This window comes from Salinicoccus siamensis (assembly GCF_042429615.1).
In the GTDB taxonomy this organism is placed as follows: Bacteria; Bacillota; Bacilli; order Staphylococcales; family Salinicoccaceae; genus Salinicoccus; species Salinicoccus siamensis.
This window is the reverse complement of record NZ_JBHMAH010000015.1, coordinates 1-57,671: the sequence shown is the minus strand read 5'-3', so window position 1 is coordinate 57,671 and position 57,671 is coordinate 1. Positions and strand designations below refer to the sequence as shown.

57 protein-coding genes (1 of these 57 running past the window's edge) are annotated in these 57,671 nt (G+C 46.1%); 21 read left to right on the top strand and 36 right to left on the bottom strand.

Going from position 1 to position 57,671, the window contains the following annotated elements; translation table 11 throughout:
- Both ACFFLE_RS06705 and ACFFLE_RS06700 read right to left on the bottom strand, forming a co-directional pair.
- Positions 1–266: the 5' portion of a branched-chain amino acid transport AzlD family protein gene (locus tag ACFFLE_RS06705; protein WP_380570375.1), read on the bottom strand. The gene continues 19 nt to the left of window position 1, outside the view; only the first 266 of its 285 coding nucleotides appear in the window; the start codon lies at positions 264–266; its stop codon lies off the left edge, out of view.
- Positions 263–949 (bottom strand): AzlC family ABC transporter permease, encoded by a 687-nt coding sequence (locus ACFFLE_RS06700; RefSeq protein ID WP_380570374.1) that lies wholly within the window; start codon positions 947–949, stop codon positions 263–265. Before ACFFLE_RS06700 ends, ACFFLE_RS06705 begins: the two co-directional genes overlap by 4 nt.
- A 93-nt stretch (positions 950–1,042) precedes the next feature.
- On the opposite strand from ACFFLE_RS06700, the gene ACFFLE_RS06695 reads away from it, so the two are divergent.
- Positions 1,043–1,882, top strand: coding sequence for an HAD-IIB family hydrolase (locus tag ACFFLE_RS06695; protein WP_380570373.1), 840 nt, complete (start codon positions 1,043–1,045; stop codon positions 1,880–1,882).
- An 11-nt stretch (positions 1,883–1,893) separates the two neighbouring features.
- Here the strand turns inward: ACFFLE_RS06695 and ACFFLE_RS06690 are convergent, their stop codons facing one another.
- A complete protein-coding gene (locus tag ACFFLE_RS06690; RefSeq protein ID WP_380570372.1) occupies positions 1,894–2,496 on the bottom strand; it encodes an alpha/beta hydrolase in 603 nt (200 codons plus the stop codon).
- A 77-nt stretch (positions 2,497–2,573) separates the two neighbouring features.
- Between ACFFLE_RS06690 and ACFFLE_RS06685 the strand changes: the two genes are divergently transcribed.
- Together ACFFLE_RS06685 and ACFFLE_RS06680 are read left to right on the top strand one after the other, a co-directional pair.
- Complete coding sequence (locus ACFFLE_RS06685; RefSeq protein ID WP_380570371.1) at positions 2,574–3,497, top strand: VOC family protein; 924 nt, start codon at positions 2,574–2,576, stop codon at positions 3,495–3,497.
- A 5-nt stretch (positions 3,498–3,502) separates the two neighbouring features.
- The gene (locus ACFFLE_RS06680) at positions 3,503–4,093 is read left to right on the top strand and encodes a protein-L-isoaspartate(D-aspartate) O-methyltransferase (protein WP_380570370.1); all 591 of its coding nucleotides are present in this window, start codon (positions 3,503–3,505) and stop codon (positions 4,091–4,093) included.
- Between the two features lie 167 nt (positions 4,094–4,260).
- On the opposite strand, the gene ACFFLE_RS06675 is transcribed toward ACFFLE_RS06680, so the two are convergent.
- Both ACFFLE_RS06675 and rarD read right to left on the bottom strand, forming a co-directional pair.
- Positions 4,261–5,055: a hypothetical protein gene (locus ACFFLE_RS06675; protein WP_380570369.1), complete on the bottom strand. Its 795-nt coding sequence runs from the start codon at positions 5,053–5,055 to the stop codon at positions 4,261–4,263.
- A gap of 72 nt (positions 5,056–5,127) precedes the next feature.
- Positions 5,128–6,045 carry an EamA family transporter RarD gene (rarD, locus tag ACFFLE_RS06670; RefSeq protein WP_380570368.1) on the bottom strand — a complete coding sequence of 306 codons (918 nt, stop codon included), beginning with the start codon at positions 6,043–6,045 and terminating at the stop codon, positions 5,128–5,130.
- 368 nt (positions 6,046–6,413) lie between these two features.
- Here rarD and ACFFLE_RS06665 point away from each other — a divergent pair, with 368 nt between their 5' ends.
- From ACFFLE_RS06665 to ACFFLE_RS06640, 6 genes are all read left to right on the top strand, one after another.
- Entirely contained in the window at positions 6,414–6,983 is a 570-nt protein-coding gene (locus ACFFLE_RS06665; RefSeq protein ID WP_380570367.1) for a mannitol dehydrogenase family protein, read from the top strand.
- A gap of 154 nt (positions 6,984–7,137) precedes the next feature.
- The gene (locus ACFFLE_RS06660; protein WP_380570366.1) at positions 7,138–9,132 is read left to right on the top strand and encodes a catalase; all 1,995 of its coding nucleotides are present in this window, start codon (positions 7,138–7,140) and stop codon (positions 9,130–9,132) included.
- Positions 9,133–9,281: 149 nt separating this feature from the next.
- Positions 9,282–9,746, top strand: coding sequence for a MarR family transcriptional regulator (locus ACFFLE_RS06655; RefSeq protein WP_380570364.1), 465 nt, complete (start codon positions 9,282–9,284; stop codon positions 9,744–9,746).
- The gene (locus ACFFLE_RS06650) at positions 9,730–12,372 is read left to right on the top strand and encodes an MMPL family transporter (protein WP_380570362.1); all 2,643 of its coding nucleotides are present in this window, start codon (positions 9,730–9,732) and stop codon (positions 12,370–12,372) included. The genes ACFFLE_RS06655 and ACFFLE_RS06650 overlap by 17 nt, the downstream gene beginning before the upstream one ends.
- A 40-nt stretch (positions 12,373–12,412) precedes the next feature.
- Complete coding sequence (locus ACFFLE_RS06645) at positions 12,413–12,661, top strand: hypothetical protein (RefSeq protein ID WP_344700850.1); 249 nt, start codon at positions 12,413–12,415, stop codon at positions 12,659–12,661.
- Positions 12,662–12,742: 81 nt separating this feature from the next.
- The gene (locus ACFFLE_RS06640; protein WP_380570360.1) at positions 12,743–13,258 is read left to right on the top strand and encodes a hypothetical protein; all 516 of its coding nucleotides are present in this window, start codon (positions 12,743–12,745) and stop codon (positions 13,256–13,258) included.
- 41 nt (positions 13,259–13,299) lie between these two features.
- On the opposite strand, the gene ACFFLE_RS06635 is transcribed toward ACFFLE_RS06640, so the two are convergent.
- Positions 13,300–14,319, bottom strand: a complete 1,020-nt coding sequence (locus ACFFLE_RS06635; RefSeq protein ID WP_380570359.1) for a PQQ-dependent sugar dehydrogenase — start codon at positions 14,317–14,319, stop codon at positions 13,300–13,302.
- A 20-nt stretch (positions 14,320–14,339) separates the two neighbouring features.
- On the bottom strand, positions 14,340–15,443 hold the full coding sequence (locus ACFFLE_RS06630; RefSeq protein ID WP_380570358.1) for a M20 peptidase aminoacylase family protein: 1,104 nt from the start codon (positions 15,441–15,443) through the stop codon (positions 14,340–14,342).
- Between the two features lie 210 nt (positions 15,444–15,653).
- Here ACFFLE_RS06630 and menC point away from each other — a divergent pair, with 210 nt between their 5' ends.
- Positions 15,654–16,793: an o-succinylbenzoate synthase gene (gene menC, locus ACFFLE_RS06625; protein WP_380570356.1), complete on the top strand. Its 1,140-nt coding sequence runs from the start codon at positions 15,654–15,656 to the stop codon at positions 16,791–16,793.
- 100 nt (positions 16,794–16,893) lie between these two features.
- Here the strand turns inward: menC and ACFFLE_RS06620 are convergent, their stop codons facing one another.
- The 5 genes from ACFFLE_RS06620 to ACFFLE_RS06600 all read right to left on the bottom strand — a co-directional run bounded on the left by ACFFLE_RS06620 (position 16,894) and on the right by ACFFLE_RS06600 (position 21,228).
- Entirely contained in the window at positions 16,894–17,751 is an 858-nt protein-coding gene (locus ACFFLE_RS06620) for a metallophosphoesterase (protein WP_380570354.1), read from the bottom strand.
- Positions 17,752–17,861: 110 nt separating this feature from the next.
- Positions 17,862–18,668: a phosphonate ABC transporter, permease protein PhnE gene (gene phnE, locus ACFFLE_RS06615; protein ID WP_380570353.1), complete on the bottom strand. Its 807-nt coding sequence runs from the start codon at positions 18,666–18,668 to the stop codon at positions 17,862–17,864.
- A complete protein-coding gene (gene phnE, locus ACFFLE_RS06610; RefSeq protein WP_380570351.1) occupies positions 18,665–19,465 on the bottom strand; it encodes a phosphonate ABC transporter, permease protein PhnE in 801 nt (266 codons plus the stop codon). Before phnE (ACFFLE_RS06610) ends, phnE (ACFFLE_RS06615) begins: the two co-directional genes overlap by 4 nt.
- Entirely contained in the window at positions 19,446–20,240 is a 795-nt protein-coding gene (gene phnC / locus ACFFLE_RS06605; RefSeq protein ID WP_380570350.1) for a phosphonate ABC transporter ATP-binding protein, read from the bottom strand. Before phnC ends, phnE (ACFFLE_RS06610) begins: the two co-directional genes overlap by 20 nt.
- A 58-nt stretch (positions 20,241–20,298) precedes the next feature.
- Positions 20,299–21,228, bottom strand: coding sequence for a phosphate/phosphite/phosphonate ABC transporter substrate-binding protein (locus ACFFLE_RS06600; protein WP_380570349.1), 930 nt, complete (start codon positions 21,226–21,228; stop codon positions 20,299–20,301).
- Positions 21,229–21,373: 145 nt separating this feature from the next.
- On the opposite strand from ACFFLE_RS06600, the gene ACFFLE_RS06595 reads away from it, so the two are divergent.
- On the top strand, positions 21,374–22,315 hold the full coding sequence (locus ACFFLE_RS06595) for an aldo/keto reductase (protein WP_380570348.1): 942 nt from the start codon (positions 21,374–21,376) through the stop codon (positions 22,313–22,315).
- Between the two features lie 122 nt (positions 22,316–22,437).
- Here the strand turns inward: ACFFLE_RS06595 and ACFFLE_RS06590 are convergent, their stop codons facing one another.
- The 7 genes from ACFFLE_RS06590 to ACFFLE_RS06560 form a co-directional block, all read right to left on the bottom strand.
- A complete protein-coding gene (locus tag ACFFLE_RS06590) occupies positions 22,438–23,421 on the bottom strand; it encodes a Gfo/Idh/MocA family protein (protein ID WP_380570346.1) in 984 nt (327 codons plus the stop codon).
- Positions 23,422–23,436: 15 nt separating this feature from the next.
- The gene (locus tag ACFFLE_RS06585) at positions 23,437–24,681 is read right to left on the bottom strand and encodes a hemolysin family protein (RefSeq protein ID WP_380570345.1); all 1,245 of its coding nucleotides are present in this window, start codon (positions 24,679–24,681) and stop codon (positions 23,437–23,439) included.
- Between the two features lie 157 nt (positions 24,682–24,838).
- Positions 24,839–25,045, bottom strand: coding sequence for a copper chaperone CopZ (gene copZ / locus ACFFLE_RS06580; RefSeq protein ID WP_380570344.1), 207 nt, complete (start codon positions 25,043–25,045; stop codon positions 24,839–24,841).
- 35 nt (positions 25,046–25,080) lie between these two features.
- On the bottom strand, positions 25,081–27,465 hold the full coding sequence (locus ACFFLE_RS06575; protein WP_380570343.1) for a heavy metal translocating P-type ATPase: 2,385 nt from the start codon (positions 27,463–27,465) through the stop codon (positions 25,081–25,083).
- A 13-nt stretch (positions 27,466–27,478) separates the two neighbouring features.
- On the bottom strand, positions 27,479–27,781 hold the full coding sequence (locus tag ACFFLE_RS06570) for a metal-sensing transcriptional repressor (protein WP_380570341.1): 303 nt from the start codon (positions 27,779–27,781) through the stop codon (positions 27,479–27,481).
- Positions 27,782–28,031: 250 nt separating this feature from the next.
- Positions 28,032–28,181 carry a hypothetical protein gene (locus ACFFLE_RS06565; RefSeq protein ID WP_380570340.1) on the bottom strand — a complete coding sequence of 50 codons (150 nt, stop codon included), beginning with the start codon at positions 28,179–28,181 and terminating at the stop codon, positions 28,032–28,034.
- An 11-nt stretch (positions 28,182–28,192) separates the two neighbouring features.
- Positions 28,193–28,336, bottom strand: coding sequence for a hypothetical protein (locus tag ACFFLE_RS06560; RefSeq protein ID WP_380570339.1), 144 nt, complete (start codon positions 28,334–28,336; stop codon positions 28,193–28,195).
- A gap of 320 nt (positions 28,337–28,656) precedes the next feature.
- On the opposite strand from ACFFLE_RS06560, the gene ACFFLE_RS06555 reads away from it, so the two are divergent.
- The gene (locus ACFFLE_RS06555) at positions 28,657–29,901 is read left to right on the top strand and encodes a LysM peptidoglycan-binding domain-containing protein (protein ID WP_380570338.1); all 1,245 of its coding nucleotides are present in this window, start codon (positions 28,657–28,659) and stop codon (positions 29,899–29,901) included.
- A 117-nt stretch (positions 29,902–30,018) separates the two neighbouring features.
- On the opposite strand, the gene ACFFLE_RS06550 is transcribed toward ACFFLE_RS06555, so the two are convergent.
- The 3 genes from ACFFLE_RS06550 to glcT all read right to left on the bottom strand — a co-directional run bounded on the left by ACFFLE_RS06550 (position 30,019) and on the right by glcT (position 34,914).
- A complete protein-coding gene (locus tag ACFFLE_RS06550) occupies positions 30,019–31,803 on the bottom strand; it encodes a S9 family peptidase (RefSeq protein WP_380570336.1) in 1,785 nt (594 codons plus the stop codon).
- Positions 31,804–31,917: 114 nt separating this feature from the next.
- Positions 31,918–33,957 (bottom strand): glucose-specific PTS transporter subunit IIBC, encoded by a 2,040-nt coding sequence (ptsG, locus tag ACFFLE_RS06545; protein ID WP_380570335.1) that lies wholly within the window; start codon positions 33,955–33,957, stop codon positions 31,918–31,920.
- Positions 33,958–34,080: 123 nt separating this feature from the next.
- Positions 34,081–34,914 (bottom strand): glucose PTS transporter transcription antiterminator GlcT, encoded by an 834-nt coding sequence (gene glcT / locus ACFFLE_RS06540; RefSeq protein WP_380570334.1) that lies wholly within the window; start codon positions 34,912–34,914, stop codon positions 34,081–34,083.
- 172 nt (positions 34,915–35,086) lie between these two features.
- Here glcT and ACFFLE_RS06535 point away from each other — a divergent pair, with 172 nt between their 5' ends.
- On the top strand, positions 35,087–35,407 hold the full coding sequence (locus tag ACFFLE_RS06535; protein ID WP_380570333.1) for a winged helix-turn-helix transcriptional regulator: 321 nt from the start codon (positions 35,087–35,089) through the stop codon (positions 35,405–35,407).
- A 50-nt stretch (positions 35,408–35,457) separates the two neighbouring features.
- Here the strand turns inward: ACFFLE_RS06535 and ACFFLE_RS06530 are convergent, their stop codons facing one another.
- Positions 35,458–36,894, bottom strand: coding sequence for an SLC13 family permease (locus tag ACFFLE_RS06530; protein ID WP_380570332.1), 1,437 nt, complete (start codon positions 36,892–36,894; stop codon positions 35,458–35,460).
- 18 nt (positions 36,895–36,912) lie between these two features.
- Positions 36,913–38,091 (bottom strand): MFS transporter, encoded by a 1,179-nt coding sequence (locus ACFFLE_RS06525; RefSeq protein WP_380570331.1) that lies wholly within the window; start codon positions 38,089–38,091, stop codon positions 36,913–36,915.
- A gap of 194 nt (positions 38,092–38,285) precedes the next feature.
- Between ACFFLE_RS06525 and ACFFLE_RS06520 the strand changes: the two genes are divergently transcribed.
- Positions 38,286–38,717: a pyridoxamine 5'-phosphate oxidase family protein gene (locus ACFFLE_RS06520; protein WP_380570330.1), complete on the top strand. Its 432-nt coding sequence runs from the start codon at positions 38,286–38,288 to the stop codon at positions 38,715–38,717.
- A 54-nt stretch (positions 38,718–38,771) separates the two neighbouring features.
- Here the strand turns inward: ACFFLE_RS06520 and ACFFLE_RS06515 are convergent, their stop codons facing one another.
- The 3 genes from ACFFLE_RS06515 to ACFFLE_RS06505 form a co-directional block, all read right to left on the bottom strand.
- Complete coding sequence (locus tag ACFFLE_RS06515; protein ID WP_380570329.1) at positions 38,772–39,221, bottom strand: hypothetical protein; 450 nt, start codon at positions 39,219–39,221, stop codon at positions 38,772–38,774.
- Complete coding sequence (locus tag ACFFLE_RS06510) at positions 39,218–40,024, bottom strand: DUF3100 domain-containing protein (protein ID WP_380570328.1); 807 nt, start codon at positions 40,022–40,024, stop codon at positions 39,218–39,220. The genes ACFFLE_RS06515 and ACFFLE_RS06510 overlap by 4 nt, the downstream gene beginning before the upstream one ends.
- Positions 40,025–40,141: 117 nt before the next feature.
- Complete coding sequence (locus ACFFLE_RS06505; protein WP_380570327.1) at positions 40,142–41,203, bottom strand: tartrate dehydrogenase; 1,062 nt, start codon at positions 41,201–41,203, stop codon at positions 40,142–40,144.
- 269 nt (positions 41,204–41,472) lie between these two features.
- On the opposite strand from ACFFLE_RS06505, the gene ACFFLE_RS06500 reads away from it, so the two are divergent.
- Both ACFFLE_RS06500 and ACFFLE_RS06495 read left to right on the top strand, forming a co-directional pair.
- Positions 41,473–42,921, top strand: coding sequence for a carbon starvation CstA family protein (locus ACFFLE_RS06500; protein WP_380570326.1), 1,449 nt, complete (start codon positions 41,473–41,475; stop codon positions 42,919–42,921).
- Positions 42,922–42,938: 17 nt separating this feature from the next.
- Complete coding sequence (locus ACFFLE_RS06495) at positions 42,939–44,003, top strand: branched-chain amino acid aminotransferase (protein WP_380570325.1); 1,065 nt, start codon at positions 42,939–42,941, stop codon at positions 44,001–44,003.
- Positions 44,004–44,030: 27 nt separating this feature from the next.
- On the opposite strand, the gene ACFFLE_RS06490 is transcribed toward ACFFLE_RS06495, so the two are convergent.
- From ACFFLE_RS06490 to ACFFLE_RS06470, 5 genes are all read right to left on the bottom strand, one after another.
- The gene (locus ACFFLE_RS06490) at positions 44,031–44,777 is read right to left on the bottom strand and encodes a 2-keto-4-pentenoate hydratase (protein ID WP_380570324.1); all 747 of its coding nucleotides are present in this window, start codon (positions 44,775–44,777) and stop codon (positions 44,031–44,033) included.
- Between the two features lie 158 nt (positions 44,778–44,935).
- The gene (locus ACFFLE_RS06485) at positions 44,936–45,271 is read right to left on the bottom strand and encodes a cupin domain-containing protein (protein ID WP_380570322.1); all 336 of its coding nucleotides are present in this window, start codon (positions 45,269–45,271) and stop codon (positions 44,936–44,938) included.
- 10 nt (positions 45,272–45,281) lie between these two features.
- Positions 45,282–46,565, bottom strand: coding sequence for a TRAP transporter large permease (locus ACFFLE_RS06480; protein WP_380570321.1), 1,284 nt, complete (start codon positions 46,563–46,565; stop codon positions 45,282–45,284).
- Positions 46,562–47,023, bottom strand: coding sequence for a TRAP transporter small permease (locus ACFFLE_RS06475; RefSeq protein ID WP_380570320.1), 462 nt, complete (start codon positions 47,021–47,023; stop codon positions 46,562–46,564). The genes ACFFLE_RS06480 and ACFFLE_RS06475 overlap by 4 nt, the downstream gene beginning before the upstream one ends.
- 48 nt (positions 47,024–47,071) lie before the next feature.
- Complete coding sequence (locus tag ACFFLE_RS06470) at positions 47,072–48,100, bottom strand: DctP family TRAP transporter solute-binding subunit (RefSeq protein WP_380570319.1); 1,029 nt, start codon at positions 48,098–48,100, stop codon at positions 47,072–47,074.
- A gap of 220 nt (positions 48,101–48,320) precedes the next feature.
- Between ACFFLE_RS06470 and ACFFLE_RS06465 the strand changes: the two genes are divergently transcribed.
- From ACFFLE_RS06465 to ACFFLE_RS06455, 3 genes are read left to right on the top strand one after another with little or no spacing between them, the layout of a single operon-like run.
- The gene (locus tag ACFFLE_RS06465) at positions 48,321–49,475 is read left to right on the top strand and encodes an aminotransferase class I/II-fold pyridoxal phosphate-dependent enzyme (RefSeq protein ID WP_380570318.1); all 1,155 of its coding nucleotides are present in this window, start codon (positions 48,321–48,323) and stop codon (positions 49,473–49,475) included.
- A 48-nt stretch (positions 49,476–49,523) separates the two neighbouring features.
- Positions 49,524–50,189 (top strand): GntR family transcriptional regulator, encoded by a 666-nt coding sequence (locus ACFFLE_RS06460; protein WP_380570317.1) that lies wholly within the window; start codon positions 49,524–49,526, stop codon positions 50,187–50,189.
- Between the two features lie 25 nt (positions 50,190–50,214).
- Entirely contained in the window at positions 50,215–51,810 is a 1,596-nt protein-coding gene (locus ACFFLE_RS06455) for a M20/M25/M40 family metallo-hydrolase (RefSeq protein WP_380570316.1), read from the top strand.
- 62 nt (positions 51,811–51,872) lie between these two features.
- Here ACFFLE_RS06455 and ACFFLE_RS06450 read toward each other — a convergent pair whose 3' ends face one another.
- Entirely contained in the window at positions 51,873–52,778 is a 906-nt protein-coding gene (locus tag ACFFLE_RS06450) for an AEC family transporter (protein ID WP_380570315.1), read from the bottom strand.
- Between the two features lie 225 nt (positions 52,779–53,003).
- On the opposite strand from ACFFLE_RS06450, the gene ACFFLE_RS06445 reads away from it, so the two are divergent.
- The gene (locus ACFFLE_RS06445; RefSeq protein WP_380570314.1) at positions 53,004–53,336 is read left to right on the top strand and encodes an RDD family protein; all 333 of its coding nucleotides are present in this window, start codon (positions 53,004–53,006) and stop codon (positions 53,334–53,336) included.
- A 370-nt stretch (positions 53,337–53,706) separates the two neighbouring features.
- On the opposite strand, the gene ACFFLE_RS06440 is transcribed toward ACFFLE_RS06445, so the two are convergent.
- Positions 53,707–54,747 (bottom strand): YeiH family protein, encoded by a 1,041-nt coding sequence (locus tag ACFFLE_RS06440; RefSeq protein ID WP_380570313.1) that lies wholly within the window; start codon positions 54,745–54,747, stop codon positions 53,707–53,709.
- 118 nt (positions 54,748–54,865) lie between these two features.
- Here ACFFLE_RS06440 and ACFFLE_RS06435 point away from each other — a divergent pair, with 118 nt between their 5' ends.
- Positions 54,866–55,783, top strand: coding sequence for a LysR substrate-binding domain-containing protein (locus ACFFLE_RS06435; RefSeq protein WP_380570312.1), 918 nt, complete (start codon positions 54,866–54,868; stop codon positions 55,781–55,783).
- 369 nt (positions 55,784–56,152) lie between these two features.
- On the opposite strand, the gene ACFFLE_RS06430 is transcribed toward ACFFLE_RS06435, so the two are convergent.
- Both ACFFLE_RS06430 and ACFFLE_RS06425 read right to left on the bottom strand, forming a co-directional pair.
- Positions 56,153–57,310 carry an iron-containing alcohol dehydrogenase gene (locus tag ACFFLE_RS06430; RefSeq protein ID WP_380570311.1) on the bottom strand — a complete coding sequence of 386 codons (1,158 nt, stop codon included), beginning with the start codon at positions 57,308–57,310 and terminating at the stop codon, positions 56,153–56,155.
- Between the two features lie 238 nt (positions 57,311–57,548).
- Positions 57,549–57,671 (bottom strand): integrase core domain-containing protein (locus ACFFLE_RS06425; protein ID WP_380570442.1); only part of this gene is annotated, 123 nt, incomplete at its 5' end.

The window sequence follows — 57,671 nt, the reverse complement described above, 5'->3', positions numbered from 1 at the left end:
AACACGATTGTGCCTAGCACGATAAAGAAAAGCGGCACCCGAAACAACGCCAGCAACATGGCGAACGCCCCTCCCAAAAGACCATGCAATGGATTTTCGAGGGCATCTAATATACCCGGGAAGATAAGCACGCCGAGTGCGGCATAAGGGATGTAGTTCAAATATGTTACAAGCCATTCCGGCAATGGGAAGCCATCGATTATAAATGCCGGTAGAATACGTGTTATAATCGTCACAGCAAACATGGCAACAACCAGTAGGGTCATCTGGACACCTCCGCTCTTTCAAGTATCGATCCGAGTGCTGCTGCAATGAGTATCGCCAGCACGATGGCAATGCCGGATGGCACGAAGGAGAGCTGCCCCATTATGTAATGGATGATCATGCCTGCCATGGCGATGATGCCGAAGCGGTAGTGGATACGCACAGCTGGAATGAGCAGTGCGATGAACAGTGCATATAAAGCGATGCCGCTGGCTGCAACCCACCCCTTGCTCATCCATTCGCCCGCCAGGTAACCAATGGCAGAAAACGTCACCCAAAAAAGATAGGCTGTGAGGAAAGTGACTGCATAGCTGCTGAAATGACGCTGTTCTGGAGTACTGTTGGCGGTCACTGCAAAGCCCTCATCCGTAACATATGAAGATAGGAACAGACGTTTCAAAAAGGATTCATGCTTCAAATCATAGTTTACCTTGAACGACATGACAAAATGCCTTGAATTGAGGATGAATACGGCAAATACAATGGCTATTGCACCGCTCGTAGACATCATCTGGAGGGCCAGAAATTGGCTTGCGCCTCCATATACCATGAAACTCATCAGCACCGCGTCAAAAAAGGACATGACCGGTTTTGCCGTTATGCCAAAGGCTACAGCAACCGGCACATAACCCATGCCGATGGTCAATCCGTCCATCAGCGGCTTCTTCAAATCCGTTCGCACCACTTCTTCACCCCGCCTGAATCTATAATTATAAAAATATATTTCGCAATAAGAAGGCATTACAATTCAACTTCAGCATAAAAGGAGAATCATTTCATGAAAGCATTGGTTCTGGATATGGACGGCACGATACTCGACCACAGTGGCCGCTTCCCAAAATCCCTCGTTGCGGTATTGGCAGCACTCAAAGAAACGGGGATGCTCATCTTTTTCGCGACAGGACGAACGCATTACGAAATTACAGAAATTACTCCCGGAGACTGTCCACTTGACGGTTATGTTGCAGCAAGCGGCATGGGTGTCTATGTAGATGGTCGGTTGATTGATTCTGCTTCATTCGACCCTGACTTCGTTTCAGATATGATAGCTGCTGCACGCAGGCGGCAGATCTATTACGAAATCCACACGCTTGAAAATTCAAGTCGTACCTTGCTTGAAGATAAAGAGTATTCGGCCGCAGACATCAGCCGGCCCCAGCCGGAGACGATGAAGCATTTTGAATACCTCTACGCCCAACAGACACTCGAAAGTACAGTTCAATGGGTGCCGACCCTATCATTCGAACATGTCGTAAAGATATTCTTCTTCAGTACAGACACGGATAAGATCGGCAGCTGGTACGACCATCTGAGAGCGCAGCAAGACGAATCGGACTATGCCCTCTATACCACCAGTGTCCATAATGCCGAAATCATGTTGAAGGGACGCGACAAGGCCACAGGCCTTGAAACTTTAATGGGTCGATACGGACTGTCGTATGAGGATGTGCATGTCGTGGGGGATTCGATGAACGACCTTCCTTTGTTTGACAAAGCCGGCAAGCGTACCGCAATGAAAAACTCGGTGCCCTCAATCCTTGAAGCTGCAGATGATGTCACTGCATATACGTGCGACGAAGATGGACTCTCGCACTATTTGTCTTCCGTATACCTTTGATCGATCAGGGGCTACTTCACTCCCAGATACCAGACATGCCCCTCCATCAATTCTTCCGGGTCTATCTCGTGGCCGCCGTCCGTCAGCTTGATGCTGACCTCGGCGCCTTTTTGTTCGAGGTGCCGTCTCAACTGATATGCTTCACCGGCAGTCGTCTGGACGTCCCTGGCCCCTGCTGTCAGAAGGATCTTCTTTCCGCTCAGATCGACCTCTGCCGCTTGTTCACCATTGTAGGATGGATGCATCAGCATGGCGCCCGCCACCGGCAGATCATGATGCATGAGCAGGTGTGAAGCCATATCCGCTCCATGTGAGTAGCCGACATATATCGCCTGATTGAGATCCAAACCATATTCTTCAGCCAGATCCTCCACCAATTTTTTTATGGCCGTCCCTTCTGCCTTAAGGCTACCTTCATCATATCCTGCCCCCTGTCGAGCGAAGAAATGCGCACGCCCTTCTTCATCAACGTTCCCGCGGAATGCGAGTATATTGGCTGAGCCATCCACCATAGCTGCAATCTCCAAAAGATCCGTTTCACGACCGCCACTGCCATGAAAAAGTATCAGTGTATTCCTTTTCTCGTTTTTAGCTTTTATAAATAAATGTTCCATTCCGGCAACCTCCTTTATTAGAGTTTACTTCCCATATATTATATAATATCAGTGATAAGTGGAAGGAGCGATTTTTTATGATACCAAAAGGGTTGCACCATGTGTCAGCGATTACTGCCAACATCATCGATAATCACAAATTCTATACAGATGTGCTTGGACTCAGACTCGTCAAAAAGACCGTAAACCAGGATGACACAAGCATGTATCATCTGTTTTACGCAGACCATGAAGGCCATCCGGGCACGGATATCACTTTCTTTGAAATAACCGGGGCACCGAAGTACCAATCAGGCAGCAACGGCATCAGCCGCACATACTTCAGGGTCCCTTCCAAGGAGGCGCTCGAATTCTTCAAAGCCCGGTTCGAAGGGAAAAACATCCACTATGAAGAGATCACGGAAGAATTCGGCAAGACCGTCATGAAATTCGAAGATCATGAAAAACAACGTCTCGCCCTTATGGTGGATCAGCAGGGGCCGAAATCTCCGAATACTCATCCGGAGATTCCTGAAGCCCATGCCTTGACGTCGATTGGTGCTGTGGAACTGAGCATCCAATACTTGAAACCCATGGTCCAATTCTTCGAACTGCTGGGCGGCGTTTCAGATCACCCCTACAAAAACGAGGACACAGCCGTCGAAATGAAGTTCGGCGACGATTCTCTATACCTTATCGAAAAGCGGACCAGCCAGCTCGAAAAAGAAGGATATGGCAGCGTACACCACCTTTCCCTACGTGTCGCCGATGAAGCAGCCCTCCTCAATATCAAGGAGAAGGTTGATCATGAAAAGTGGTTGAATTCAGGCATCGTCGACCGCTATTACTTCAAGGCCCTATATATCACGACGGTCGGTGGGATAACTGTAGAATTGTCGACAGAAGGGCCGGGCTTCGATATTGACGAACCCATCGATGCCCTTGGAGAGAAACTCTCCCTTCCGCCTGCCATCGAAGAACAGCGTGATTTCATTGAAATGTATCTGACGCCCATCAACTAAAAGGGGTGAGTGTTTTGAAACATGATAAAAAAGCAATAGAATCCTTTTTCAACAGGCTTGATCGCAGTAGATATATGGATACGCAAAGACATCTGGCAGGAGCCGACATGCCGTGCCCGATCGGCCACGGCCAGACGATTTCACAACCTTCGCTTGTGTTGTCCATGACGCTTGCGCTCGAGCTCGCACCACAACATGATGTGCTCGAAATAGGCACCGGTTCAGGCTTTCAGACCGCCATGCTCGCAAAGTTTTCAAAAAACGTCTACACTGTTGAACGCATTGAGGCATTGTATGAACGTGCTAAAGAAAGACTCCGGACCGAGGGGTTTTCCAATATCCATTTCCATTACGGCGATGGCAACCAGGGGTGGTTGGAATATGCTCCCTACGACCGCATCATCGTCACCGCGGCCGCCGAAAGAACACCTCAGGCATTGGTTGACCAGCTCGCCCCAGACGGCAGGATGGTCATACCTGTCGGAGATGATTTCGCCCAGGAACTGAAATTGATCGAGAAAGATAGGAATGGCTCCGTCCACGTTTCTACCCTTGAATATGTCAGGTTCGTCGAGCTGAAGAAAGATACTGAATAAGGAGTCGTTTTAACTGAAGGATGTAAAATAAATGATGACGAGGGGGAAAACCGAGTCATTGGAGCTAAAAAATAAGAAGAGGCGATCCCATGAGAATCGCCTCTTCTTACTTCCTTAAGTCACCCGCACAGGTGACATTACCTTCTCATACCATCTCTGCACCTGGACTAGTCGACTGACTCAGGCAACTGTATCGCACCTATATCATTGAATGATTTAAACTCGACCTCTCCGGATAATTCATAACGCCCTTCTGCATCTTCTCCTGTCGCTTCATACTGGATGGACTTTATGCGCGAATTCTCCTTGTCGATGACGACTTCCACCTCATTATTCGGATTGGAGGTATCTATGGCACTGAATTCAGCTGCAAAGAGTGATTCAAACACTTCAAAGATTTCAGTGCTTTCCCCCTCAAATGTATAGATCAGCTGATTTTCCTCTTCAGTCAGCTTCATCTCATCTTTAATATCAGAAAAAGCGATGACGGCATTTTTGTATGTTACATGAAAAAGCTGTTCTATTTCTATGGACTCTGAGATGTCTACCCAATCGTCTCCGTTATTGTAGTAGGTTTCACCATCTTTCGAGATGGTCCGGTCCTCCCCTTCTGACTTAAGATGCAAAGACGGTGGCGTCCCCTCTTTATACTTTACGTCCGCATCAAGAGTTTGGGAGGATTCATCGTCCACCAAAGCCTCCAGGTCCACCATGGCTTGGTAACTTTCTATATTCCGGGCCTCTTCAACCAAGTCGGCAATTGCGGAATCATCTGTTTCGATTCCTTTCAATGTCCGGTTTGCATCATCTGTGGTGTCCATTGATTGCTTCCCTTCGGTCGTTTCCTCTTGGGCGACCCCGGCCTCTCCTGATGTCTGATCTGTTTTCTCCTCTTCCCCCTGACAACCAGTCAGTAACGCAACTGCAATCGGAACGGCAAACAGATATTTCGAAAACTTCATATCCCCTACTCCTTAGAAAACTCATTTTCAATAAATCATATCATGACTATAGATGCTTCCCCTAACAATATGCTAGTGTGTGACGCGCCGTCTCGGCTTGCGTCCTGTGTCCCGTCGCATTTCCTTGAAGCGGGTGAATGTATACAGCCCGAGCCCGCCCCATATCAATATATAGGCGACACCATGTATGCGGGTAAATGCCTCACCATACATGAAGACCCCAAGCAGAAGCATTACAGTCGGTGCAAAATACTGAAGTATACCCACTAGGGACAGTCGGATACGCTGTGCACCGATCGAGAACAGCAACAATGGTACGGCAGTGACGACGCCTGTCCCCATCATGACCAGGCTATCCTGATCGAATCCGAAATGCCCCTCCCCGCCGACTTCAAGGAATAGGATATAGAATAGCGCCACCGGCGCCAAAACAAAAGTTTCCACAGCCATAGCAAAGACGGCATCCATATTGACTACTTTTTTGATTAATCCGTAGATACTGAAGGACAGAGCCAGGAAAAGTGATATCCACGGCGCAGAACCCAGACCTACCGTCATGTAGGCGACTCCCAGAAAGACGATTATGATGGCGACCCATTGAGATTTTGAAAATCGTTCCCCAAGAACTGCGAACCCGATGAGAATGCTTATGAGGGGATTTATGTAATAGCCGAGGCTCGCATCCAATATATGGCCACTGTTGACTGCAATGATATATAGCAGCCAGTTGGAGGTGATGACTACTGAGGCAGCGAATAATGCCGCCACTTTCTTTTTGTCCCGGAATATGAACTTCAGATCTTTATAGAAAAGATGCATACGGTTCGTCGCGAGGATGAATACAATCATGAAGATGAACGACCAGAATACGCGGTGAGCAATGACTTCGTACGAAGAAACATGTTCCAACTGCTTCCAATATATGGGCAGAAACCCCCATATCAGATAGGCACTCAGGGCAAACAATGCTCCCTTTTTACTGCTTTCCATACCGACCACCCCTTTTACTATTCTCCTTTTGCATATGACCCCACCATACTCGAATATCCAAACAATTATACCACGCCATCCTTCATCCATTGATCATTAACATATGTTTTGGCAATATCAGTGTGCCAAAGCTGCGTTTTGTTTATATTGTAAGCGTTACCTTTTCGCCTTATGATTTAGTTATACTATAAATCATCTAAAAAGGGGTGGCTTTAATGTCTGAAGAAAAAAAGGTCTTTCACGTAAAGTTCAAGCTTTCGGTTCATTTTTAAGCAGTATGATCATGCCGAACATCGCTGCATTCATTGCCTGCGAAAACGCCATCCTTGCCACAGATACACTTAAAAAGGAAATCTTGAAGCATACTGATGAGCTGGATAGGAGAGGCGAGACTGGATGGGGTCACTTATGTAGAAGATCTGATACCCTTTATCGAACGCAAACTGTTTACGGTCAATACCGGTCATGCAGCGATAGCCTATTATGGCAAGACCCTTGGCTTCAAAACTGTAGCCGAGGCGATGACCAATGAAAAAGTCGAAGTATTCCTCAGGAATGTCCTGAATGAAACAATGCTCTATCTGACTTCAAATTACGATTTCACGGAGGCACAGCAGCTCTCATATATAGAAAAAATCATTGCGCGGTTCAAAAACCCCCATCTATCCGATGATCTGGACCGTGTTGGACGTGGTGTGATGCGCAAACTAAGCGCGGGCGATCGTATCATGAAGCCGCTGATCTACTTGGAGAAGAACAATCTCAGTTGCAATGCTCTCACAGAGCTTGCTGTGTATGCACTGGAATTCAACAATCCCAATGACCCTGAAGTCAAAGAAAGAGATGAACAGATTGCACAGGTGGGATTAGAGACGTTCCTTGCCAAACACAGCACTCTCAACGATGGATTGATACAGAAAATTGAAGAATATCTTTAAGTAGAAGGTCGTGCCAACATGTGCACGACCTTTTACTATACCCGCTTTGAATACAAAAAAACCCGATATAGTAAATGTATGCAAAGCGCATGTGGGATTGTTATAGTGGAGGGGCAAGGTATCATTTCAATCTTTCAAGGAGGCGTAACCATTAATGAACAAGAAGAAGGAAGATCTCCAAAAGAACACGATCGATAATACCAAAAAAGCACATATGACAACGAATCAGGGACTTAAAGTCAGCAACGATGAATTCTCCCTGAAAGCCGGTGAACGTGGCCCGACGTTGATGGAAGACTTCCATTTCCGCGAAAAGATGACACATTTCGACCACGAACGCATTCCTGAACGTGTGGTTCATGCCAGAGGGTTCGGAGTACACGGTGAATTCGAGCTGTATGAATCATTGGAAAAATATACAAAGGCAGGACTCTTTACAGATACAAGCAGAAGAACCCCTGTCTTCGTGAGGTTTTCAACAGTTGCCGGGAACCGTGGTTCCATGGACATCCCGCGTGACGTCCGCGGATTTGCAACAAAATTCTATACAGAAGAGGGTAACTTCGATCTTGTCGGAAATAATATGCCCGTCTTCTTTATGCAGGACGCCATCAAATTTCCAGACATGGTCCATGCTGTGAAACCAGAACCCCATAATGAAATGCCTCAGGCAGCCTCCGCCCACGATACATTCTGGGATTGGGTATCACAAAATACCGAAAGTGCCCATATGGTAATGTGGTTGATGAGCGACCGCGCGATCCCGCGAAGCCTAAGGATGATGGAAGGGTTCGGTGTCCACACATTCAGATTGGTGAACGCTGAAGGCAAGAGCCATTTCGTCAAATTCCACTGGAAACCGAAATTGGGCACGCATCAGGTGGTATGGGACGAAGCACAGCTCATCAATGGGAAGAATATGGACTTCCACCGCCAAGATCTGTGGGAAAACATCAATAAAGGCAATGCGGTTGAATTTGAACTTGGCATGCAGTTGATTCCGGAAGAAGATGAATTCAATATGGACTTCGATATTCTAGATCCGACCAAAATATGGCCCGAGGAGGATGTCCCCGTCCAGATTGTAGGTAAAATGACATTGAATCAGAATGTCGACGACTACTTTGCAGAGACGGAACAGGTCGCCTTCCACCCAGGACATGTCGTGCCGGGCATCGACTTCTCGAATGACCCGCTTCTACAGGGCAGGCTCTTCTCCTATACTGATACGCAGTTGATCCGCCTCGGTGGGCCGAACTTCCATCAGATTCCGATCAACCGCCCGATCTGTCCTTTCGCAAACAACCAGAGGGAAGGCTATAATCAGATGAATGTTACAAAGGGCCAAACTTCCTATCACAAGAACTACCTCAACAACAATCAACCGGAACCGGCATCTCCGGAAGAGGGTGGTTATGAGCACTATGACGAGAAAGTCGAAGGCCGTAAAATCAGGGCACGGAGTGAGAGTTTCAAAGACCACTTCAGCCAGGCGAAAATGTTCCTCAATTCCATGACGGCCCATGAGAAGCAGCATATATTTGATGCCTTCAGCTTTGAACTCGGGAAATGTAAGGATCTCGGCGTCAGACAGAATGCCGTAAATAACCTCCTCAATCCAATCGATCGGGAAATGACTGAATACGTAGTGGATAAAATAGGGGTCGAACTGCCTGATACGATAGAAGAATCAAACTATGAGAAAAGTTCTCCAGCGCTCAGTATGGCGAACACACCTTCATCTCTTGAAACGCGCGAGATCGGCATCATGATAACGCCCGATGTACCGACAGAAAAAATGTTGACCCTGCAGCAAAAACTGGAAGATAAGGGTACAGCAGTCACTTTCATCTCTGATAAGATACGTAAAATAGGTGATGATGTCATGACTGAAACGTTCGATACGGTCCATTCGGTACTTTTCGATGCTGTGATCATTTTGAAGGGACATGAAAACCTGCATCCTGAAGCTGTAGAAAACCTCGAGATTGCATTCAAGCATAAGAAGGCGATCGGCTTCAGCACAGATGACGGCGATATATTCAAGGCGCTCTCATTCACAGCCGATGACAAGGGTGTTACGAATATTGATGAGAATCTCAAGCAATACTTGGAAGACGTAAAATCACACCGCGTCTGGGATAGATGATCTTTTTTAAAGGGGGCCTCTACGGAGGTCCTTTTTCTATTCTAAAAACTGTCACATCATATACTTTGACCCTGTCCTTTATTACATGGTAGACTGTTGAAGTCTTCGATTGGTTTAGCACTCTCAACTAAAATAAGGAGGGGTGAAATTTGTCCAAAAAAAGTGATGTTATACATAACCTCAAGCTCATCTATGGTTACGGCTACACAAAAGTGTTCAATGATGTCACCGACTCGATAACCCGTATGCACATATCAAAGACCCAGATGGATATCATGCAGTTCATCTATCTGAACGGGCATGCCACCCCCTCGGACCTGGCCCTGGAACTTAATGTGCAACGCAGTGCCATCACACATACAGTAAAGAAACTTGTCCAGAAGAATCTGGTCAGGAGCGAAAGCAACAAAATGACCAACGACAAAAGATCGAAGTTGATCTATATGACTAGAGAGTCCGAACAACTGGTGGAGGAGTTTCTGGATAAGATCCATCATAAAATAGGCACTGACATCGGCATATTAACGAAAGAAGAGGAAGAACAGCTCTATCACGCGACCATGACAATTTTAAAATATATACCAGGAGGCACCCCCGATGAAACACATACTTAAGTTCAAATGGCCCGTCACCGTACTGATGCTGATTTTCGCCATCACTACTTTTATCCTTTCCCCTAACTTGACGCAACTGGCAACAGAAAAAGGGGACGTCCAGCTAGCGGACGACTCACCAAGTGAACAAGCTAGGCAATTCCTCGAAAAATACGATCAGGATAAGGAATCGATGTCACTCGTCCTCGAATTTGATGGGAAAGTCTCGGCAAACGAAGCGGATATCGTCGATTACATTGAAGAAATAAAATCTATGGATGACGTTGATAATGTGGTCAACCCATTCGAGTTTGAGGATGACGTACAAGAGAATTTCATCAATGAAGATAATGGTGTCGCCATCATCCCGATGGATTATGTAGGTTCAGTCGATGATATCAGCAATGTTGCAGAATCAATCGAAGAAGCGAACACGACTGAAGCAAAAACCTCCATGACTTCAAATGAGCTCATCCAGAATACAGTCGAACAGGATGCGATGGAAGGCATCCAATCCACTGAAATGTTTACAGTAATCATAGTGGTCGCTGTACTGTTGATCATGTTCAGGTCCATCGTCACTCCGTTCGTACCTGTAATGGTCGTCGGCATCGCCTACCTGATCGGCCAGTCTTTCGTTGCATGGTTCGTCGAATGGTTCGGCTTTCCGATTTCGCCACAGACCCAGAGTTTCCTGATCGTTATCCTGTTCGGCATCGGTACGGACTACTGTATATTGCTGCTGAACCGTTTTAAAGAAGAACTTGAACATCACGATAAATATGACGCGGTCATACGCACTTTCTCCACAGCTGGTAAAACTGTATTCATCAGCGGCCTCTCAGGTGCCATCGTATTCGGTGTCCTGTACTTTGCCAATTTTGAAATCTACCGTTCAGCTGTAGGCGTGGCATTAGGGGTGGTATTCCTGTTGCTCGCCCTCTTTACATTATTGCCCGTGCTCATGTATCTGCTCGGCAGATATATCTTCTGGCCGAACATCAAGAAGACGGAATTCAAGGAGAGCCGCTTATGGACACCGCTTGGAATATTCTCATTGAAGTATCCAACACGCATCATCTTCACAGTATTTGCGATCTTGATTGCGGTTGCTCTGTTCTATAACGATGAAGTCAATTTCGATGCCATCGAAGAGCTCGATGATGATTATTCCACCGTCCATGCCACTAATGTTGTAAGTGAAAATTTCGATGAAGGCCAGCTCTTCCCTGTTAAAGTCATCCTGTCGACCGGAGAAGATATGCTCAAGTCGGAAAACCTATCAAGACTTGATGCTGTGGCCTCCACTGTTTCAAATCTTGACGGGGTAAAGGAAGTCCAGACACTCACGCGCCCATCCGGTGAAGCGATAGAAGGCCTCAATGTCCGCAGCCAGTTGGAGCAGGCGAATGAAGGCATCATCGATATGCAGGATGGACTGGCCGAAATAGCCGATGGTCTGGATGAAGCGAGCAGCAACCTGAGCAATACTGAGACACAAGGCGGAGATCTCTCTGCGCTCGGTGACGGTATTGAAGACATAAACAGCAACCTCAGCCAGATCACTGAATATATGACCCAAACAGGCGATGCCGAAGGGGCAGCGCAGCAATTGGGTCAGGTGCAGCAAGGTTTGACGACATTGTCGGACGAAGTTGCTGCAGCCAACGAAGAAATCACCGCGCAGCAGGAAGCTGCCAGCCAGCAATTGACGGAACTTGCCAACGGCTTGTCCGACTCCTCGGAAGGCATCCGGGAAATCAGGGATGGTCTTGAAGATGTATCTTCACTGATGACGGAAATCAATGACAATGAAGCAGTCGATCAGACAGGCGTCCATGTGCCTCAGGAATTCATCGACAATCCGGACATCGAAGATGCAGTCGATCAGTACGCCTTCGGTGACAATGAAGCGTTGATCATGAATGTGATATTGGAAGACGATCCGTATAGTCATCAGGCCATGGACACTTTAAATTCGGTCGAAGATGCGATAGACGGGGAACTGCAACGTCTTGACAGGGAAGAGACCGAGTCCTACTTCTCGGGAGTGACGAGCATGAACCGGGACTTGAACCAAATATCCAATGATGACTATAACCGGGTCGTGACCATATTCATCCTGACCTTGTTCGTCATCTTGGCTGTTATATTCAGATCCCTGGTGTTGCCGATTTCGATGATCAGTTCGATATTCATCACCTACTTCGCATCAGTAACCATTACACAATGGCTACTTGGCCTATTCGGATATGGCGAATTGAATTGGGCCGTGCCATTCTTCAGTCTGATCATATTCGCGGCGCTCGGCATCGACTATTCAATATTCATCATAGACCGGTTCAGGGAGGAACTCACAGACCGTACTATCAGAGGCGCAATCGAACAGTCCATCAGGCGTATGGGCGGTGTGGTCATCACTGCTGTCATCATACTGTCCGGAACATTTGCTGCACTCCTGCCTTCTGGTATGATCATATTGATACAAGTCGCAAGCATCATCATATTCGCACTTTTGCTATACGCATTCGTTGTACTGCCCCTTCTGGTCCCTGCGTTCGTCATCACCTTCCGACGCGGCAACTGGTGGCCGTTCAGAATGCCTGGCGGACGGGAACGCGAAGAGAAGTTTAGGGATGAAGATTAAGGGTATATTATAAAAGTCTCAAAAAATGGGAGTGAATGCATTGCCTACACAAAAAAGTCCAGGTGTTTCAGCAGTACTCAGTGCTCTGATCAATGGCCTTGGACAAATCTACAACGGGCAGATTTTAAAAGGGGTCATCATCATGATCCTCCAGCTCATCAATGGTGCCCTTACAGTAATCCTGATCGGCTATCTGTTCCTGCCACTCGTATGGCTCTATGCAGTCATCGATGCATACCGCAGCGCCGAGAAGATAAACAAAAGAAATTTCCGTAAATATAATATGTAAAAAAAGCAGACTTCAAGTCTGCTTTTCGTTTCGATAGAACCTTTCCCCTATGGTATAATTTAAGAAAGGATGTGATTTCACATGGAATTGTTCGGACTTTTTGCAGGACTCGCCATCATCGGAATATTACTTGTGCTATTCCTGTTTCTCCTCGGCATCGTCAAATGGTTGTTGCAAGGTTATTTCCTCTACCGCATCGCTGAGAAGAAGAATTTGGATATCCCGTTACTCGCCTTTGTTCCTTTCGGGACATTCTACCTCGGTGGACAGATGTTCGATGGACATGTTCTGGACCGCGGAAAATTCGAGCCTAAGACGCTCGGTATCGTATTCGCCATCGCCGGTATCGTTCTATATATCATGGGACTCTCCATCGGCGATATCGCAGTCAGCTATGTGCTGATTGAGTCCATTGCTTTCCTTGGGGTATTTGCGGCATATACGAAAAATATCGGCACTGCAGCATTGCTTGCACTGTTGAACTTTGTAACCGCCGGTATCGCAGCTATAGTCATACTCTTCCTCTACAACCGGAAACTTGAAGAAGAAGCGTTCGGAATCGTGGATGAAGATGATGAAGAATACCGCAGCGTATAAGTGTAAACACCTCCAGGACAGCTGTCTTGGAGGTGTTTATTTTATTCATCCATAGTTATTCTAATCAATCTGTCGTCTCCTTCTCCAGGATCTCCCCGGCCATCTGTATTATTGGTGAGGGCGTAGATGGAACCATCCTTGATATGCACATCGCGCATGCGGCTCCCTTCATCATATTGAGTGGAAGTTTCCAAGGTCTCCAGATCAAGGGCGATGATCTTAGTCCCCCTCAATGCCGCAATATAGAGCGTCCCCGCGGCATGGGAAATGCCTGAAGGTGCCCACGTATCATTCCCTGTATGATAGAGTGGGACCTTCATCCCTTCCTGTTCCTCGTCCCCCTCAACCAGCGGCCATCCATAATTCGCCCCTGGCTCTATCCTGTTGATTTCGTCATGCCCATCCGAACCATGCTCAGCTGCATACATCGTCCCCTCATCGTTCCAGGCGATGCCTTGGGGGTTTCTGTGTCCATAGCTGTAGACCTCATTGCCGAATGGGTTGTCTTCAGGCAGGGAACCGTCTAGACCAATCCTCAGTATTTTACCGGCAAGACTTTCAATATCCTGGCTGTATTCACCATTACCTGCATCGCCGGTCGTGATGTAAAGATCGCCGTCCGGTCCTATTTCCATCCGCCCGCCATTATGGACACGGCCTCCGGGTATATCGGCTATAAGGACGTCCGATTCCCTCCATGTTCCTTCTTCCCGTTTCAATTCGACTACACGGTTCTTTTCACCCCCATCAAAATAGGTGTGGTAGATGAATGCGGTATCGGGGTCATCGGGATGCAGTATAAAGCCAAGCAATCCACCTTCCCCACTCGCATGGATTGGAATATTGAGTTCAAGCGGTTGGTCTGTGACCCGGCCTTCTGTAATTTGCTTCAGGCCACCCTCCCGCTCAGATACGATAAACCCTTCCCCCGCTTCAACCACCATCCAGGGTACTTTCAAGTCCGTAGCAACATCCTCAGCTTCGCTCTCAACAGATGTACCGCTCTCTCCCGTACCGCATGCCGCAAGCATCAGCACCCCCAACATGAATACCTTCTTCATGCCATCGCCTTCTTTCGGGACTATTCGGCGTTGATGATCGCCTTATGCAATATCTCCATTCCATTCTTCAATGCAGAATGCTCGAAAGTCATGTGCGGGTGATGAAGGCCCGGTTTGAGATCGCAGCCCAGTCCGAGCATGGCCCCTTTAAGTTCCGGCAGCTTCACTGTATAGTAATGGAAATCGTCTCCGCCACTCGTGATGATCGGCTCTAGACACTTCTCTTCACCCAACGTTTCCACAATCGATCTGCGCAATACATCAATGGCATCCTGATGGCTCTCACTGGCAACGATGCCCGAGTAGTCGACATCTTCTATCTTTACAGAATAGAAATCTTCGATGGTTTTCAGCACATCATATACGCGTTCCTTCAATTTTGTCATCTGCCCATTCGTCTGGGCACGCATATCGATGCCACATTCCGCATTGCCGGGTATGATATTCAATGATTTCCCACCCGCAAGGAATTTCGTCATCTTGACTGAAGATGGGATGACCGGATTGATATGGATCTTCGACAGCATATTGACGATATCGGCACCAATCTCTATGGCATTATGGTTGAGGTGGGGCCGCGCACCGTGTGCATCGTCGCCCGTGATGCGAAACTCGATGGAAGATGCTGCACCATGTTCGATGCTGCATGCTGCATAACCGTTACGCGCTTCCTCCACCGGCCGCAGATGAATGCCGAAAAAGTAATCCAAGTCATCTACAACGCCCTCATCTACCACCGCCAAGGCACCGGTGCCGACCTCTTCTGCAGGCTGGAAGATGAAACGTACTCCTTTCGAATCAAGGACTGGGTCATCTTTAATCTTCAGCATGGTAGCGATCACCATTGCCATGTGGGCATCATGTCCGCATGAATGATTCGCCTGCTTTACACCGTCAACCTCCTGATAGAGGGCATCGATATCAGCGCGCACACCGATGACGGGACCTTTGTCGAAATTACCCATATCACAATAAAGCCCAGTCGTATTCTTGAATCGGACAGGCGTGAACCCTTCTGCTTCCAACAGGTTATATATGTATTCCGTCGTTTCCGTTTCCTCATAGCTGATTTCTGGATGTTCATGCAGATGCCAAAAGGCCTTCATCATCTTTTCTTCTATCATAACTAAAACTCCTTTATGTATATCATTGAATGTCAATGCGATCTTCCCTATAATATATTATTAATTGCTGGAAAATTCAAATATCCATCACTCTACAGTTGCATAGTGGACTACATAGCTTTTAGCATAAAAATGGCGTGTCCCCCGCATTATCTATATAATTACACTTAGTGCGATGGAAGGAACTCAATCTATAGGAGGAATAATTTAATGAAGATTAAAGAAATCAAGTTGCATCAGCTGCTGATGGGATTGAAACACCCCTTCACGACAAGCTTCGGCACGCAACAGGAGCGTTTCATCACGATTGTTGAAGCGATTGATGACGCAGGACGTTCAGGATTCGGTGAATGTGTATCGGGAGAAGACCCACTCTACTCGGAAGAGTTCATGGACGCTTCACTCATTGCGATGAAAAAATACTTTGCACCGCTCGTCATCCAAAATGAAATTGCACATCCTGATGAAGTCTGGGAGCTGTTCAAACCATTCAAGCGGAATAATATGGCCAAATCGGCGATTGAGGGCGCTGTGTGGGACCTTTACGCAAAGCAGGAAGGCATAACCTTATCTGAAGCCATCGGCGGCAGAAAGAACGAAGTGGAAGTCGGCATTTCCCTCGGTCTGGAAGACACGGATGAAGGACTTCTCGAAAGAATAAAGGAAAAAGTCGAGGAAGGCTATAAACGCATCAAGGTTAAGATAAAACCAGGCCGCGATGTCGAGATGATTCGGAAGATAAGGGAGCGCTTTGGTGACATTCCACTTATGGTGGATGCCAACTCCGCTTACACCCTCGATGATATGGAGACTTTGAAAGCATTGGATGCATTCGACCTCATGATGATCGAACAGCCTCTCGCTGCTGGCGACCTCATCGATCATGCCAAGCTGCAGAAGGAAATCAGCACACCTGTCTGCCTCGATGAAAGCATCGACTCCTACGAGGCTGCCGCTGGTGCCATAGAGCTTGGCAGCTGCCGAATCATCAACGTCAAAGTCGGACGTGTCGGTGGGATTACACAGTCCAAAAAGATTCATGACCTCGCCCTGGAGCATGACATTCCACTGTGGTGTGGCGGCATGCTTGAAGCAGGTGTCGGACGTCTTCACAACATCGCCATCACAACATTGTCGAACTTCACCTTACCAGGCGATACCGCTTCCTCCAGCAGATATTGGCACGAAGACATCATCACGCCAGAAGTTTCAGCCGAGGACGGCATCGTCACAGTCAGTCAGGAACCTGGTATAGGGGCAGCGGTCGATTTCGGTAAAATGGAACAATACCTACAAAAGACGGAAGTTGTTACAGCGGAAGATGCCGTCGATATGATCTTCTACGACTGATGTTACACATAAAAGGGCACCCGGTGCAGAATGCTGCACCGGGCGCCCTTTTATCGTTTCGGCAACACGTGCGGGTGCGACGATGACACAAACCAGCAGATTACCTGTCCATGCCCCCCTGTTTCCTCTTGAGTTCCATCACTACGATTTCTGGGTGGTTGAAGACCCGGAACGGGAAACGGCTGTTGCCGAGACCGCGGCTGACGACCATATGCGTCCCATCCTTCTCATGCACACCTTCCGTATATTTCGGCAGGACTCCTTGATGGGGGGCGTATAATCCCTTGACTACCGGAAGACGGATCTGGCCCCCATGTGCATGGCCGGTAAATACCAGGTCAATCTCATATCTGCCATATAAATCAAGCAGCTCAGGGCGATGCGATAGCACGATGGTGAAGGCATCCGATTCATTATTGAGCCTCTGTCTCAAGTCTGCTTCAAAGAAATCAGAAAGCGCGTGCTCTTCCTCATTTCCGTAGAACCAGAGATCTTCCATGCCGATCAGCCGGATGTAATCATCACCGATATAGAGCCTCTCGCTTCCTTTGCTGATGTTCCTTACCTGTGACATTTCAATGGCCTGTTCCAACCTGTCAAAATGCACATAATGCGCCTCATGGTTACCCGTAACGTAGTAGACGGGCAGGATATGGGTCAGCTCATGCAACAGATGGACGGCGCGCTTAAGGTTCGGCGTCCGTCTGTCAATCACATCTCCAGTCACGAATATGACGTCTGCATCCGCCGCTCTCACCTGATCAAGGAGCGTCTTGGAGCGCCTGCCGAAATACGCATTATGGAAGTCTGATACTTGGACGATCTTATAGCCGTCGAATGCTTCTGGCACCCTCTCGGACTCATGTATATAGTGCGTCGTCACGATTTTTTTATCTTCTTTATATAGGAAGCGGGCCAATGCAATGGAGAAGCCAATTATAACTTGTGAAAGTTTCATATTGATTACCTCGATTTTATTTTAATTATAAGCCATATCGGCATCCCTTGAAATACTAACCTGGATCCGATAGAAAAAATAAGAAGCCTCTCCGATTAAGGAGAAGCTTCTTATACCAGACGTTTCCTTATCGAACTGGAAACGATGTCGATCAGACTTACAAATACCACTACCACTACTAGAATCATGCCGACATCTTCCCAATTGCGCTGATAAGTCGCCAGGATGAGTGGTGCCCCGATACCGCCTGCACCCACGATTCCAAGAACCGTCGAGGCCCGCACGTCAATTTCGAACCTGTAGAGCGCGTACGATACGAACTCTGGCAGTACTTGAGGCAATATGCCGAACCACATGGACTGGACACGGTTACCCCCGCTTGCCTTTATCGCCTCCACGTTCTCCCTATCGATCGATTCGATGACCTCTGCATACAGTTTGCCGAGCATGCCGATGGAATTGATGCTGATTGCAAGTACCCCCGCATAAGGCCCGATGCCTACAGCTGCCACAAAGATAATCGCAAAAATCAATTCAGGTATGGCGCGTATCGCGTTCAGCAGCGCTTTCCCTATATAGGAGAAACGTCCGCCGACATTGCGGGCGGCAAGGAAACCGACAGGTACAGCGAGTATGGCTGCCACCATGATGCCCGCATAGGCGATGGCTATGGTTTCGAACATATACCCGATATATTCTGGATACTGTCCATAACGTTCCGGCTCCACAAGGGGTGCAATGAATAGCCGCCTCAAGGTATCCAACGTAGATACGGAGGAACTGTTGACGTCAAAAGGCGTCGATATAAGGGCTATGATATAGATGATCAGCAGCAGGAATAGGACGGCATACATATACATGCGCTTTTTTTTGCCGAAAGTTTCCTTCATTCTGATTTTTTCTTTATTTTTCATCATTCAAGACGCTCCCTTAACCTGTTGCTGATAAAGTCTATCAGGGATATTGTAATGAACAGGACAAAGATGATTGCCGCAACATTTTCGTAGTTGAACATGCTGAGCTGCTGCCTCAGGATGATGCCGATGCCACCAGCCCCGACAAAACCGAGAACGACAGATGCTTTGACATTGATCTCAAGCGAATACAGTGTGTATGACGCATACTGCGGCAGAATCTGTGGGATGACGCCATAGCGTATGACCTGCAGTGTATTCCCGCCGGATGCACGTATCGCTTCCATTGGACCCGGGTCGACTGCTTCAATCGTTTCACTGAGCAGTTTGCCGATGATTCCGATGGTCAGGACGGTCAATGCAAGGATACCGGAAACATCACCAATCCCCACCAGCGCCACAAATAAGACGGCCAATATAATCTCAGGTACTGTCCTCAATATGTTGAAGAAGAAGCGGACGACTCGGTAGAATGTATTATTGCGGTTGATGTTCGCGGCTGCCATAAAGCTGACCGGCATCGCAAGCACTGCTCCGAAAGTCGTGCCGAACAAGGCGATGTTCCATGTTTCGAGCAATGGGTCCAACACGCTTGTAAAATATTCCCAGCTGGGTGGCCATAAATCATTGACCACAAACAGGAAGATGATCGGGAATCCTTCTATCACCCGTGTCGGATAAGATTGCGTCAAATAGGCCGCTCCCATATACAGCATCAGAACAAGCAGGGTTATACCCAGGATGAAGAATTTGAACCGCCTTGGCATCAAAACGATCCGTTCATTCCTTTGCTGTTTCATCCGTCTCCTCCTCATTGCCGATCAGATCATCCTCTTTAATCGGACGACCGTATATTTCTTCGAATGTCTGCTCATCGACTTCTGAAATGGGGCCATCAAAAACCAGTTCCCCATCGCGCAGACCAATGATGCGGTCAGCATACTCCATCGCCATATCGATGAAGTGCAGATTGACGATAGTGGTCAATCCATCTTCCCGGCTTACACGCCGCAGATCCTTCATGACCTTATGGGAAGTCGGTGGATCAAGGCTCGCCACCGGCTCATCGGCCAGGATGATCGACGGCTGCTGCGTCAAAGCCCGGGCGATGCTTACACGCTGCTGTTGCCCCCCACTTAAATTGCTTGCTCTGACATAGGCTTTCTCATCAATGCCGACGCGCTTGAGGTTATCCATCGCAAGACGCATATCGCTTTGTGGAAAAAGCCCGAAAATGCTTCTCACTGTTCCGATATGCCCCAGTCTGCCCGCAAGGACATTCCGCAGCACACTCATCCTTTTGACGATGTTGTAGCTTTGGAAGATCATGCCAATCCTGGTCCGCAGCTTCCTCAACTGGGGTTCCTTGAACTTCAATATATTCTCCCCACCGATGATCAATTCACCCGAAGTCGGGGTGACCATACGGTTGATGCTCCGGATGAGGGTGGATTTGCCGGCTCCTGACATGCCGACGATTACAACGAATTCACCTTCCTGGATATTCAGGTTGATATTCTTAAGCCCTTTGTGGCCGTTGGGATAGACCAGGGAAACATCTTTGAACTCTATCAATGGAGTCACCATCCTATATAGATTGCACTCAAAAAAAGGGGCCTAGCCCCCTTGCTTATTATTCGTTCAGCTGATCTTCGAATTCTGCATAGACTTCACGGACGATATCATAGTCTTCTGAGCTAGCTTTTGCAACGCCGTCCCATTCATAGATTTCGTACATCGTTTCCAAGACTTCTTCATTGTCGTTCATGCTGAGGAATGCCTCGGTCACTTTTTCCTTCATCTCGTCCGGTAATTCAGAGCGCACAGAAATCGTATCGTTTGGGATATCCTCTGTGTGGCCGATGATTTTCACCTTATCCATCACGTCAGGCAGATCTTCTTCCACCGTCGTACGGGCGTCGTCGAATGTCGTTGCGAAATCGGCTTGGCCATCATAAACTTGAGTGATCGCGTTATCGTGTCCCCCTACAGATAATTGATCAAAATGGTTCTCCAGATCATCAACACCCTTATCCTTCAACTGCATGGCCGGGAACAGGTAACCTGAAGTCGACAATGTATCTGGGAATGCCCATACAAGATCTTCTGTAGCCACCAGGTCGTCGATGTCTTCAATGTCGGAATCCGCATTCACCACGTATTGTGCTGCATATGATTCGGAACCATTCCGGATGGATTTCAATATGACTTCTACATCCGCCCGCTCTTCAGCCTGCACAAAACTGAATGGTGCGAGGAAACCGATATCAACTTGCTGTGTACGCATCGCTTCTATCAGTCCACTGTAATCGACCATCACTTCGGCCTTCACTTCGATTCCGAGCTCTTCACTCAGGAATTCTTCCAACGGTTCTGCGGTAGTTGCGATATTTCCGGCATCGCTTGAAGGAATGAAGCCCATGGAGAGTGTCTCCACTTCCCCTTCCTGACCTTCCCCGTCGTTTTGTGCTGTGTCTTCTGCCCCGTCACTGCCACATGCTGCGACGACTGCCAATGCCACAAGCGAGAATAGGAAAAACAAACGTCTGAATACAGAATTCATCTGATGCTACCCCCTGAAATTATGTATATTTAGTGAAAATGAAAATCTTCCTCCTTCTTCTAGAATATTCAAACCAAATTTCAAAGTCAATAAGATTCACGGTACTTCGAATAGATTGTGATAAAATAGTGGCGAGGTGATTAATTTGGATAAAATAAAATTAGGTGGTTCAGATCTTGATGCATCAAGAATAGTACTTGGCTGCATGCGTATTGCAGGTATGACAGACGACGCTTTGCATCGTCACATCAGTACAGCAATGGAGGCCGGCATCAATATCTTCGACCATGCAGATATATATGGTGGAGGTGAATGCGAACACAAATTCGGCAAAGCTCTGAAATCTGGCATAAAAAGAGAAGATATTCTCATTCAGAGCAAGTGCGCCATCCGCAATTCCACTCCGGAAGGCGATAAATCAGGCGAATATTACGATTTATCAAAATCCCATATACTGGATTCCGTCGATGGCATACTGGAACGGCTTGATACCGAATATCTCGATCTTCTCATGCTCCATCGGCCCGATGCACTCATGGAGCCCGAAGAGATTGCCGAGGCTTTCGATCGTCTGCAGGAAAGTGGCAAAGTCAGACACTTTGGTCTGAGTAACTTCAACGCCCGCCAATTCGATTTCGTTCAAAAATATGTTGATCAGAAGCTGATTACCAACCAGATCCAATTCGGTGTGGCCGCACCACACATGATCAACAGCAACATGCAGACGAATACGCCGTTTGAAGGTGCAGCCAACCGCGACGGTGGCATGCTCGACTATGCCCGTCTGAATGATGTGACCATCCAGGCATGGTCTCCATTCCACTACGGATATTTTGATGGCATCGTTATGGACGACCCTAAGTATAAAACACTGAATGAAGTCATGGAACAAGTCGGAGAGGCACATGGTGTGACGAAAAATGCGATTGCAGTTGCATGGATCCTGAGGCATCCGGCAAATATGCAGACGATCATCGGCACCACGAATACCGATAGGCTATCACAGATCATGAAAGCACCTGATGTATCACTCTCCCGTGAAGAATGGTATCAGATCTACAAAGCAGCTGGCCATATGCTGCCGTAGTAATCACATGACAGTTGGATAAGTGCGTAAATAAAGGACGGCCTGCAAATCTCAGAAATCAAGATTTGCAGGCCGTCCTTTATTTGAGGGGGGGGGGAGGCTCTATACCCCCACCCGTCATCCTATTTTTCATCCGCAGGATATTTTATATCAGCACTGCTTCTTGCCGCTTCGAATGCTTCCATCACATTCATGGAATGCTCCAGCAGCTCAGCAGCAGTTCCCCGATCTTTCGATGAGAGCATATCCCTGAAGTTTTCAAGTTCCGCCACCATATTATTGTCATTTTGCCCCAGATCAATATGCGCCTTACCTTCTTCTGTGATTACGTCCACAGAATCCATGATGTTTGCAGAGCCATTGACCCGGACATAGCCCTTGTCCCCCTGCAACAGCACACTATTATCCGTTGTCGTGTCCTTTGAGCCGATGCATGATGCAACACAACCATCATACTTGAGTACACAGACACCCGAAGTGTCGGCTCCGCTATCATGCTTATTCGGCAGATAGGCTACCTCGTCCGGGCGGCCGAGCAACCGGATGACGAAATGGAGATTATATATATTAAGATCAGCAAGCGCGCCACCGGAAAAATCCAAGTTGAAGACATTGGTCACCTGACCATGCTTCAACTGTTCATAGCGGCTCGAGTACTGCGAATAGTTGGCCTGGATGATTCTGATGTCCCCTATCCGCCGCATATTCTCCTGAACTGCTTTAAAGTGTGGCAGATGAATGCCTGTCACTGCTTCAAACAGGAAGACGTCCTGCTGCCCGGCCAGGTCAATCAGCTCCTTCAATTCTGCAGCTGTCGATGTGAATGGTTTTTCACATATGACATGCTTGCCTGCTTCAATGGCTTTTTTGGCATATGCGTGATGTAGATTATTGGGCGATGCGATATAGACAGTATCATGCGCCTCTTCCTTGAGCATGGCATCCATATCCGTGAACCTGCTCCCGATGTCATGCTTCTGTCCAAATGCCTCGGCCGTCTCCGTCCGGCGTGAATAGACGGCTGTAGCCTCCACACCCTCCACTTGACGGACTGCATCAAGAAAACGGTCTACGATGAAACCCGTTCCGATCGTAGCAATCTTCATACTCATTTCCCTCCATCATTCTTCTTCATTCTCCGCTGTTTTGACAATATGGACTTTACGGATCATCTGATCTTCCATGACGAGCACTTCAAACTTCAATCCTATCTGCTCAAGGATGTCACCTTCGACCGGAAAGTCATTGAATTCTTTCAACAGGAATCCTGAAAGGGTATCTTCATCTTCCGGTATCTCCGTATCAAAAATGGAGTTGAGGCGGTGAAGGGTAATCTTGCCGTCGCAGACAATTTCCTCATCCGAAAGGCTTTCGACGAGTGCATCGTTGCGAAGATCCGTTTCATCTTCTATTTCAAAACCAAGCATCGCTTCTATGATATCTTCATGGGTAAGTATTCCTTCCGTACCGCCGAACTCATCAATCACGACGGCCATATGCCGCCTTTCCTTGGTCATTTTCCTGAGCACATATTCAACGGGTTGGAATTCATGGATGGTCAAGGGATCATTATCACAGTAATCCAACAAGGTCTTTGAAGGTTCCACCGACCATTGAAGAAGATATTTGGAATGGAAGACACCGATTATATCATCCATATCTTCACCATAGATCGGATAACGGGTGAACATATTCTCAATGACGAAATCCCTGACCTCTTCAAACGATGCATTTGCGGAAATGGCTTCCATCTCCGTCCGCGGAGTAGTCAGGACGTCTTTGACATTAAGATGCCTGAAATCAAGTACCCCCTTGATCCGGTAGGATTCATCTTTGGCAAGCATACCTTCCGAATCCGCGATATCCACGATCGCACGGAGTTCATCTTTCGAGACGGTGGCTGCACCCTTCAATTCACCTTTCGACAACAGTCGCGCAATGGTATCCGTCAACCAATTCAACACTACCGTCACAGGCTTCAATATCAGTACAAAGAACATGATGATGGGTGCCACACGCATGGCAATCGGCTCCGGGAACGTTGCCGCCACCGATTTGGGTATGACCTCCGCAAAGACGATGATCGTAATGGTTAAAGCTGCCGAAGCGATCGCTATACTGATGCCGTATTCAAGCGCCAATGTAGTTACCAATGTAGGCAGCAAGATATTCGCTATATTGTTGCCGATGAGTATCGTGGTGATGAATACGCCCGGCTTTGAAACCAATCTGAGCAGGCGTTCCGCTTTCGCATCGCCCTTTTTCGCCATCGATTGAAGTTTCATTTTGTTGACTGCCGTCAAGGCCGTTTCACTGCCCGAGAAAAACAGTGAAGTAAACAGCAGTATAATGATCGCAACGATCATTCATTTTCCTCCTCATATATATAAAACCTAGAAATGTCTTAATTACCTATTTTAAATTTATTTTCACCATTTTACCACTCATAAGTGGAAATGTTTAATATCCCGATTCATTTTGGGCAAAAAAAGCCTGCTCCGAATGCCGGAACAGGGTATCCCATTACTTCACATCATATCCTTGATCTTCAATCGCTTCAACCATTGAGGACTCCGTCACTTTCTGGTCATCATATTCAACGTCTACTTTATCTGCTTCAAGATCCACATTCGCTGAAGTGATGCCGTCAAGTTCATTGAGGGCACCTTCTACCGCACTTTTACAGTGTCCACATGTCATACCTTCAACTTTTATTGTTTTTTGAGCCATTATGAATCTCCTCCCATATTACGCATATCTTCATTTTATATCTTTACCCGTTTCAACCTCAAGGAATTCGTCACGACACTTACAGAACTGAAGGCCATGGCAGCACCTGCCACCCATGGTGCAAGCAGGCCGAGTGCTGCTATTGGTATGCCTGCACTATTATATGCAAAAGCCCAAAAGAGGTTCTGCTTGATGTTGCGGATTGTTTTGTGGCTCAACCTCACCGCTTTAGGGATGAGTGTCAATTCTCCACCTAATATAGTGATGTCCGCCGCTTCTATCGCCACTTCCGTGCCTGTACCGATGGCGATTCCGATATCCGCTGTAGCCAATGCCGGCGCGTCATTGATGCCGTCACCGACCATCGCTACCGTCCTGCCCGCTTCCTGGAAGCGTTTGACTTGCTCCGCCTTTTGTTCTGGCAATACTTCTGCAATGACCTGGTCGATTCCGACCGATCTGCCTATTGCTTCTGCCGTGCGGGTATTATCCCCGGTGAGCATGACGACTTCAAGGCCATCTTCCTGCAGCTGCCTTATTGCTTCTGCAGCACTTTCTTTAACAGTATCCATAACCGCTACGATACCTTTGATTTCACCATCTACCGCTACAATCATTGCTGTCTTGCCATCATATTCGTACTGGGTCATTTCCTCTGTGATGTTGTCGTCGGCAATATCATTGTCAGTCATAAGCTTGCGTGTACCGACGAGTACTTTCCTGCCTTCTACCGTTGCCTCGATGCCATGGCCCGGTATGGCAGTGAAATCATCCATTTCTGGAATATCGATGCCCCGCTCTGTTGCGTGTGCAACTATTGCTTCAGCCAATGGATGCTCTGAGCCTTTTTCAGCTGCAGCAAGCAGAGCGAGCACTTCATCATCACCAGAAAAGTCGGTGACTTCCGGCTTGCCTTTTGTGATGGTTCCGGTCTTATCCATGATGATGACGTCCAATGAATGGGTCTTTTCAAGGTGTTCCCCACCTTTAAAGAGAATGCCATTCTCTGCCCCTTTGCCGGTTCCGACCATGATGGAAGTTGGTGTCGCAAGCCCCAGAGCACATGGACAGGCGATGACCAGCACTGCTATCGAGGCGATCAATGCCGGTTCAAAGTTGCCTGGCTGGACGAGAATATACCAGACAAGGAACGTCAGGACAGCAATCCCAACAACTATGGGCACAAAATATCCTGAAATGACATCCGCCATCCTCTGGATCGGTGCCTTCCTGCCCTGTGCCTCCTCGACTACTTTGACGATGGAAGCGAGAGCGGTATCCTTACCTACTCGTGTCGCTTCAAATTCAATCGTACCGTTCACATTCAATGTGGAGCCCACAACCCCATTCTCAACTTCCTTCTCGATTGGAATGGACTCACCGGTGATCATCGATTCATCAACTGAAGTCCGGCCTCTGACAACTTGCCCATCAACCGGTATCTTCTCACCCGGTTTGACGATAATGCGATCTCCAACCACGACATCCTCAACCGGAATCATGGCTTCCTTACCTTCTTTTATCACACGTGCCTGCTTTGCCTGCATATCAAGCAGCTTGGAAATAGCAGTCGTCGTCCTGGATTTGGCATTGTGCTCAAGATACTTACCGAAAAGGATCAATGTAATGATTAGAGCGCTTGTTTCGAAATAAAGGTGCGGACTATGAGTCGGATCCGTTGCCCAGACTCCTGTCTCATACACACTATAGAAATAGGCGGCGCTGGTGCCCATTGCCACAAGGACATCCATATTTGCGCTTCCACTCTTGAGATTCTTGTACGCTCCTTCATAGAACTGCCACCCTATGATGAATTGCACCGGTGTCGCGATCGCCAGCTGGAACCATGGGTTCATCAGCAGACTTGGCAGCTGGATGCCGAACAGGTGGTCAAGCATCGTTATGAGCAATGGAACGGAAAGCAATGCAGAGATGATCAATTTGATCTTCAACCGGTTCAGCTGCCTATCCTTTGCATCCACTTTGTCTTCTGCACTTCGCTTCGGCTCTGCACCATAGCCGAGTTTCTCGACACGGCCTATCAGATCTTTTTCGCTCAGCACATTAGGATTATATTCGATAACCGCATTTTCTGTCGCCAGATTGACTGTCGCCGAGCTGACCCCTTCCTGCTTATTGAGCACTTTTTCAATCCGATTGGAGCAGGCGGCGCATGTCATGCCCGTTATATCGAATTCAGCATGTTCCATCTCGACCCCGTAGCCGAGATTCTCAATCTTGCTGGTGAGGTCACCAACATCAACAAGTCCCCCATCAAAATTGATGCTTGCCTTTTCCGTAGTCAGGTTGACTGAGGCCTCAACATTGTCCATCTTATTCAGAACCTTTTCTATGCGGTTCGAACAGGCGGCACAAGTCATGCCTGTTACGTTCAATTCGACATGTCTCTCATCATTCAACGTCTGACACCCCCTATTTTGAAAATTGTTTAAGGACAGCCATCAATTCTTTTATTGATTCCTCTCCTTCTCCCTTATTGATTGCATCTGTCACGCAATGATTCATATGACGTTCCGTCACTGAATATCCCACATTTTTAAGCGCTGACTGGATGGCACTGATCTGGACCAATATGTCGACACAGTACCGATCTTCCTCCACCATCTTCTGGATACCGCGCACTTGCCCTTCAATCCGCTTGAGGCGGTTGAGCGTCTTCGCCTTCTCTTCATCCGTCCTTGGAACGACGGTGTAGTCATGCATATGTTCACCCATAGTGATCACATCCTATTCATTATAATTAAATTATACCCCCTATGGGTATTAAAGTCAATTTTAAAAAGCCAGGTCATAAAGGCCTGGTTATTTCTTTCGTCAGCCATAAATGGCATATTCTTGATGTAGGGCCACTACCCTATACTATTCGCCACCAGAATCTTCAGATCATATTATACGCAATCAAACTAAATGTGCGCTTTATACATGTAATGACTAAAAAATGAATCCAGACGTTTTTCTTCTGGATTCATCTATTGTTCTCCTGTTGCCTGAATACTAAATAGTTCGTCACAGCAAAGAACAAACCGGCACCAACGCCGATCGGCCAATTGTCAAAACCGATGCCGATCAGCAACAAAAATAAAATTCCTGTACTTACCGCAATCGCGATATGCATAATTTCACCCTCTACAATATGCTGAATACCTTTACGATGAGACGGAAGATGAGGACCAGTGATTCCAAAAACATATCGAACAAGAAACCGTACCAGTACTCATTCCTCTGTAGCGGATACTCCGTCCCATCATGTCTCCCCTTGTTTCGTACCATGGCTCATCCCCCTTTTTAGACAATACCCAAATAGACGGGCATTAACAACTTTTTTGGAACGGGATATTTAGAGACTTTTTAGACAGTTGTTGAATATTACAGTATATTTCAAGTCTTTCTTTACAGTTACATATATATGACATTTAACAATAAAGCTACAATTCGTGTTAGAATTTCTAATTGTGAATCGCCATGAATCTTTAACCGTTCCATCCTGGATATATTTCAATGATACATATAAATACACCTCAATTAAGAAACAGTTTTAGTCGTGGACGAAAAAATTTTCAAGGAGAGTTTGTCTTATCATGAAAAAAACATTGCTATCAATTGCGACAGTAACTACACTCACAGGAGTTGCATCACATAACGTTTCGGCCGCCGACTACACCGTTGAGAGCGGCGATACGCTGTGGGGGCTCGCTAACGAAAACGGCACTTCCGTATCAAACCTAAAAGAAATGAACAACCTTTCCAGTGACCTGATCGTCCCTGGGGAAGTTCTTGAAATGGATGAGAAGAAAGAAGAAACGCACGTTAAAGAAGACAATCAAGGTATATATACAATTAAAAGTGGGGACATGCTTTACAAAATCGGCCAGAAATTCAATGTCGACTATAAACAGATCAAGAAGTGGAACAACTTGTCTTCCGATATGATCTACGCAGGCAAAACGCTGATTGTTTCTGCAGACGCCGTTCCAGCTGAACAAAAAGCACCTGTTGTAACAGAGGCAACAACACAAAGTAATGCAGCGGACACACAGGGTCAGGCTGACACTGTAAACCAGCAAGTCGAAGCAGAGAAAACTGAAGCCCAGCCATCAAACCAAAATAATGAAAAAGAAGCACCAGCTGTTGTTGAACAAAGTCAGAACAACACGGAAGCTGCAGAGCAGTCTGTCCAGACAACCCATTCAGATAATGCAAGCCAACAGGTTGAGCCGAAGCAAGCCGCAACCCAGCCTGCAAATCAAAATAATGAGAAAGAATCATCTAATGTTGCCCAAACTTCAAATCAGAATAGAACAGAAGATGTTCAACAATCTGCTAATGAAAACAACCAAAATGTAAATCAATCATCTCAAGAAACACCTGCAGTAGTTGAAAATACCAGCAATAATGAAGTTGCGACTCAGAACGTAAATTCACAAGAAACAACTCAAGTCCAAGCTCCGGTTCCACAGGCTCCAGCACCTTCAGTTGCGTCCGGTTCATACGGCAGCAACTACTATATGACTGGAGACTGCACATGGTATGTCTTCGAAAGACGTAAAGAAATGGGCGCATCTGTCAGCAATTCATGGGGCGATGCAAAAAATTGGGCGAGTGCTGCGCGTAGCGAAGGCCTACAGGTCAACAACACTCCGTCCGTAGGGGCAATCATGCAATCTGCTGCTTTCCAAAACGGCTCGTATTCCTTTGGCCACGTGGCTGTTGTAGAAGCGGTGAACGCTGATGGCTCAATCGTGGTTTCAGAAATGAACTGGTCCGGCGGCGTTGGAAACAAAACAACCAGAACAGTCAGTGCAAGCAGTGCAGCGAGCCACAACTTCATCCATTAATTAGTAATACCCCGTAGTGCGGTCAACGACCTTTCTACGGGGTATTCTTCATTTTCATTAATGTTCATGACCATTGTTGAGTTAAAAATACTCTTGTCTATTAGCGAGGAACAAACCTCACTGATGCGACTCCAAAAACCGCAACATCGTTTCATACACCTTTATCTCATTGGCTTTTTTGGAGAAGCCGTGCCCTTCATCGTCTAAGACAAGGTATTCGACGTCTCTTCCTGCATCACGTAACTTTTCTACAATCTGATCGGATTCCTCTTTGACGACGCGCGGGTCCCTGGCCCCTTGGATGACAAGCATAGGGCGTGACATCGTATCGAGGTAAGTGATCGGTGAATCTTTTTCGAACCGTTCCTTATCCTCTTCCGGATCTCCTATCCAACGCTTCATGATTGGTTTCCAATGATCCGGCACTGAATTATAGAAAGTAAACAGGTTCGACACCCCAAATATATCGACTACAGCCTTAAAGTACTCGGGATGCCTGCCATGAAGCAGAAGTGCCATATACCCCCCGTAGCTGCCACCGACAAGGAAAAGTGTGTCGGGTGAAGAGATACCATTATCAAACAACCATTTAATTGCTTCTATATTATCCAACCGCGGGCCTTCTCCCCAGTCCTGTTCGACGTATGTCACAAACGTGGCACCATAACCGGTACTGCCCCTGAAGTTGGGACAGAATATGTTATACCCTCTGTTCAGCAGCATCTGGAACATCGCACGATAAAATTTGCGTTCTGCTGCCTGAGGCCCCCCATGCGGCCAGAATATCGTGTAGCCATTACGGTTTTCTTCCTTCGCCCGAAATAGCAGGGCTTCTATTTCGAGGCCGTCGAAAGATTCGTAAAAAATGCTTTCAGGTTCCACCATATCTCTGGAGGTGACCCCCGGCACATGGTTTTTTGTCAGCGCACTCCATTTTTCCTTATTATATTTCCAGATGTTGAAAGGCTCCGTGGCGCTGCCTCCAAGTGCGTATAGTGTACCGTCCTTTGTGACGGAGAGTTGACGTATGACATCAAAAGGCGCTTTGATTTCATCTGACATATCATGGTTCAAGTCGTAATAATACAACCGATCTGAAACGCCTTGCTCTGTGTGGATGTAGAGCATGTTGTGGTGCCTGTCGAACTGCAGACCTTCCACGGACTCCTTGCCGAAGTCCATCACTTTCGAAAATACCTTATCCGTCAAATTATATTTAGCCAGATAAGTATATTCACTGCCGTAGTTGGTGGCAAACCACACTTCATCATCTTTCACAAACGTCATCCCACTGACGGTATGGGCAACGCCTTCGTCAGGTGTAATGTAATCGATTCCTGCAGATGTTTTGATGAAGCCGAGCATATACGTATTGGACAGTACCTGAAGGTAGGCACTGTTGGTCTCATCAGCTGATATATCCACCAGATAGGTGGGGGCGTCCTCCCCTTCGTGCAGAAGCCGGCTCTCTCCATTCTCCAGATCATAGACAGCTGTATTCAAGTAATTCTCGTTCCCTTTGGAAGTGCCATAGTATATCTTATCACCGTCCCTCGATGTCTTGGAAAAGAAGAACTTCTCATCCCGTTTGCCGGTGATCAGTGGCTCGGGCAGACCACCCTTTGGACTTAACGCATAGATTTGAAAGTTCTCATCTCCATCATTATCGTATCCAGTGAGCACATAGCGGTTCTTGGGATCGAACTTGATGAAGCTGACCGCCTCGTCCTTTTTCCCAAAAAGGTAAGGGTATGTATCCGGCTCATCCATGGCCCAGATGTTTACTTTACCATCGAGGTTCGTGCTGAACAGCACCCTCTTTCCATCGGGGCTCACCGTAAAATTGTTGATGTTGTAGGAGGAGAAGAATTGTTCTACTGCCGGTTTTGGAAATGAAATCATACTCGACACCCCTTTTTCTGAAATTTTTTTCACTTCAATTGTATATGATAGTACCCTGATTGACAATTTTAAACAATAAAAAAGGAGACGGTCTGAACCGTCTCCTTTCTGCCGTTATTTGACATTGATGATGACATCTTCATTGGTTACTGGGCCAAGCTCTCTTGCTGCGATTTCAACGCCTGCCGGCCCTGTAATTATGATTGGAGTGATGTCGCTCTTTGCATGTTCCCGAATGTACTCGAGATCCACTTCCATAAGCACATCGCCTTTTTTGATTTCATCTCCCGTCTTCACTTTGAGGTCGAAGCCCTCACCTTTAAGATTCACAGTATCCAGGCCAAAGTGGACAAGCAGTTCAAGTCCACCTGCATTCTTAAGTCCAAGCGCATGCTTGGTTGGGAAATCCGTCACCACTTCACCATCGAATGGTGCACGGACGATGCCCTCAGTCGGTTTGACTGCGATACCATCACCCATCATCTTCTCACTGAATACTTGGTCTGGAACTTCAGATAGTTCAACCGCTTCACCTTCCAGTGGGGAATAGATATCTTTATCGTTATCCTGCATCATTTCCTCGCCGGCTGCCGCCTCCACTTCTTCTGCTGTGGAATCTGTGACGGTCGTTTCGGCCGGAGAAGTGATTTCTCCGTCGAGGATGCGCTGCATGTCGTTCCTGATCTGATCTGATTTAGGCCCGAAGATTGCCTGCATGTTATTGCCGACCTTCATCACACCTGAGGCCCCGAGTGATTTGAGTTTACTTTCATCTACAGCGGTCGTGTCGGATACTTCTACACGCAGTCGCGTAATGCAGGCGTCAAGATGCTTGATGTTCTCTTCGCCACCCATCGCCGTCAGCACACTGAATGGCAATTCCTGTGCTGTGGAAGTTGCGACTTCCGCACTATCGTCTTCACGTCCCGGCGTCTTGAAGTTGAGCGCTTGAATCAGGACTCTGAACACCGTGTAATAGATGACAGCGTAAACCAGTCCCACAACAATCACCCACCACCATTCTGTACGGTTCTGAAGGATACCGAACAGGAAGAAGTCGATGAAGCCACCTGAGAATGTATAGCCCAGATGCAAATCAAGCATGAATAGGATAAGGAAGCTGAGTCCATCCAATACTGCGTGGATGACATACAACAATGGCGCTACAAAAAGGAAAGAGAATTCCAGTGGCTCTGTAATTCCTGTCAAGAAGCTTGTAAGCGCTGCTGAAATCATGATACCCGCAACATATTTCTTACGTTCCGGACGCGCTGTATGGTACATCGCCAAAGCTGCAGCAGGGAGGCCGAACATCATGACCGGGAATTCACCCTGCATGAAGTTACCGGCCGTCAATTCCACCCCATCACGCAATTGGGCGAAGAAGATGTTCAAGTCACCGCGCACAATGTCTCCGGCCACGTTCGTGTACGTACCAAATTCAAACCAGAAAGGTGCGTGGAATATGTGGTGCAGTCCAAATGGGATGAGGAGCCGCTTGATCATACCAAATGCAAACACGCCTATGGCAGTGTTTTCCTCCATCAACCAAAGGGATACCGAGTTCATACCTTCTTGGATAGGTGGCCAGACGATGAACATCAACAAACCTATCAGGAAGGAGAATACTGCGGTGACGATCGGCACAAAACGCTTGCCGGCAAAAAAGCCAAGGAAATCCGGCAGATTGATGTTGTAGTATCTATTGTAGGCCCATGCGGCAATCACACCGATGATGATACCGCCGAACACCCCAGTCTGTATGGTCGGGATGCCGAGCACGTCTGCGTAGGCTGGATTTTCGGCAGCCATTTCAGGCGTAACCTGAGCAATCTGACCCATCGTCACGTTCATTATCATGTAGCCGACAAAAGCTGCGACAGCGGCAACGCCATCGCCTTTCGCAAGTCCGACTGCTACACCAAGCGCAAATAGTAATGCCAGGTTATCAAAAACAACGCCACCTGCTGCCTGCAGCATGTTGGATAGCGCAACGATCCATCCCGCCTCCAAGAATGGCAGCAGATCGACCATCGCGTCAGTCTGCATGGCAGCACCGATCCCGAGCATCAACCCGGCAGCCGGTAGGATTGCGACCGGCAGCATCAAGGCTTTACCGATACGCTGAAGCTGTCCAAATAGTTTTTTGAACATAATGTCCTCCTTTTTGAATGTGTGTATTTGTAAGGCGAAGAATCAGCAGAAAAAAGGCATGAGTTTACAAAGCATGGTTGAATAAACCATCCCTTGTAGACTCATGCCCTTACGGTAACACGTCTATTTGGAATAATGATTGAAATGCTGTATATGCATGGTAAGATAAACGACTTCAGAATCATAGACTTTCCGCTGCAATTTATTCTGTATCATCTTCACGATTTTTACAGCTATATTATAGCACGTTGGGTATTCAGTTTTCAACAATGAGTCGAAATGATCTTGGGAGGGGACACTCTCCCCGTTCATTACACGCTGCACACAAAAGCTGATATGCCTTACAAAACGATCGTACTGGATGGACGTCTGATCGATTTCGGTACCGAGACCTTGTTCAATGATGACGATCGCCTGGTGGACGACCTCGGACAAAAGGTTCATATCACGGAGTGAACGGTTATAGATGGAAGAGTGGACATGGAGGGCGATGAATCCCGTTTCTGCTTCCGGCAGCCGGATGCCGTACTTTTTATCGAACATGTCGACGACGGCCTCGGCAATGTGATATTCCTTCGGATAGAGCGCCTTCGTTTCATTGACGAACGGGTTGGTGATGCCGATCCCTTCTTCTAGCCGCTTCATGGCGAAGAGCAGATGGTCCGTCAAGGAAAGCAGTATGCGGTTGTTGATGGTCATCGTCGTCATATCATCAATCAATTCAATCGCTTCAAGCGTCGATTGAAACAGTTTTTCATCTGCCATCGTCAGCAGTGTCTGATAGCGGCTTGTATCCTGCTGACCTTCCAGCTTATAGATCTTATCGGCATCCTCAATATCAAGCGCATCCCCCGCTTTTTTACCAAAACCGATACCTCTGCCGATCAGCACGACCTCTTCGAACTCATCTCTGCCGATCACCACATTATTATTCAGTGCTTTTTCAATGGTTACCATAAGTCACCCACCCACTTTCTCTTCTACACTCCAATATATAGAAGGCATTCATCAAGTGCAAGGATCCGACTGACCATTATAATGTGCTTATGGATTGTTTAACTGAAGTATGGTTCATTTAGTTGTGATGCGCGCCCAAAAAGAGTTATACTGGCTCTCAAGGAGTGATGATATGGATTATTCGATCTGTCCAAAGTTTGAAAGCGCCATGGGTATTCTCGGTCAGAGATGGACAGGACTCATCATCTACCAGCTGCTCGAAGGGCCGAAGCGTTTCTGCCACCTCGAGTCTTCCATCGGTGTCAGTGGACGTGTCCTCTCGGAACGTCTTAAGACGCTTGAGAAAGAGGGTCTGGTCAAAAGAGAAGTCTACCCGGAAACCCCGGTAAGGATAGAATACATCCTTACAGAAAAAGGATGTGCAATGGAACCTTTCATGGCCGAACTGCAGAAATGGGCCGAAAACTGGTTGGCACCGCCTCAACGTGTATAATCATCTCAATATAAATAAGCCGCTTATGCTGATTGGCATAGGCGGCTTTTCTATGGCCACAATCCGAATAGGTTCCAAAATGTAAATGCTGTAGCCATCGTAGCCAGTACACTGACGACTGTAATGGCAATGCCTGGTTTGATAAAATCTTTCTGACTGATGCGTCCCTCATTATAGATGATGACGTTCGGCATCGACTGGATGGCCAGGATAAATCCGAATAACAACGTGACGGCTGTAACGAATGTCATCATCAGCGGATCCAAACCGACTTCCACCGAAATTGTAATGACGATCGGTACGAGAGTCACAACAGCGGTTGAAATGTTGGTGACCACCATATGATAGAGTTGGGAAATGATGATGACTGCCACCATGGCAAGCCACGGATTGGAAAAAATGCGTATCAAGGAATCCGTCAGCAGTATCTCCGATAAGACATCGAGTCCTCCCGATTCGGTTAATGCATATCCAAGCGACAAAGATGCCCCAATCAAAAGGATCAGATCGAAATTGATGTCGACAACTTGTTTCCATGACACAAATCCGATCTTCGGCAAAGTGATCAGGACGACGGCGAGCATGGCGGGGATAACCGGGTGAAAGCCATGCACCGCCTCCAAGGCCCACAGCAGAACTGTCAGCCCCAACACAATGATGCATTTCCACTCATCTGGTAAAAGGGGACCGAATTCCTTGTATGCGATTTCCATCTCCTTATGCAGCACTTCTGTATCCATATCTTCAGGCGGATAGAACCATAGAAGCACCAACGGAATCAAAATGGTCAACAGCACCCAAAGTGGCAACGCATAAAGGAACCATTGCAGGTAGGTGATGTTGTAGCCCGTATATGAATTGAGCAGCTCGACCGCTAAAATATTGCTCACTGCCCCAGTCAATACACCGACTGCACTAAGGTTCGTGGCAAAGGCGATGCCGACCATGATGAGACGGTTGTAGTTCGATTTGCCGTCCGCCCCCACCGTATCCACGACCTTTGTCGCAAGCGGCAACAATAAAGTCGCCCTGACACTGTTTGTAGGGATGAAGAAAGCCATGAATTGGATCAGTACAAAGATACCTATGAAGAGCCCTTTTAGGGAGCGCCCCAGACGATAGACCAATGCGTATGACAGGCGCGGTATCAAAGATGTCTCCCCCACTCCCTGCACCAGCATGACTCCTGCTACCACAAGAAATACAGCAGGTGAGGAAAACCCAGAGAGCATGACATCGATCGAGACGGAATTGAGGACGACGAGGAGAACCATTATGATCATCGCTGTCATTCCGAATGGAATCGGTTCGAACGCCCAAAGGATAAGTCCCAATAACAATATTGACAGAGCACTGCCGGCACTCCAACCTATGTTCGGGTCCATCCCTGTATAGATTAGGCCAGCGATAAGTGCTAAGCCTGCCGTCATCAGTATGAACCCTTTTCTTGTAACGCTTCCTGCTGAGCGTTTACGACTGTTACTCACTTGATCATCTCTTTTGCATCATGATTCAGTTCTTGTACCCCTTTTCTCATACCTACCATATACCAAGTAGTATACTACAGCTCCGGCCAGGACAAGCAAGGCCATCATGCTGTACAGGCCGTGGTAGCCAAACATCGGTACAAAACCGCCCAGGATGTAGGACCCCACCCCCAGGCCGAAATCCAGTGCAATGAAGTAAGTGGATGTCGCGAGACCCACATCCTTGGCCTCCGCCACTTTAATGCAGAGTGCCTGTGTAATCGATTGGAGGTTCCCATAACCCAATCCAATCAGTACGCCGGATATCAACAGCATCATGCCAGATGTAGTCTGACCGAGCGCAAGGTATCCTATCGCCAACACTATAAAAGCCGGATAGGTGACGATGTTTGCCCCAACCTGATCCATGATCCTTCCAGTCACAGGCCGGGTGACCAATATGATCAGTGCATAGACCAGGAAGAAGTAGCTTGAAGCGGAAACGAGGTTCTGCTCTTCCGCAAACAGTGCAATGAAGGACAGCACAGTGGAATATGTCATGCAGATGAGCAAAACAACAAGACCAATCGGCATCGCTTTCCTGTCGATCCACTGGAATTTGGGCTTAGGCTCTTTGGACAGGTCTATCGTCGTATTATCCGTCTTGATGAAAACTGTGAAGAAACTGGCAATAAGAACCAGCGTGAAGACGATGACGAACAACATCTGATAGGTGATGTGCTGAAGCAAAAAGAAAGCCATGAAGGGGCCAAGGGCGGTCGCCATCACAAAGCTCAGACTGAAATAGCTGATGCCCTCGCCCCTCCGAGATTTCGGCAAGGCGAGTGCTGCAATTGTTCCAACTGCAGTGGTTGCAACTCCATTAGCCAGACCATTGAAGAAACGCACGAACAGCAGCAAGGTGAGATTCCCGGCAACAAAGTACAGGCCATATGTAATGATGAACATGATCGTACCGATGAACATGATTTTCCTTGCACCGATCAGACTAAGCTGATGACCGGTCAATATCCGTCCAACCAACGAACCAACAATGAAGATACCCGATACGAGTCCTGCTGTACTGGTGGACACATTAAACTCTTCTACCGCGTAGCCGCTTATCGTCACCATAAGCAGGAACATCGCCAGCATGATGAAGAAGTTGAAGATGAAGACTATGATGAAATCTTTGGTCCAAAGCTTTTCTTTTCCCATCGAATCATTCCTTAATATGTAAATCTTTTTCACGATTGTCAGACAATCATACCATATTTTGCAGTATATATATGAAACGAATAGAAGCATATAATTTTTTATACTTTCAATTGTGCGTCAACAACCAACCGTGATTATTATTTTCTGTAGATGGGTATAAGGAGGGAGAATGAATATTAATTGGAGGTTTATCCATGAATAAGACAGAATTCACCAATAAGCTGAAAGAAATACTCGATTCCAACAAAATAGGTACGATGGCCACAATACGCGAGGACAAACCCATGAGCCGATATATGACTTTCTATAATGATGGGCTTACACTCTACACGTACACGACGAAAGACACCTACAAAGTAGAAGATCTCGAAAAGAACCCTTATGCACATATCCTTCTTGGTTATGAAGAAAGCACGGATAAGACAAAACGCTTCGTGGAAATCTTAGGTAAGGCAAAACTGCCTGAAGATGTCACACCTGATGTCGACGAGACACTCGCTAAAATTGGGCAGACTTATCAGAAGTTAAAAGGCAATGATAATCTTCAAGCCATAGAAATAGAGATTGAAACCGCTAAAATAATGAATGATGACGAGACGGAAGCTGAAACAGTTGATCTGACCTAATTTATAGCATCTAATAAGGAATAAAATCACGCACCTCCACGAGGTGCGTGATTTTTATATGATGCCCTGTATCCTCAGTACAACTTCTGCAATCAGAGCAGAGCCGAGAAATGTACCGATGAAGACCAAAATCGCCACTACAATGGATTTCCATCCCATTTTGGCGAAATCGGCCCAGTTGCGTCCTATCGAGATACCTGCATAGGCGAGTATTGGAGTAGTAATAGCCAACAATTCAATATCATTCGTCCAAGCGACCACCTGTTCAGACCCCGGAAACCCGGGGAGTGAAATGATGATGCCGATCAGGGCAATGTAGCCCACTGCCGGGATATTTACCGGGATATATTCTTCCATGGCCATCCCCGCCAATGCAATCAAGATCAGGACTAGGATGCCAGGAACCGCTCCCCATGAGTAGATATCATAGCCAATCATATTTCCAAGCAGAGTTATCCCTGCAAAAATCAATAATATCAAAGTCCAATCGATGATTTTCCTCATTCGCTTCGATCCCCCGTTTCTTTCCGGTCCATCACAGCATAGATTTTATTGGTAAGAGGGAGTCCGATGAACATGCTGACGTATAGCCCTGTAGCAAGGGATATCAGATTGCTCGCCCCCGCCAAAGCGATGATCTGATCTTCCAAAGCAGGGTACGCAGCAATCAATGTACCACTGCCGGCTGCCATCATGCTGCCGCTGCCGACGCCTGAAGCGAGCGCGAACGAAAGTGGATGGATCGGCGTCACCGTTGCCAGAAGGCCTGCAATCAATCCGAGGAAGATGGCTCCAAATACCGTGCCAAATATGTACATCGTCATAACCCCGCGCCCTTCAGGTGAATTAAAACCATAACGGTCCATAATAAGCCCCACATTCGGTTCCCTGCCGATTGAATGCGTCATCCCCACGCTCTCCCGCTTCATGCCGAGCCATATTGCCACAGGCAGTGCGACCAGGATAGTCCCAAGGTTGCCGAATTCCTGGAGCAGCAAGGCGGGACCGACCGCAATCAGTTCTTTTGCCTGAGGACCGATGATGACTCCTATTTTAGCGATGAGCACCCCTACTCCCATGACGATTAGAGGCTCGGCATTGATGGATTGCACCTTCGAGACCACTGGAGTGAAATACAATCCGAAACCGATGACCAACGCATAGAGCATCGGCAGCAACAGAATGGCTCCTGGGCCCACCGGGATTGATATCTGTCCAATTATTTCCGTAATGACTACAATGATGAGGACAACGGCATGTAACCGCCAATCTTTCAGTATTGACTTCAATTCTTTTCCATCTTCCATTTATCCCTCTCCTTAGGCATAGCGCATGAGTCGCATTTCATTAATCTGAATAGTATCATAATTATAAAAGTTGTTCAATTTGAATTAAAAAAGATGGCCGGTAAACCAGCCATCTTTCTACATCTTTCTTTTCAGCCTCTTGATCACTTCACCTGCCACTTCATCAGTTGACGCACCGCCACCTACGTCTGGTGTAAGAATTCCATCCGCTGTCACACTTTCCATAGTGTTCAGCAGCATAGAACCCATCTCTTCTTCGCCATGGTGATCCAACAACATTTTAACCGTCCAAATCTGACCTATGGGATTGGCAATGCCCCGCCCGGCGATATCCGGTGCTGATCCATGGACTGGTTCGAACATTGATGGAGATTTATCATTTAAATTCAGATTTGCGGATGGCGCAATGCCGATACTCCCCATTATTGCTGCACCGATATCGGTAAGGATATCCCCGAACAAATTACTGGCTACTATAGTGTCGTAGCGCTGCGGGTGGGTCACGAGAGAAGCGGCGAGTGCATCGATATGCTGTTGGGAAGTTCTAATACCTTCATACTGTGCTGACGTTTCGCTGAACACTTCATCCCAAAAAGGCATGGCATGAAATATGCCGTTCGACTTCGTCGCACTCGTTACATGATGGCTCCTCCCTGCAGAAAGCTTGAATGCATATTCCATAGCCTGCTTTGTCGCCCTTTTTGAAAAGACGTTGTTCTGGATCGCAATCTCATCGTCTCCCCGGTACATGCGCCCGCCTACAGAACTATATTCCCCCTCGCTATTCTCACGTACGACGACCAGATCGAAATCCTCCGGCGCAGACAGAGGCGAATCGATGCCCCTAAACACCTTCGCCGGTCTGACATTGATTGCCAGTTCGAATTCCTGCCGGATTTTCAGAAGCAGCCCCCATAAAGAGATATGGTCCGGCACTTTGGAAGCATCGCCCACCGCACCAAGTAGTATACTGTCCGATTCAGCCAGGTGCTCCATCCCATCATCTGCCATCATTTTCCCGTGCTTAAGATAATAGTCGCATCCATAATCGAAATGCTCGTATTCAAAATCCAGTCCACCGTGAATTTCCCCTATTACATCCAGTATATCCAAGGCATGGGGCATCACTTCACTACCGATGCCATCCCCTGGAATGACAGTCAATTTTATCTTTTTCATAATTTCCCCCTTAAATTACATTTCTTCATGAACCAGTTCACAAGATATTGTTTAAAATGGAATGTACCCTCTTCAGCCTACATGAAAAAATGAAAAGATACATCATGGAAAAAACTTTTAAAACCAGAATTTCCTTATACGACTCCTATATAATTTGAATTTAATTTTAATATCCAAAAAGAAATCTAAATTATCTGAAAAGATGTTGCTATTCCTTTTGGAAACTGATAAGATATAAACAATTTTCCAATAAAGGGAGGCATTCGATTATGTGGACACTTACTTTTTCAGTTCTTCTTCTAATTCTCGGCTATATGGTGTATGGAAAGATTATTGAGAAGATATTTGTGATCGACGATACTAATGACACACCTGCTTATAAAAGCGCCGACGGTGTCGACTATATTCCAATGCATCCCATCAAGGGATGGCTCGTCCAACTCCTCAACATAGCGGGGCTTGGCCCCGTATTCGGAGCAGTCGCCGGCGCATTGTATGGGCCCGTTGCATTAATCTGGATCGTCGTAGGCTGTATATTCGCCGGCGCGGTCCATGATTATTTTTCAGGTATGCTCAGCATCCGCCACAACGGCTCACAATTCCCTGCACTTGTAGAGCGGTATCTCGGCAAAGGCGTTAAAGTCTTCATCTATGTCGTCTCATTGGCACTGATGATCCTCGTGGCAGCCGCATTTACAGCAGGACCAGCAGAATTGATTTCACTCAAGACCGGAGGAGCCATCCCATTCTTTGTGGCGTTGGTGGTCATTTTCGCTTATTTCCTTACAGCCACCGTCCTGCCGATAAATAAAATAATAGGCAGGATTTACCCGATTTTTGGTGCCATCCTGATCATCATGGCAGCTGCAGTATTTGGCGGATTATTGTTTTCCGGAGCACAAGTACCCAATTTGACATTAGAGACAGCCCATCCGGAATCGCTGCCTGTCTGGCCACTTCTGATGGTCACGATATCCTGCGGCGCCATCTCAGGATTTCATTCGACCCAGAGCCCCATCATTGCGCGCACAGTCAGAAAGGAATCTGAAGGACGTAAAGTCTTTTTTGGTGCGATGATTGCCGAAGGCATCATTGCACTCATCTGGGCTACGGCCGGCATGACTTTCTTCGGCGGAACTAATGGACTCGGCGCTGCACTGGCCAATGGCGGACCTGCTGGCGTCATCGACTCGATTTCAATCGGCTACCTCGGTACGTCAGGTGCCATCCTTGCATTCCTTGGCGCAGTCATCCTGCCGATCACAACTGGCGATACTGCACTTCGCTCTTCCCGCATGATGCTCACCGAAGCGATTGGACAATTTGTGAAATTTGAAGGGAAGATGAAGTTGTTCCTGATGACCGCCCTGGTCGCTGTTCCTGCATTCCTACTCGCTACAATTGACTATTCCTTCTTGTGGAGGTATCTTGGTTTTACGAACCAGACTGTCGCAGCCACGATGCTATGGGTGGCCACAGCCTACTTGATCAAGGAAGGGAAGTTCCATTTCATTGCGGGTATTCCTGCATTGTTCATGACAGGTGTGGTGGGCACTTATTTCTTCTACGCCCCGGGAACACTCGGCATGAATTATGAAGTATCACTTCTCCTTGGATTGATACCAGTGCTTGCTACTGGAGGACTCTATGTAAGGGCGCTCTACAGAGGTAAATCAAGAGATACGACGCAAACTGAAAAATCACTAACCGCTCAATAATTAAGGGAGGAATTATAATGACACAGACATTGCAGATTGAACGGGCCAACCACCTCAAGGACAAACCAGATGTATCGACGATAAAATTCGGTACAGTATTTACGGATTACATGTTTACGAACAAATATACCCCTGAATATGGCTGGTCTGAACCTTCCATACTCCCTTATCAAAATCTGCAGCTCTCACCGAGCTGTCAGGCACTACATTATGGGCAATCGGTATTTGAAGGTTTGAAGGCATACAAGAACGGAGATGACGTACTGCTCTTTCGCCCAGATGAGAACTTCAGTCGGATGAATAAATCCCTCTCCCGTCTGTCTATGCCGGAAATCAATGAAGAAAATGCACTCAATGCCCTTTATGAATTGATCAAGCTCGAGCGCGACTGGGTACCCGGTGGCCCCGGCCAATCGCTCTATATTCGTCCATTTGTCTTCGCGGACGAACCATTTCTTGGCGTCCGGCCATCGGAAACGTACCAGTTCAATATCATCCTCTCCCCTGTGGCCAGCTACTACGGCGCCCAACTCAGTCCGACCAGCATCTATGTGGAAGATGATTTCGTACGTGCTGTACGCGGCGGTGTCGGTTTTGCGAAAGCAAGCGGAAACTATGCGGGAAGTCTGTTAGCTCAAAAGAAAGCCAACGAACTTGGTTATGAACAAGTGCTGTGGCTCGATGGTGTCGAGCAGAAATATGTCGAAGAGGTCGGCAGCATGAATATCTTTTTCATCCGTGACGGCGAACTGATCACTCCAAAACTCAATGGCTCCATCCTCCCTGGCATCACCCGGAAATCCATCATCCAACTGGCGGAATATAAAGGATACACAGTCAAAGAGGAAGCCATCCACATCGATACGCTCGCTGAAGATTTGGAGAGCGGTAGAATCACGGAAGTATTCGGCGCAGGTACGGCCGTCGTTGTTTCCCCGGTCGGCAAGCTGAACATCCATGGCGTCGACTATATCATTAACGACAATCAGGTTGGGCCAGCAGCTCAGGAATTGTACAATGATTTGACAGATATCCAGTACGGACGGATTGAAGATCCTTTTGGCTGGGTTGTAAAATTGTAGATGCCTTTATTTTGATTGCATCATCCATTACACAGTAACTTCAAAAGCTATTTTTCCTATCTTTTCATACTCCACTTCGTAACTTCCTGGCTCAAGAGGAACCGGAAGATTGAAAGTTCCAGAAGAGACAAACATGCCCGGCACAAGCTTCTTCCCTCTACCGGCAAGAGACTCCGCCAGCCACTTTACTGATTTCGCCGGATGGTCGAACACTTCAGTCGAACGTCCCTCCTTCAGGGCCTCCCCATCACGACGCAGTACACCTTTGATATCATCAAGGTCACCGTAGCCATAGCGGGCTGGTTCTCCGTATATCACTGCACCGTTCACCGCGCCGTCCGCAATGATTTCAGTCAAGCTGGTGTTCGGGAACCAATCCTTATAACGCCCATCCGGCACCTCTGCACCAGGGGCCACCCGGCATTTCTCCATTATCTCTTCGGCGGAGTCCGTCGACAGAATTTCTTCATCAATCAGAAACACCAGTTCCATCTCGAGCAGTGGTATATTATAATCCTTCAAACTGATCCCCCTCCGGACGGTTACATCAGTCATTGCTCCGTAGAGCGGCGTCTTACTGCCGAACAGACTACGGGTCTCCTGACTCGTCAGGCTGATTTTATATCCCATGAGGATTTCCCCGTTCTCCTCCTTCATCTTCAACACTTCATCCTGGATACTGTAAGCTTCCTCCTCTGATTCAATTTCAAGCGTTCCAAGCTCCAATGGTTCATTCGTCGCGTAAGCCGTATAAAGCTGTTCCACAATCGTCATGGACACCCTCCTATTATTTTTTGTAATATTCCAAATCAATTTTATATAAAACTTTCCGATGCAGTAACTCCCATTTCATGAAGCACATCCAGAGTATTTAAAAACGGCAGGCTGCATGATATCACTACGCCTGCCGTTCATCTATTCGATTTCAATCTCTAAAAGACAACGGCCAGAAAAATCAGCGGCTCTTTCCCTATATTGACTATGCCATGGGACTCTCCTTTTACAATCAGGCAAAGGTCTCCAGGCCATGCCTTCCTCACTGATTGATCTGAATCCATGAATTCTGCCTCTCCGGATAAAATATAGTAGCCTTCCGAGTCGTCAATATGCTCATGATACCCGATGTTTGCACCAATCTCTACTGTAACTTTTGCGAAAAGGTCCAAGCCATCGACTGTGCCAGGCTGCAATGTCTTTTCAATAATTACACTGCCTGTCCCACCATGAAGGTTGTCAAAATGTGTGGTTTCACTTGGTTTTAAAATCATTTAATCTCTCCTATTTGAACAGTCCTGGAAGGAATGTTGATAACGGTGGGAAGAATATTATGATCAGAACCATAATACCGACAATCGCCAATACATGAAGAATATATGGCAATGTCTCTTCTATACCCATCCGCCTATCTGTAATGCTGCACCCAGCGATTAACGACAAACCAACGGGCGGAGTGATGTTTGCCAGAGCGAAATTCATGATCAGCACCATACCGAAATGGATTGGATCGATTCCGTATTGTGTCGCTATCGGCATGAATATTGGACTCAAAAGCACAATCAGGGATGTCACTTCTGTCAGAGTACCAAGTATCAACAAAATTATCGAAACAATAATCAGGAACATCCATGGGGATGTAGCATAATCCAGAAAGAAATTCGAGATCATGATCGGTATCTGATTGGCTGTCAATACATACGTAAATGCATTGGCTGCTGAGATTATGATAAGAATGGTTGCAGAAGTAACTGCAGAAGACACCATTATTTCCTTATATGTCCTGAAGTTAAGTTCCCTGTATACAAGTGCGAGGATAAAACCATACGCAACGGCAATGACAGCTGCCTCAGTAGCTGTTGCAAAACCACTGAAAATACTACCAAGGATAAATATTGGAGTCAGCAGAGGGAAAAATGCACGCCATGCTATTACCCAGAACTCTTTCCCCTTAGGAGTTTCTGCAGGAATTTCTCCATATCCTTTTTTCTTCGCAATCACCGCCACATATATTGATAGAGCAACTGTCAGTATGATGCCTGGAATGAGACCGGCAATAAACAAATCACCGATTGAAATATTGGCTGTAATACCAAGTATCACCATTGTAATGCTTGGCGGTATGATGAGCCCCAATACTCCTGCTGGTCCAATTATGCTGGCGATAAATGAATTGCTGTATTTCTCTTCCTGCAAGCGGGGTACAAGCACTGACCCGACAGCATATGTTGTTGCCACAGTCGACCCAGAAACTGCCCCAAACAAAGCGGTGGTGACCACTGTCGTTATCGCTGTACCTCCAGTAAAACGCCCGACCACAGCACTGGAAAGTGCCATGAGTCTTTTCGTCAAACCGCCCTTGCCCATTATATTTCCAGCTAAAATGAAGAGAGGCAACGCCAAGTATGAGAAGCTGTCCACTCCAGCAAACATGCGTTGGATGACTATTTCGAGTGAAACCCCATTCAACATCAGCATGGCAATAGACACTAACCCTATGACATAAGCAATTGGCATACCTACAAAGAGAAGGGCAAAAAAGATGAGTAGTATGAGAATAATCATCATGATGTCATGCCCTCCTCTTCTTCAGTAGGTGAACTAGTCAAGTTTATTACTATGAAGTAGAGAGAGAATAATCCACTGACCGGAATAGCCAAGTACGAGATTCCGACTGGAAGCTGCAAAGTCGATGATGTCTGTGACATCGCGCTCATGGATAATTTAAATCCATAAAACGTCAGTACTGCATAAAATACTATTATTAAAGCGTTGACCAGAATATAAAAAATCTTGCGATACTTGGTCTTGAATTTATTGACAAAATAATTTACTGCCAGATGCATCTTTTCATAGATGGCCAGGCTGCTGCCAAGAAAAGTCAACCATACAATGAATAGCCTGGATAATTCTTCGGTGCCCGGTAGGGAATAGTCGAAGAATCTGGTGACGACCTGCAATAACACGATGAACGTCAGTAATGTGATGGTTATAATGCACATCCATGTCAACAGCTTTACTAGCATTTTCGTAAATCCCATTTTTATTTACGCCCCTTTAAAGATTGATGGATTTTACTTTTCCCATCCAGATGCTTCTCTATATACATCCATCAGCTCTTTGCCAAATACCTCTTCTTCCCATTTATCATAAACTGGAAGCATAGCTTCCCGGAAAGCTTCAGTATTCACATCATCATTGATCTGCATGCCGTTTTCTTCCAATTCTTTCAGATACTCTTTCTCCATGCTATCGTTCATTTCAGTGACTTCTTCGGATATCTTAGACGTTTCTTCCTTTATAAGCTTCTGATCTTCTTCTGAAATCTGGTCCCAAGTGTCCGTTTCGACCATCATCATCACTGTATTGTAGAAGTGGCCCGTCAATGACAGATAATCCTGGACTTCATAAAATTTAGCTGCATTTATAACAGACAATGGATTTTCCTGTGCATCAAGCGCCCCCTGCTGAAGCGCACCATAGACTTCGCTGAATGCCATAACTGTAGGCAGAGCACCCACCTCTTCAAAAGCATCAACTCTAAGTGCTGTTTCCGCAACGCGGATATTGACGCCTTCTAGATCTTCTGGCTCGACAATCGGTTTCTCATTGTTCGTTATATGCCTTTTGCCCCATTCGAGATAACCGATTTGGGTGAGACCCTGCTCAGAAGCGATGTCCGCCAGTTTTTCACCGAACTCGCCTTTGTAGGCTTCGCGTGCATGTTCTACGTCTTTCCACATATATGGAAGGTCCTCGATTGCCATCTTCATATCCAGCGTCTGCATGGACCCGACCATAATTGCGCCAGCCTGCATCGACCCCACTTGAATCTGCTCTAACATTTCCGTTTCAGAGCCTAGCTGACTGTCCGGGTAGATGTCGAATACGACTCGACCATCGGTTTCTTCCTCTATAGTTTCTGCCATTTCATCAATTTTGTCTGCAGCAGGCGTCCCGGGCGACAAGGCATGACCTAACTGTAATGTCACAGACTCGTCACTACCTCCACTAGCTGATGACTCTTCTCCGCTTCCTCCACACGCTGTCAATATAAAAACCAAACTTAAAGTAGCCGCAATACCCGATAACTTTTTCATCATTCCATCCCCTTTATAATGATAACGTTTTCAATAAGTTGTATACTGTATACAAAAAGATTACAGCAGTTTAAAAAAGTTGTCAACGACTATTGCGAAAAGTGTGATAACTTAAGTGTGAGCGCTTTCTTATATAATTTATTTTTTCGATAAAAGTTGCTTTTACTAATATATGCCAATATAATCGAAATTGTATACTGTATACAATACAGGAGGTGGAAGAATGACTCGAGTGATAAACGATATTGCAAAAACCTTGGAAATACCTGGAATAAGAGTGTTTGCCAACAAAGTAAGCAGCTATAGTGACGGCATAAACCTGACAATAGGACAACCAGATTTTCCTACTCCAGAAAACATCAGGTCAGCAGCCATTGAAGCAATAAGGAAAGGTAAGACTGGTTATTCACATAACGCAGGTTTGATGAAACTCAGGGAGAGCATCTCAAGCTTTTTCTTTGATACTTACGGCTTCCACTACGATTCTGCTGAAGAGATTGTGGTGACCAACGGTGCAAGTGAAGCCATCGATTCAGTTCTTCGTACCATCATCCGTAAAGGAGATGAAATCATCCTCCCCTCGCCTTCCTACTCAGGATACGAACCGCTCATCCGCCTAAATGGAGGTGTACCCGTCTATATCGACGTTTCAGACTCGAATTTTAAAGTCACTCCTGAAAAACTGATCGAAGTGATTACAGATAAGACTAAAGCCATTATTTTCAACTATCCTTCGAACCCAACCGGAATGTCATTATCACAGCAGGAAACCGCAGCATTAGTCGACATAATAATGAATGAGGATTTTTTCATCATTTCAGATGAGATATACAGTGAGAATACGTTCAGCGGCGAACACACATCATTTGGTTCATTTCGGGAAATCCGGGACAGGCTATTTTTGATACACGGATTATCAAAATCGCATGCCATGACAGGATGGCGCCTCGGTTACGTGCTCGGCCCTGCAGACCTGATCCAATATGTTCTTCGTGTCCACCTCAACAATTCGATCTGTGCATCCCTGCCAAGTCAATATGCTGCTATAGAAGCTTTAGACCATACGCGATCTTTCCCACAAGATATGAATGAAACCTATAAGGCGCGCAGAGATTTTATACATGACAGGCTCTCAACGATGGGCCTCAAATGCAATGTCCCCACTGGCGCCTTCTATATCTTCCCTAATGTTTCACACACAGGACTGGATGATCTGGAGTTTGCAACTAGACTTCTCGAAGAAGAGCATGTTGCTGTAGTCCCCGGCTCCACCTTCTCGGATGAGGGAGCCGGATTCATCAGAATTTCCTACGCTAATTCCATGGCCAACCTGGAAGAAGGAATGGATCGCATGCAACGCTTCATGGCGACACTTTGAAGAATCGTCATCCAGCAGTAGCACTTTAGAGATGAAAGGATGCTTGATATGAAAAAAATTCCCAAAAGTTCCCGCCTTTCAGACCAGGCTTTTGAAATATTGAAGGAATCCATACTTACTGGTGAATTAAGAGCCGGGGATCCCTTGCCAGAAGAAAAATATTCAAAACAACTCGGCATCAGCCGTACACCTTTCCGCGATACTTTGATGCGCCTTGCTTCAGAGGGGTTGATTATACAGAGGACGGGGGCGCCTGCTGTCGTTGCCGATTTTACTAAAGAGATGTCCCTTGAATATATGGAATTACGCAATCTCTTGGAAGTTTATAATATTGAAAAGACGGTAATGAAAATTGATTCTGGTATGATCCGTAATCTGAAAGAAAATTTGGAATTACAGAAGCAGGCAATAGAAAACAATAGATACGCTGAGTTCATGAGACTTGATAAAGAATTCCACCTCTCGCTCGTGTCAGTCAACACCAACACGGAAATAAGAAATCTCCTTCAAAAAATCAATGATGACCTTAGCAGATCTTTTCTTATCCTTTCCAAGACCGTGCCGGAAAGTGCAGAAGAGGCTCATAAGGAACACATAGAGATATTGAAGGCCATCGAGCTACAGGATATTGTACTAGCAAAAAATAAGATGCTTATTCACTTAAGTAATGTAGAAAAAAGATTTTTAAACTATTACAACGAAAATGAAAATTAGAACACCCATATTTAGGAGGAAGATTATGCTTTGGCAATCACCTGAACAATTAGAAGCGCTCCTGTGTCGCCTAGTCTCCTGGGAGAGTCGCTCAGGCACACAAGGGGAAATACAGTTCCCCTTCAATTTAAGGGAGGAATTATCCCGTCTCGAATATTACACGGCGAACCCTGATTTTATTACCTTGCATGATGCCGGAAAGGGCCGTAATGCCCTGAGTGCCTTGTATAAGAATCCGAATGCCCAAAAAACAATTGTCCTGATCAGCCATTTCGACACTGTCCATACAAAGGAATTCGGTTCCAACAGCCAACTTGCATTTGAACCGAAAAAACTCATCGAACATTTTAAAGAAAGGATCGACGACTTTCCTGAAGAAGTACAGAAGGATATCGAATCCGATGAATACCTATTTGGACGAGGCGCCATGGATATGAAAGCAGGTCTCGCACTGCATATCCATCTGATTGAAAAGGCAATAGAAGAAGACTGGCCAATCAACCTTCTGCTCGTGACCGTGCCTGATGAAGAGGTGGATTCTGCAGGCATGCGTGCTGCAGTCGAAAAGTTGGATGGCATCCGTATTGAAAATGATCTTGATTTTTCACTGTTCTTAAATAGTGAGCCTAGCTTCACCCAATATCCCGATGATCCCAATTATTATTTCTATTCCGGTTCCATCGGCAAAATAATGCCCTCTGCCCTTTTCTATGGCGTCGAAACGCATGTCGGCGAACCGCTGAGGGGCTTGAATGCACACTATATGGCCGCCTTCATGAGTCAGAAGATGGAATTCAGCGACGCATTTTCTGAAGAGGAGTATGGTGAAAAGACGCCTCTTCCCATCACACTTAAATATTATGACTTGAAAGAAGACTACTCTGCCCAAACATCGAATCATGTAGCGACTCTCTATAATGTATTCACCATGAAACAGAATGCTGCCGATATATTCAATATGTACCATAACCTTGTGGAAGAGACCATGGATGAATGCCAAAAGCACTATGAAAGCTTATGCAACAGAGAGGGTGTCCGTCCTGTTGGCACCATCAGGACCTTGTCGTATAAAGCACTTCATGATTATATGACCGATAAATATGGATCAGAGAAAGTTGAGTCGATCATCTCTGAATATGTGGGCCGCAGTGATCTTGATGACCGTGAAAAATCCCTGCATATTGCCAACAGGATGGTCACCTACTGCAAAGAACTCGCGCCACTCGCCGTGACACTCTTTGCGCCGCCTTTCTACCCACCAGTCAATGCGTCTGAAGAACCACTGGTCAGAAGTCTCGCGTCACTGGCAAATAATTTTTTGATGGAAAATCATGATATCGAACCGAGGGAAATCCACTATTTCAACGGTATATCAGACTTAAGTTATGTAACATATGATAATTACGATGACAGTTGGGAATCATACAAATCCAACACACCTGTATGGGGAAGGACCTACAGCATTCCATTCGAAGAAATGCAGAAACTGCAGACCCCCTTCATCAATATAGGACCGTTCGGCAAAGACCCGCACAAGCTGACTGAACGGCTACACAGGAAAAATGCCTTTGAAATCACTCCAAAATTGCTTGAAAAAGTGATGGAACATTGTATGCGCTAGATGAATTCAATAAGGGGAGGACAATCAGCAAAAACTCTGATTGTCCTCCCCTTATTCTTATTTTATATGCCAATCAGATATAGACATATCGGTATCGTAATAAGACTGATCAACGTAGTGACCAATGTAGAAAAGGAGACAAGATTGGGCTTTACATTGAATTGAACCGCAAGCATCGTCGAATTGGCGGCCACTGGCATCGCGTTGAGTATAATGAATACCATCTTCATCGTATCATCGACAGGCATGAACAGGACCAGTACAGCTGCCACTAAAGGTGCAATAATCATCCTGACAATCGTTACCGCCGTGATATTCTTCATTTTGAATTTTTCTTTAGTAATCTGGGCCAGCTGCATACCCAGTATGAGCATCACTACGGGAATCGCGGCATCCCCTGTCATTTCTGACATTTCCATGAGTTTATCACCAACTGTCACGTCAAACACCTGAAGCAGAATGCCAGCCAGGGCACCATAGATGACCGGAATCTTAAATACGTTCACGATCGCTTCCCGTACAGTTATCAAAGCCCCGGTCCCGAAGGAAGCGATGAATATCCCAATTGTGCTGATCAGGAAACCATGCAGCACCATCAGCACTATGGCATAGTCGAATGCCGTTGCGCTAATTGCGAACAATACAACAGGCGAACCATAGTTCCCACTATTTGGAAAAAGAGTGCCCAGCAGCATTGCCGCCATCTCTTCCCTGTCAGCTTTCAGGAAGTAGCCGATTACAATCGTCACACCGCCTAGAATTGCTGTAATTATAAGGGTGAAGGTAAACAGGTGGAAATAGTCCATCGTGATGTCATTCGTGTAGAACGTGTTGAATGTCAGTATCGGCAGTAATATGTAGAGTGATAAGGCAGACACAGATTTTATATCCATCTTCAATATCTTTTGGGCAATATACCCTGCTCCAAATATCAAAAAGACCGGCAGTACAATCATCAGCAGTTGCATTTCCATATCTTCCTTTCTTTTCAGGTCAAGCCACTATGGGAACTTTTCGTGGTTGGAATCTTAAAAATCTATACATCGGTTCATATACACCATTAATATTTTATAGTATTCATAAGATTAAAAATATATTCATCTTTATATGTAGACTACCATAAAGGTCAAGGGGCAGATGGAATCTATCGATATATGTCATTTAATTAAGGGTTTTTCAAAGAAGAGGATTCTATGTCTTATGCGCCATTTAAAAAACGTATATATGCGTTCTTTTTAGATTATGTTGTTAGCGCTGTAGACGGAATATTTGTTGTGGGAACCATCTCGTTTGTATTCCGACCTTATATCGAGCCACTGTTTTCGAACTCGCCAGTAATAGCTGAACTTACAGGCTTTTTCATGATAACTTTACCAGTTTCACTCTACTTCATTTTGTGTGAATGTTCTAAATGGCAAGGGACATTAGGAAAGAGGAAAATGGGTATCCGCGTTGTTGAGGCTTTCGGCCACCGCATTAGTATTGGTCGTTCTGCTTTGCGAACATTTATTAAGTTTCTTCCTTGAGAGACTGCCCATTTTGGTGTATGGCGATTAATGCTCCCTTCCAGCACTTCTGAAAATCAAGATAAGAAAAGTGAACTATAAAACGAATAATGGCGTTTTTTATTAGCTGTCCCTTATTCGGATTATAGTTAACAAAGACCTCCCTTTCCTTTTAATTCGCCGATTGTAAAATTAAGCTAGACACCTAAAAAGGGTCACACGCGATACACTCAAAATGCTTTTCCGGCAAAAGGGCTCATTGAAATACTTAAGAACTAGAGTGCTAACTTAGATGCATACAGGCAGTCCTTCGCCATCTCAACGTAATTCTCAGGATGTTATCGCCACACCTGATATGAATTATATACCTGCAATCAGAGCCCTACTCTTTTTAAACGATAAAGTAGACGACTACAGATAATATGATCGAAGTGACCGTCATTGCAGCCAATGGTCTTAAGGCACGGTTACGTAAATCTCTCAAACTTACATTTAACCCAAGACCGACCATTGCAGCAGTCAGTAGCCATTCTGTTAAAACTGAGACGCTTTGCCTTGCAGCCTCAGGAAATGGAATGATTGGACCTAGAATATAACTGCCCAAAAGGCTGAAAAGGATAAAACCCACAAGGAACCAAGGAAATTCGACCTTTGCTTCAGATTCAACATTTCCCTTATTTTTCCTTTGAAAAATTGTAATCAAGATGAAGCACAGCGGAACAAGTAAGAAGACGCGTCCTAATTTACTAAGTAATGCAATCGCCAGTCCATCCTCCCCTGCAGGTGCTCCCGCCAAAGCAACATGTGCAACTTCATGCAGGCTTGTGCCCGACCAGACACCATACTGTATCGCATCGAGCGGAAGGATTGGACGCAATATCGTATAAGTTATTGCAAAGATGGTCCCCATCAATGCAATGATACCGACCCCTATGGCAGTATCCTCATCTTTTGCTTTTATGATTGGAGCAACCGCCGCAATTGCGGCAGCACCACATACGCCTGTGCCAACGCCAAGTAACAAAGAAATATTCTTATCCGCTTTAAATATTTTAGCAAGCCAAATCATTGCAAATATGGCAAAAATGATAACACCTGCATCAATTGCTAAAAGTCCCAATCCATCACTCAATACTGTATCAATACTCAGCTTCAACCCATATAAAATAATTGCCACTCTGAGTAACCGTTTGGAGGAAAATGCTATCCCTGATCGAATTGCCTCAGGGTATCCAAATATCTGACGATAGATGACAGCAATGATAATCGCACAGGCAAGCTGCCCCACTCTATCAAATCCTGGAACCAACGCCACTAAAAATCCAATCAATGCAATGAAGAATGTAAATCCAATCCCACCAAACCAAGCTGCTTGATTGGCAAACTGCTTTTCCTTGTCCCCAGAGTTTCGTTGCTTGTTTGGCAATCCCATCTAAAAACACCTCCTTTACTAACAATAAAGCATGGACAGGTATAATAAAAATAACTATCTATGATAATAATGATAAGTAATCTGTTATAGTAAAATGAACAGAAGAGAGGATGATAAGATGGATCAACAATTACGAGTTTTCATCACTGTCGCAGAGAAGAAGAACTTCTCCAGAGCTGCCGAAGAGCTGCATATGACACAGCCCGCGGTCAGCCAGTATATCCGAGCATTGGAAGAGGATTTTAATGTCCGATTACTGGAACGGTCAAATAAATATGTCCGTCTTAATAAAGCAGGAGAAATTGTTTATCATCACGCAAAGGAAATTGCAGGTCTGCACTCTCGCATGAATCTGTTGGTGGATGACCTTGTCAATAAAGCAAGTGGCCCTTTATCAATCGGTGCGAGCTATACATTTGGAGAGTACGTTCTTCCACATATCATTGCAAAAATGAAAGATATCTATCCTGAAGTCAAACCCGCCGTTGTCATCGGTAACACCGCAGAAATAGCCCACTCCGTTCTTCGTCATCAACTGGATGTCGGCATCGTGGAAGGACATTCCAATCAAGATGAGCATCTGAGTACAAAGGAGTTCGCCAAAGACACCATGATTCTAGTCGCTGCCTCCCATCATCCGCTTGTAAAACAAAAGACAGAAATTCAAATCAAAGATTTGGAAAATGAGACGTGGATTTTACGTGAAAAAGGATCGGGTACAAGAGAGGCTGCAGAAAAATTGTTTCATCAGCTTGATATATCACCGAAGGAAATTATGAATTTCGGCAGTACTCAAGCCATTAAAGAGATGATTGAGGCAGGTTCAGGGGTTAGCTTATTATCTGAGTGGGCTGTACAAAAAGAACTGCGTAATGGGGATTTAAAAACCGTCGATATAAAAGGGCTGCCTTTAGCCAGAAATTTTTTCATTTTGACAAATTCCCCGTTCCAAACAAAAGCATTAAAAGTATTTGTCGATATGTTGCATAAAGAGAAGGAGTTGACTGAATTCAGTAAAGCAGACCGGCTGGGGTAATCCGATTTTACTCCCCTAAAAATTAAAGCTAATATATAAATATGTACTATTGTTGAAACAGTATGATCTGCCCATCACTTTGCCGATCCAGAGACACCGTCTCAATGGGGATTGAATGCGCATTGCAATGGGTTGTTAAGAAAAGGGGACCTGCTTAAAGATATGGCTTTCAATACCGTCGACCAAGAATTTGTCACATCCGTCACTGTAGGAAGAAACCACATGCCGATAAGGTAATTGGAATACCATACACCACTGGAAATGTTATTCAGTTGCATAGAGGATAAGGAATTGTCCAGCTTTTTTTGGCAAACGAAATTCTGTAAAACGAAAAAACCCCCTTTGACCTTGCCAAAGGGGGTTGGCTTATTACATTGCATTTTTAATAATTTGTTCAACTTCTTTTTGTGTTGGTCTACGGGGGTTTGTTGATGCAGTTGCATCTTTCATAGCATTTTCAGCCAATGTCGGGATATCTTCTTCTTTCGCACCCAACTCTTTAAATCCTGAAGGTATATCAAGATCTTGTCCAAGACGCTCAATTGTATTAATAGCAATTTCAGCTGCATCATAATCACTCAATCCCTCAACATTCTCTCCGAGGAATGAAGCTATATCTGCATATCGCCCAATATTTGAAATAAGATTAAATCGACAAACATGTGGTAGTAGAATAGCATTACATACCCCATGCGGGAAGTTATAAAAACCTCCAAATTGGTGTGCAATTGCATGTACATATCCTAAACCAGCATTGTTAAATGCCATCCCCGCAAGGCTCTGAGCATAAGCCATTTTCTCACGTGCTTCCTTATCTTGGCCATTTGCAACCGCACGAGGTAAATATTTTGGAACAATACGCATCGCTTGAATAGCGAGTGCATCTGTTATTGGAGTTGCATTAATAGAAACATACGCTTCAATTGCATGAGTTAATGCATCGAGACCTGTCGCTGCGGTCAACTCAGCAGGCATACCTTCCATTAATTCTGGATCATTAATGGAAAGGGTCGGTGTTACATGTTTATCAACAATTGCCATTTTAACTTTACGCTCTGTATCGGTAATAATAGTGAAATATGTGAATTCACTTCCAGTTCCTGCCGTTGTATTAATAGCAACTAATGGAACTATTGGCTCCTCGGAAACATCGACTCCTTCATAATCATGGATTTTTCCACCGTTTGATGCCACAAGTGCAATCGCTTTACCAGCATCGTGAGGACTACCGCCACCTAGGGTGACAATACCATCACAATTTTCTTCTCTAAAAACTTGCAAACCTTTTTCAACGTTTTTGTCTGTTGGGTTTGGTTCCGCCTTCGGATAAATAGCAACTTCCACCCCAGCTTCACGAACAATATCCGCAATTTCTTCAGACAAACCTAAATTATGCAATCCTTCATCTGTAACTAGTAGGGACTTTTTCACACCAAGATCTTTAAGACGCTTACCGACTTCATTTACACTTCCTGCACCAAATAGATTAAGAGAAGGTGCTTGAAAAGTAGTCTGCTTATTAACCATATGATATTTATCCTCCTTCTACATTACTCTGTACACTCTTTATTATAGACAATCTTTTTACAATACGCCAACTTTTAAAGTGGACCCCATTGTCAAGACACGGATTTTACGAAAATAAGGTGGGGCCTCAGTTCTGTTCCTTCCCCGCTTTTCCGAGATCAGGTTCTGTCAAGGCGTACTGCCCTTGATAGGTTCTGACATCGGAAAGATAATTGTTCAAGGAGGAGCGGGGGCGCATCTAATGAATATGAATGGTGCCTGGTGTCTGATAGTCCAATGACTGATGCAGGTGCTCGTGGTTGTAGAATGCCATATAGTCACGGATATGCTGCCGTGCCTCCCTTGGCGTCCCATAGTCCTT

Bases quoted from the DNA above. Each gene is read 5' to 3' on its own strand.
- ACFFLE_RS06590 (WP_380570346.1), bottom strand. From the start codon at position 23,421: ATGAAGATTGCTACGATCGGAACGGGTTTCATCGTAGACCGTTTTCTT.
- glcT (WP_380570334.1), bottom strand. From the start codon at position 34,914: ATGGTAACCATTGAAAAAGCACTGAATAATAATGTGGTGATCGGCAGA.
- ACFFLE_RS06445 (WP_380570314.1), top strand. From the start codon at position 53,004: ATGTCTTATGCGCCATTTAAAAAACGTATATATGCGTTCTTTTTAGAT.
- ACFFLE_RS06675 (WP_380570369.1), bottom strand. From the start codon at position 5,055: ATGAAGTTTTCGAAATATCTGTTTGCCGTTCCGATTGCAGTTGCGTTA.
- rarD (WP_380570368.1), bottom strand. From the start codon at position 6,045: ATGGAAAGCAGTAAAAAGGGAGCATTGTTTGCCCTGAGTGCCTATCTG.
- ACFFLE_RS06650 (WP_380570362.1), top strand. From the start codon at position 9,730: ATGAAACACATACTTAAGTTCAAATGGCCCGTCACCGTACTGATGCTG.
- ACFFLE_RS06440 (WP_380570313.1), bottom strand. From the start codon at position 54,747: ATGGGATTGCCAAACAAGCAACGAAACTCTGGGGACAAGGAAAAGCAG.
- ACFFLE_RS06460 (WP_380570317.1), top strand. From the start codon at position 49,524: ATGAAAAAAATTCCCAAAAGTTCCCGCCTTTCAGACCAGGCTTTTGAA.
- ACFFLE_RS06505 (WP_380570327.1), bottom strand. From the start codon at position 41,203: ATGAAAAAGATAAAATTGACTGTCATTCCAGGGGATGGCATCGGTAGT.
- ACFFLE_RS06430 (WP_380570311.1), bottom strand. From the start codon at position 57,310: ATGGTTAATAAGCAGACTACTTTTCAAGCACCTTCTCTTAATCTATTT.
- ACFFLE_RS06485 (WP_380570322.1), bottom strand. From the start codon at position 45,271: ATGATTTTAAAACCAAGTGAAACCACACATTTTGACAACCTTCATGGT.
- ACFFLE_RS06525 (WP_380570331.1), bottom strand. From the start codon at position 38,091: ATGGGAAAAGAAAAGCTTTGGACCAAAGATTTCATCATAGTCTTCATC.
- ACFFLE_RS06660 (WP_380570366.1), top strand. From the start codon at position 7,138: ATGAACAAGAAGAAGGAAGATCTCCAAAAGAACACGATCGATAATACC.
- ptsG (WP_380570335.1), bottom strand. From the start codon at position 33,957: ATGTTCAAAAAACTATTTGGACAGCTTCAGCGTATCGGTAAAGCCTTG.
- ACFFLE_RS06495 (WP_380570325.1), top strand. From the start codon at position 42,939: ATGACACAGACATTGCAGATTGAACGGGCCAACCACCTCAAGGACAAA.
- ACFFLE_RS06620 (WP_380570354.1), bottom strand. From the start codon at position 17,751: ATGAAACTTTCACAAGTTATAATTGGCTTCTCCATTGCATTGGCCCGC.
- ACFFLE_RS06630 (WP_380570358.1), bottom strand. From the start codon at position 15,443: ATGATAGAAGAAAAGATGATGAAGGCCTTTTGGCATCTGCATGAACAT.
- ACFFLE_RS06520 (WP_380570330.1), top strand. From the start codon at position 38,286: ATGAATAAGACAGAATTCACCAATAAGCTGAAAGAAATACTCGATTCC.
- ACFFLE_RS06510 (WP_380570328.1), bottom strand. From the start codon at position 40,024: ATGGAAGATGGAAAAGAATTGAAGTCAATACTGAAAGATTGGCGGTTA.
- ACFFLE_RS06515 (WP_380570329.1), bottom strand. From the start codon at position 39,221: ATGAGGAAAATCATCGATTGGACTTTGATATTATTGATTTTTGCAGGG.
- ACFFLE_RS06500 (WP_380570326.1), top strand. From the start codon at position 41,473: ATGTGGACACTTACTTTTTCAGTTCTTCTTCTAATTCTCGGCTATATG.
- ACFFLE_RS06635 (WP_380570359.1), bottom strand. From the start codon at position 14,319: ATGAAGAAGGTATTCATGTTGGGGGTGCTGATGCTTGCGGCATGCGGT.
- ACFFLE_RS06480 (WP_380570321.1), bottom strand. From the start codon at position 46,565: ATGATGATTATTCTCATACTACTCATCTTTTTTGCCCTTCTCTTTGTA.
- phnE (WP_380570353.1), bottom strand. From the start codon at position 18,668: ATGATGAAAAATAAAGAAAAAATCAGAATGAAGGAAACTTTCGGCAAA.
- menC (WP_380570356.1), top strand. From the start codon at position 15,654: ATGAAGATTAAAGAAATCAAGTTGCATCAGCTGCTGATGGGATTGAAA.
- ACFFLE_RS06640 (WP_380570360.1), top strand. From the start codon at position 12,743: ATGGAATTGTTCGGACTTTTTGCAGGACTCGCCATCATCGGAATATTA.
- ACFFLE_RS06535 (WP_380570333.1), top strand. From the start codon at position 35,087: ATGGATTATTCGATCTGTCCAAAGTTTGAAAGCGCCATGGGTATTCTC.
- ACFFLE_RS06450 (WP_380570315.1), bottom strand. From the start codon at position 52,778: ATGCAACTGCTGATGATTGTACTGCCGGTCTTTTTGATATTTGGAGCA.
- phnE (WP_380570351.1), bottom strand. From the start codon at position 19,465: ATGAAACAGCAAAGGAATGAACGGATCGTTTTGATGCCAAGGCGGTTC.
- ACFFLE_RS06470 (WP_380570319.1), bottom strand. From the start codon at position 48,100: ATGATGAAAAAGTTATCGGGTATTGCGGCTACTTTAAGTTTGGTTTTT.
- ACFFLE_RS06435 (WP_380570312.1), top strand. From the start codon at position 54,866: ATGGATCAACAATTACGAGTTTTCATCACTGTCGCAGAGAAGAAGAAC.
- ACFFLE_RS06695 (WP_380570373.1), top strand. From the start codon at position 1,043: ATGAAAGCATTGGTTCTGGATATGGACGGCACGATACTCGACCACAGT.
- ACFFLE_RS06565 (WP_380570340.1), bottom strand. From the start codon at position 28,181: ATGCATATCGCGATTGCGGTAAGTACAGGAATTTTATTTTTGTTGCTG.
- ACFFLE_RS06550 (WP_380570336.1), bottom strand. From the start codon at position 31,803: ATGATTTCATTTCCAAAACCGGCAGTAGAACAATTCTTCTCCTCCTAC.
- ACFFLE_RS06465 (WP_380570318.1), top strand. From the start codon at position 48,321: ATGACTCGAGTGATAAACGATATTGCAAAAACCTTGGAAATACCTGGA.
- ACFFLE_RS06685 (WP_380570371.1), top strand. From the start codon at position 2,574: ATGATACCAAAAGGGTTGCACCATGTGTCAGCGATTACTGCCAACATC.
- copZ (WP_380570344.1), bottom strand. From the start codon at position 25,045: ATGGCTCAAAAAACAATAAAAGTTGAAGGTATGACATGTGGACACTGT.
- ACFFLE_RS06560 (WP_380570339.1), bottom strand. From the start codon at position 28,336: ATGGTACGAAACAAGGGGAGACATGATGGGACGGAGTATCCGCTACAG.
- ACFFLE_RS06585 (WP_380570345.1), bottom strand. From the start codon at position 24,681: ATGATCGTTGCGATCATTATACTGCTGTTTACTTCACTGTTTTTCTCG.
- ACFFLE_RS06475 (WP_380570320.1), bottom strand. From the start codon at position 47,023: ATGCTAGTAAAGCTGTTGACATGGATGTGCATTATAACCATCACATTA.
- ACFFLE_RS06490 (WP_380570324.1), bottom strand. From the start codon at position 44,777: ATGACGATTGTGGAACAGCTTTATACGGCTTACGCGACGAATGAACCA.
- ACFFLE_RS06455 (WP_380570316.1), top strand. From the start codon at position 50,215: ATGCTTTGGCAATCACCTGAACAATTAGAAGCGCTCCTGTGTCGCCTA.
- ACFFLE_RS06690 (WP_380570372.1), bottom strand. From the start codon at position 2,496: ATGGAACATTTATTTATAAAAGCTAAAAACGAGAAAAGGAATACACTG.
- ACFFLE_RS06665 (WP_380570367.1), top strand. From the start codon at position 6,414: ATGAGCTGGATAGGAGAGGCGAGACTGGATGGGGTCACTTATGTAGAA.
- ACFFLE_RS06600 (WP_380570349.1), bottom strand. From the start codon at position 21,228: ATGAATTCTGTATTCAGACGTTTGTTTTTCCTATTCTCGCTTGTGGCA.
- ACFFLE_RS06570 (WP_380570341.1), bottom strand. From the start codon at position 27,781: ATGGGTGAACATATGCATGACTACACCGTCGTTCCAAGGACGGATGAA.